Annotated in this window: 35 protein-coding genes, 1 other RNA gene and 3 pseudogenes; 30 read left to right on the forward strand and 9 right to left on the reverse strand. The window is 71.0% G+C overall.

Annotated elements, in window-relative coordinates; genetic code table 11:
- Positions 1-49 precede the first annotated feature (49 nt).
- From U9R90_RS32340 to U9R90_RS32350, 3 genes are all read right to left on the reverse strand, one after another.
- The gene (locus U9R90_RS32340; RefSeq protein ID WP_411060604.1) at positions 50-1,330 is read right to left on the reverse strand and encodes a carbohydrate ABC transporter permease; all 1,281 of its coding nucleotides are present in this window, start codon (positions 1,328-1,330) and stop codon (positions 50-52) included.
- Between the two features lie 76 nt (positions 1,331-1,406).
- Positions 1,407-2,765, reverse strand: coding sequence for an ABC transporter substrate-binding protein (locus U9R90_RS32345; protein ID WP_411060605.1), 1,359 nt, complete (start codon positions 2,763-2,765; stop codon positions 1,407-1,409).
- Positions 2,766-2,925: 160 nt separating this feature from the next.
- Positions 2,926-6,021, reverse strand: a complete 3,096-nt coding sequence (locus U9R90_RS32350; RefSeq protein WP_411060607.1) for an FtsK/SpoIIIE domain-containing protein — start codon at positions 6,019-6,021, stop codon at positions 2,926-2,928.
- Here U9R90_RS32350 and U9R90_RS32355 point away from each other — a divergent pair.
- Together U9R90_RS32355 and prfB are read left to right on the forward strand one after the other, a co-directional pair.
- Positions 5,936-6,286 (forward strand): annotated as a pseudogene (locus tag U9R90_RS32355) (serine/threonine protein kinase); the annotation flags it as partial. The gene U9R90_RS32350 and the pseudogene U9R90_RS32355 sit on opposite strands and share 86 nt — an antisense overlap.
- Positions 6,287-6,381: 95 nt before the next feature.
- On the forward strand, positions 6,382-7,497 hold the full coding sequence (gene prfB, locus U9R90_RS32360; RefSeq protein ID WP_411060609.1) for a peptide chain release factor 2: 1,116 nt from the start codon (positions 6,382-6,384) through the stop codon (positions 7,495-7,497).
- 40 nt (positions 7,498-7,537) lie between these two features.
- On the opposite strand, the gene U9R90_RS32365 is transcribed toward prfB, so the two are convergent.
- Positions 7,538-9,763: a DEAD/DEAH box helicase gene (locus tag U9R90_RS32365; RefSeq protein ID WP_411060611.1), complete on the reverse strand. Its 2,226-nt coding sequence runs from the start codon at positions 9,761-9,763 to the stop codon at positions 7,538-7,540.
- A 243-nt stretch (positions 9,764-10,006) separates the two neighbouring features.
- Here U9R90_RS32365 and U9R90_RS32370 point away from each other — a divergent pair, with 243 nt between their 5' ends.
- Positions 10,007-11,044, forward strand: coding sequence for a PP2C family protein-serine/threonine phosphatase (locus U9R90_RS32370; RefSeq protein ID WP_411060613.1), 1,038 nt, complete (start codon positions 10,007-10,009; stop codon positions 11,042-11,044).
- Here U9R90_RS32370 and U9R90_RS32375 read toward each other — a convergent pair.
- Together U9R90_RS32375 and U9R90_RS32380 are read right to left on the reverse strand one after the other, a co-directional pair.
- On the reverse strand, positions 11,016-11,210 hold the full coding sequence (locus tag U9R90_RS32375) for a DUF397 domain-containing protein (protein WP_411060615.1): 195 nt from the start codon (positions 11,208-11,210) through the stop codon (positions 11,016-11,018). The genes U9R90_RS32370 and U9R90_RS32375 overlap by 29 nt on opposite strands.
- Positions 11,211-11,221: 11 nt before the next feature.
- Positions 11,222-11,539, reverse strand: coding sequence for a Scr1 family TA system antitoxin-like transcriptional regulator (locus U9R90_RS32380; RefSeq protein ID WP_411061000.1), 318 nt, complete (start codon positions 11,537-11,539; stop codon positions 11,222-11,224).
- A gap of 118 nt (positions 11,540-11,657) precedes the next feature.
- Between U9R90_RS32380 and U9R90_RS32385 the strand changes: the two genes are divergently transcribed.
- Positions 11,658-12,896, forward strand: a complete 1,239-nt coding sequence (locus U9R90_RS32385; RefSeq protein ID WP_411060617.1) for a septum formation family protein — start codon at positions 11,658-11,660, stop codon at positions 12,894-12,896.
- A 322-nt stretch (positions 12,897-13,218) separates the two neighbouring features.
- A complete protein-coding gene (locus U9R90_RS32390; protein WP_411060619.1) occupies positions 13,219-14,172 on the forward strand; it encodes a hypothetical protein in 954 nt (317 codons plus the stop codon).
- A gap of 99 nt (positions 14,173-14,271) precedes the next feature.
- Here U9R90_RS32390 and U9R90_RS32395 read toward each other — a convergent pair whose 3' ends face one another.
- Entirely contained in the window at positions 14,272-14,460 is a 189-nt protein-coding gene (locus tag U9R90_RS32395) for a hypothetical protein (protein WP_411060621.1), read from the reverse strand.
- Positions 14,461-14,703: 243 nt separating this feature from the next.
- On the opposite strand from U9R90_RS32395, the gene ftsE reads away from it, so the two are divergent.
- The 6 genes from ftsE (at position 14,704) to U9R90_RS32425 (ending at position 19,232) form a co-directional block, all read left to right on the forward strand.
- Positions 14,704-15,393 carry a cell division ATP-binding protein FtsE gene (gene ftsE / locus U9R90_RS32400; RefSeq protein ID WP_411060622.1) on the forward strand — a complete coding sequence of 230 codons (690 nt, stop codon included), beginning with the start codon at positions 14,704-14,706 and terminating at the stop codon, positions 15,391-15,393.
- Between the two features lie 31 nt (positions 15,394-15,424).
- Positions 15,425-16,345, forward strand: a complete 921-nt coding sequence (gene ftsX, locus U9R90_RS32405; protein WP_411060623.1) for a permease-like cell division protein FtsX — start codon at positions 15,425-15,427, stop codon at positions 16,343-16,345.
- 67 nt (positions 16,346-16,412) lie between these two features.
- Positions 16,413-17,597 carry a S41 family peptidase gene (locus U9R90_RS32410; protein ID WP_411060624.1) on the forward strand — a complete coding sequence of 395 codons (1,185 nt, stop codon included), beginning with the start codon at positions 16,413-16,415 and terminating at the stop codon, positions 17,595-17,597.
- An 18-nt stretch (positions 17,598-17,615) separates the two neighbouring features.
- On the forward strand, positions 17,616-18,104 hold the full coding sequence (gene smpB, locus U9R90_RS32415; protein ID WP_411060625.1) for an SsrA-binding protein SmpB: 489 nt from the start codon (positions 17,616-17,618) through the stop codon (positions 18,102-18,104).
- Positions 18,105-18,175: 71 nt separating this feature from the next.
- Positions 18,176-18,545: a transfer-messenger RNA gene (ssrA, locus tag U9R90_RS32420) on the forward strand.
- Positions 18,546-18,719: 174 nt separating this feature from the next.
- The gene (locus tag U9R90_RS32425) at positions 18,720-19,232 is read left to right on the forward strand and encodes a DUF4352 domain-containing protein (RefSeq protein WP_411060626.1); all 513 of its coding nucleotides are present in this window, start codon (positions 18,720-18,722) and stop codon (positions 19,230-19,232) included.
- On the opposite strand, the gene U9R90_RS32430 is transcribed toward U9R90_RS32425, so the two are convergent.
- On the reverse strand, positions 19,219-20,529 hold the full coding sequence (locus U9R90_RS32430) for an MFS transporter (RefSeq protein WP_411060627.1): 1,311 nt from the start codon (positions 20,527-20,529) through the stop codon (positions 19,219-19,221). The two genes, U9R90_RS32425 and U9R90_RS32430, sit on opposite strands and share 14 nt — an antisense overlap.
- Before the next feature lie 83 nt (positions 20,530-20,612).
- On the opposite strand from U9R90_RS32430, the gene U9R90_RS32435 reads away from it, so the two are divergent.
- The 13 genes from U9R90_RS32435 (at position 20,613) to U9R90_RS32495 (ending at position 36,891) form a co-directional block, all read left to right on the forward strand.
- Positions 20,613-21,581 carry a LysR family transcriptional regulator gene (locus U9R90_RS32435; RefSeq protein ID WP_411060628.1) on the forward strand — a complete coding sequence of 323 codons (969 nt, stop codon included), beginning with the start codon at positions 20,613-20,615 and terminating at the stop codon, positions 21,579-21,581.
- Between the two features lie 215 nt (positions 21,582-21,796).
- Complete coding sequence (locus tag U9R90_RS32440; RefSeq protein ID WP_411060629.1) at positions 21,797-22,513, forward strand: hypothetical protein; 717 nt, start codon at positions 21,797-21,799, stop codon at positions 22,511-22,513.
- 2 nt (positions 22,514-22,515) lie between these two features.
- The gene (locus U9R90_RS32445; protein WP_411060630.1) at positions 22,516-24,687 is read left to right on the forward strand and encodes a glycosyltransferase; all 2,172 of its coding nucleotides are present in this window, start codon (positions 22,516-22,518) and stop codon (positions 24,685-24,687) included.
- Positions 24,688-25,253: 566 nt separating this feature from the next.
- Positions 25,254-26,720, forward strand: coding sequence for an acyltransferase family protein (locus U9R90_RS32450; RefSeq protein WP_411061002.1), 1,467 nt, complete (start codon positions 25,254-25,256; stop codon positions 26,718-26,720).
- 121 nt (positions 26,721-26,841) lie between these two features.
- Positions 26,842-27,438, forward strand: a complete 597-nt coding sequence (locus tag U9R90_RS32455) for a CGNR zinc finger domain-containing protein (protein WP_411060631.1) — start codon at positions 26,842-26,844, stop codon at positions 27,436-27,438.
- 105 nt (positions 27,439-27,543) lie between these two features.
- Complete coding sequence (locus tag U9R90_RS32460; protein WP_411060632.1) at positions 27,544-28,125, forward strand: sigma-70 family RNA polymerase sigma factor; 582 nt, start codon at positions 27,544-27,546, stop codon at positions 28,123-28,125.
- On the forward strand, positions 28,122-28,904 hold the full coding sequence (locus U9R90_RS32465) for a zf-HC2 domain-containing protein (RefSeq protein ID WP_411060633.1): 783 nt from the start codon (positions 28,122-28,124) through the stop codon (positions 28,902-28,904). The genes U9R90_RS32460 and U9R90_RS32465 overlap by 4 nt, the downstream gene beginning before the upstream one ends.
- 75 nt (positions 28,905-28,979) lie before the next feature.
- Complete coding sequence (locus U9R90_RS32470; RefSeq protein ID WP_411060634.1) at positions 28,980-31,355, forward strand: HelD family protein; 2,376 nt, start codon at positions 28,980-28,982, stop codon at positions 31,353-31,355.
- 430 nt (positions 31,356-31,785) lie between these two features.
- Positions 31,786-33,216, forward strand: a complete 1,431-nt coding sequence (locus U9R90_RS32475; protein ID WP_411060635.1) for an NAD-dependent malic enzyme — start codon at positions 31,786-31,788, stop codon at positions 33,214-33,216.
- 340 nt (positions 33,217-33,556) lie between these two features.
- On the forward strand, positions 33,557-33,838 hold the full coding sequence (locus tag U9R90_RS32480) for an HU family DNA-binding protein (RefSeq protein ID WP_156726700.1): 282 nt from the start codon (positions 33,557-33,559) through the stop codon (positions 33,836-33,838).
- Between the two features lie 361 nt (positions 33,839-34,199).
- Positions 34,200-35,000 carry an ABC transporter permease gene (locus U9R90_RS32485; RefSeq protein WP_411060636.1) on the forward strand — a complete coding sequence of 267 codons (801 nt, stop codon included), beginning with the start codon at positions 34,200-34,202 and terminating at the stop codon, positions 34,998-35,000.
- Positions 35,001-35,008: 8 nt separating this feature from the next.
- On the forward strand, positions 35,009-35,842 hold the full coding sequence (locus tag U9R90_RS32490; protein WP_411060638.1) for an ABC transporter permease: 834 nt from the start codon (positions 35,009-35,011) through the stop codon (positions 35,840-35,842).
- A complete protein-coding gene (locus U9R90_RS32495) occupies positions 35,839-36,891 on the forward strand; it encodes an ABC transporter ATP-binding protein (protein ID WP_411060639.1) in 1,053 nt (350 codons plus the stop codon). The genes U9R90_RS32490 and U9R90_RS32495 overlap by 4 nt, the downstream gene beginning before the upstream one ends.
- Before the next feature lie 81 nt (positions 36,892-36,972).
- Here U9R90_RS32495 and murA read toward each other — a convergent pair whose 3' ends face one another.
- Positions 36,973-38,319 (reverse strand): UDP-N-acetylglucosamine 1-carboxyvinyltransferase, encoded by a 1,347-nt coding sequence (gene murA, locus U9R90_RS32500; RefSeq protein ID WP_411060641.1) that lies wholly within the window; start codon positions 38,317-38,319, stop codon positions 36,973-36,975.
- Between the two features lie 263 nt (positions 38,320-38,582).
- Here murA and U9R90_RS32505 point away from each other — a divergent pair, with 263 nt between their 5' ends.
- From U9R90_RS32505 to U9R90_RS32530, 6 genes and pseudogenes are all read left to right on the forward strand, one after another.
- The gene (locus U9R90_RS32505; protein WP_411061004.1) at positions 38,583-39,143 is read left to right on the forward strand and encodes a YqgE/AlgH family protein; all 561 of its coding nucleotides are present in this window, start codon (positions 38,583-38,585) and stop codon (positions 39,141-39,143) included.
- A gap of 102 nt (positions 39,144-39,245) precedes the next feature.
- A pseudogene (locus tag U9R90_RS32510) lies at positions 39,246-40,372 on the forward strand (RNA-guided endonuclease InsQ/TnpB family protein).
- 28 nt (positions 40,373-40,400) lie between these two features.
- The gene (locus U9R90_RS32515) at positions 40,401-40,703 is read left to right on the forward strand and encodes a DUF3039 domain-containing protein (RefSeq protein WP_411060643.1); all 303 of its coding nucleotides are present in this window, start codon (positions 40,401-40,403) and stop codon (positions 40,701-40,703) included.
- Positions 40,704-40,876: 173 nt separating this feature from the next.
- Positions 40,877-42,526, forward strand: a complete 1,650-nt coding sequence (locus tag U9R90_RS32520; protein WP_411060645.1) for a beta-N-acetylhexosaminidase — start codon at positions 40,877-40,879, stop codon at positions 42,524-42,526.
- Between the two features lie 278 nt (positions 42,527-42,804).
- Positions 42,805-43,701, forward strand: a complete 897-nt coding sequence (locus tag U9R90_RS32525; RefSeq protein ID WP_411060647.1) for an FAD binding domain-containing protein — start codon at positions 42,805-42,807, stop codon at positions 43,699-43,701.
- Positions 43,698-45,664 (forward strand): annotated as a pseudogene (locus U9R90_RS32530) (hypothetical protein); the annotation flags it as partial. The gene U9R90_RS32525 and the pseudogene U9R90_RS32530, both read left to right, overlap by 4 nt.

The following is a 45,664-nucleotide window of genomic DNA, read 5'->3' on the forward strand; positions in this document are numbered from 1 at the left end:
GCGGGCGTGGTGGTGGGGGTGACAGGTGTACGGGCGGCGGGTGACTGGTTCATCGCTTGGCCTCCTGCCGCAGCCGACGCATGTTGAAGATCATGACCGGGATGACCAAGAGCAGCAGGATGATCGCGATCGCGCTCGCGACGTCGGGTCGGCCCTTGGAGAAGGCCTGGTCGTAGAGTTCCAGCGCGAGGACGTTCGCGTCGTCCCGCGACGAGCCGGGGGCGATGATGAAGACCAGGTCGAAGATCTTCATCACGTTGATCATCAGGGTGACGAGGACGACCGCGAGTACGGGTGTCAGCACGGGCACCGTGATGCGCCGGAAGACCTGCCACTCGTTGGCCCCGTCAACGCGGGCCGCCTCCAGGAGTTCGCGCGGCACACCCGCCAGGCCCGCGGCGATCAGGACCATCGCGAAGCCCGACCAGATCCACAGGTAGCTGCCGATGATCGCCGGGGTGACCAGCGTCGGACCGAGCCAGCTGACGCCGTTGTAGGGCTCGCGGAAGTTGCTCTCGGGCAGCCGGAGCCGGGCGCCGTCGGCCGCGTCGGAGAGCGTGAAGGTGCCGTCGGGTCCGGCGCGGGCGGAGTCCACCACCTTGCCGTCCTTGACCGCCTCGACCTTCATCCCCGGATAGCCGAGCTCCTCCCCGTCGATGCCGCCCAGCGTCCCGACGCCCTTGCCCCGGGTGAAGTCCTGCCAGGTGGTGCCGGTGACCTTGCCAGGGTCGGTCTCGGCGGCCGCGGCCGGTCGCGCGGAGCCGGGCATCTTGTCCGGGGCGACGCCGACCAGCGGCAGCAGTACGGGCTCACCCGCCCGTACGGGATCACGGGTGAGGAAGCCGCCGCCCTCCGCGGCCAGCGGTGACTCGCGCCCCGGATGGGCCTTGGGGAACGCGGACGACTCGGCGAAGGTGTCGTGGACGCCCACCATCACCGCGTTGGCGACACCGCGCTCCGGGTCCTGCTCGTACACCAGCCGGAAGATGATCCCCGACGCGAGCATCGAGATCGCCATCGGCATGAAGATGACCAGCTTGAACGCCGTTCCCCAGCGGACCCGTTCGGTGAGTACGGCGAAGATCAGGCCGAGCGTGGTGGCGACCACCGGGGCCACCACCACCCAGATCGCGGTGTTCGTGAGCGCGGTCCTGGTGGAGTCCTCGGTGAACACCTCCTGGTAGCTGTCGAGCCCGGTGAAGCTGTCGCCCGCTTGGTCGAAGAGGCTGCGGACCAGCGAGTATCCGATCGGATAGAGCACGAGTGCGCCAAGCAGCACCAGCGCGGGCAGCAGGAAGACCGCCGCCACCACTTTGCGGGTACCTGTCACGCTCTTGCGTTTGCGGGGGGCCGGGGGCATGGGCGGTACCACGCCCCCGGCCGGGGTGGCCGATGTCATCGCGGCGTCAGTTCTTGTACGCCTTGGCGGCGTCCGACTCCAGCTGGCGCTGGGTGCCGTCGACGTCCTTCGGGTTCTTCAGGAAGTCCTGCAGGGCCTTCCACATGCCCTTGCCCGGGGCGCCGCCGAAGGCCTGCGGCGTCTGGTCCGACATGTCGAAGCGGAAGTCGTCGCCCGAGGCGATCAGGGCCTTGCCGATGTCGCGCAGCACGTCGTTCGGGTACGCGGCCGGGTCCATCTCCTTGTTGGGCGAGATGAAGCCGCCCTGCTTGGCCCAGATCTCGGCCGCGTCGGTCGAGGCCAGGAAGGTCAGCAGCGCCTGGGCGCCCTTGGAGTCCTTCAGCGCCACCGCGGCGTCGCCACCGGTCACCACCGGCGCGTCGGCACCGACCGCGGGGAACGGGAAGACCTTGGCGTCCGCGCCGATCTCGGCGTCGGTCTGGCCGATGTTGACCGCCACGAAGTCGCCCTCGAACACCATCGAGGCCTTGGGCTGGTCGCCGCCGGTGAAGGTCTGGGTGACCGATGTCGGGAACTCGGTCTGCAGGGCGCCGCTCTGACCGCCCGCCAGGTAGTTCTTGTTGCCGAACAGTTCGGCGAGCGTGGTCAGCGCCTCCTTCACGGAGGGGTCCGTCCACTTGATCTCGTGCTGCGCCAGCTGGTCGTACTTCTCGGGGCCCGCCTGCGAGAGGTAGATGTTCTCGAACCAGTCGGTGAGGGTCCAGCCGTCGGCGCCCGCGACCGAGAACGGGGTGACCCCGGAGTCGTAGACCGTCTGCGCCTGGGTCATCAGCTCGTCCCAGGTCTTCGGTTCGGTGGCCCCGGCGTTCTCGAAGACCGCGTTGTTGTACCAGACCAGGGACTTGTTGGCGGCCTTGAAGTACACGCCGTACTGCTCGCCGTCGATCGCGCCGATGTCCTTCCAGCCCTGCGTGTAGTTCTTGTCGAGCTGGGCCCTGGCCTCGGCGCCGACCGGCTTGGCCCACTTCTTCTGTACGGCCTGGGCGATCGCGCCGGGCTGCGGGAGCATCGCCACATCCGGAGGATCGCCGCCCGTGATCTTCGAGCCGAGGAAGTTGACGATCGGGTCCTGCGCCGGAACGAAGGTGACCGTGGCGCCCGTGCGTTTCTCGAACTCCGTGAGCACCTTCTTGAAGTTCTCCTGCTCGGGCCCTGACCAGACCGCGGCGACCTCGACCTTCTGGCCCTTTAACTGGGGCAGTTGGACGGAGGCGCCGGCGTTCTTGTCCTTGTCGTCCTTCTTGCCGCCCTTGTCGTCGCCGTCGTCACCGCACGCGGTGAGCGCGAGTGCGCCAATGGTCACGAGTGACACAACGAGCTTGCTTGTACGAAGAGTTGTGCGCATCACTGCCCCGTTCTCTCCCCTGAGCCCTGTCCCGTGCGCACTGGTCTACGCCCGAGAGAGGGGGGCCGCAATAGTGCCTACGGGAACTCGGGGATCGTGACCGGAGGGTTACTTAGGGTGCCAGGCTCGGTGAGCGTCCCGGAGAGCTCGGGTGCGTGCCTCAGAACAGGGGCGGTACGACCCCCGCGTCGACCGAGCGGGCCGCCCGCTCCAGGGCGCTGGCCAGCAGGGCCAGGTCGGTGGGGCCGTTGCCCAGTTCGCGGACCGGGCGGCGGGCCGGCGGGTCGCCCATCCGCTCCCACTCCAGGGGTATGGCCGTCGGGCGCAGCGTGGAGGTGCGCGGGATGCGGCCGGTGACGCGTCCCGCCTGGAACGGGGTGGTACGGCCGTCCGCCGCCGTGTAGAGGCGGCCGCGGCCCGGGGCCGGGTCCTCGGGGGCCGCCGACGGGGCGTCGAGCGTGATGCGCAGGGCGGCGCCGCGGTCGAAGGCCGTGGCGGCGGTGCGGTCCGGGTGTGCGGTGGCCGCCACGAGGTGCACGCCGAGTTGCTCCGCGCCCTGGACGACGGCTTCCAGGGCGCGGACGACCGAGCCCGCGGAGGGGCGGCCGGTGGCGCCGAGTGCGGGGGCGACCAGGGCGTCGATGTCGTCGACGAGGACGACCAGGCGGGGGAGCGGTGGGGCGGCCTCGGGACGTGAACTCCGGGTGCCCGGGCGTAGCTTGAGGGTCGAGCTGCTCGGGGAGTCCAGGTCTCCGGCGCCGGTCGGGGCGGCGGCTGTGGTCCCCGTCGTGGCGCCGGTCGCGGTGGTGCGGGCTGGGCGGGGGGTGGTGAGTCGTCCCGTGCTGCCGCCGCCGGTGCGCTGCGCGACCATCCGGCCCGACACGGCCTGCTGGGTGTGCCACTCGGCGAACCCGAGTCGGCCGAGCAGCTCGGCGCGGCGCTTCAGCTCGGCGGTCAGCGCTTGGGCGAACTCCCGCATCCGTACCGGGTCGTCGGCCGTCAGGTGAGTGGTGACATGGGGCAGGTCGGTGCAGGCCCGCAGCCCGTCTCCGCGCCCCGAGCCCGCCCCGTCGACCAGGACGAGGGCCAGCCGGTCGGGCCGGTCGGCGGAGGCCAGCGCGGCGGCGGCCGAGCGCAGCAGCTCCGTACGGCCGCTGCCGGCCGGGCCGTCGATCAGCAGATGGGGGCCCATTGCCACCAGGTCGGCGCAGAGCGGGCCGCGCGGTCCGGCGCCCAGCACGGCCCAGGCGCGGCCGCCGAGTGCCTGCGGGTCGTCCACGGCCGCCGCCCAACGGGCCATCAGGGACGCCGGGGTGGCCCTGGCGAGGCCCAACTCGTCCAGCAGCCGGGCGGCTTGCGGCAGCGGGGCGGACACGTGGGCATGCGGGTCGCCGGGCTCCGCCGTACGCAGCGGTGCCAGGGCCCGGGCGAAGCGCTCGGCCCAGGCCGCGGAGACCGCGTCCACCGAGGCGACCGTGCCGTGTCCGACGAGGCGTCCCTGTGACGTACGCAGCAGCCGGAGGGCCGTGGCCACGTCACCGCTCAGCAGCGCTACGGCGCCGCAGGCGCGGAAGGCGGGGGACGCGGCGCAGGCTGCCTCGTAGGTCGCGGTGACCGGTGACGCGGGTGAGGCGGCCGGGGTCTCGGCGAGGCAGACGACGTGGATTCCGGCGCCCGCGCCGTCGGCCGCCAGCCGCGAGACGGCCTCCCGCAGGGCTGCGGAACCGGGGTCGCCGTCCACGACCAGCACGGCGTATGGGCCCGCGTATGCCGGGGTGCTGGTGCTGGTGCTGGTGCTGGTGCTCTCTGCGGACCTGTCTGTGGGGCTGTCCTGGAGGTGTTCGTCGAGGCGGCGGAGCAGTTCGTCGGTGCGCGCGGTGGCCTGTTCACGGTCGTAGGCGAGGAGCAGCCTGCAGTCCTGGCCGTGTCCGGGGCGCAGATGCGGCAGCCAGCCGAGCCAGGACCACTCCGCGGTGCGCTCGTCGAGTGTGCGGCCGCGGTCCGTGCTGATCAGCACGATCTCCAGGTCCGTGGGGGAGTGCAGCGCGGCGAGCTGGGCGACGGCCGAGCGGGCGAGGCCGGTCAGCCGGGTACGCGGCCCCGCGAGCCCCAGGGAGCCCGCCTCCCGCAGCCCGACCGTCACGGGGACGACGGGCAGCAGCCCGGCGCCGTCGGGGGTGGGCCGGTCCGTGGTGCCCAGGCGCACGGCGAGCGCTTCCGGGTGTGCCCGGTCGCGCTCCCAGAGCCGGGGGCCCGGGCCGAGCGCGGTCAGCAGCAGGGTCGAGGGATCGGGCCAGGCGTCCGGTACGGAGGCCTCGGCGGCGGCCGCCCGCGCCACGGGCTCGGCGGGGACCGGCTGCGCCTCGTCGCGTGCCCCGGTCAGTCGCCTGGCCCACGCGCTGAGCCCACCGCGCCGCCGGACCTGCCGGGGAACGGTGGTACCCCGCGCCGGCGTCCCGACCCGGCCGTCCCCGGTACCCGGACGGCCGTGACCGTCACGCGGCGCGTGCTCACGCGCGTCCGCGCCGCCGCCGTCTCGGATGCCCGCGTCTCCGGCTGCGGTGCCGTGCGCGTCGGGCGCGCCGTGCTCCCGGCCGTCAGAGTGCCTGGCGCTGGCGTCTTGGCCGCCTGCGGGGCTGTGCGGCCCGGGTTTGCTGTACGCCTGGCCGTCGGTGCGTGCGGTGCTGCGGTCTTGGTTGTCTGCGGGGCCGTACGCTCCGGGCCTGCCGTGCCCACGACCATCGGCGCGTCCGGTGCTGCCGCCCTGGTTGCCTGCGGGGCCGTGCCTCCGGCCGTCGGCGCTGGTGGTGCTGCTGCCTGGGTTGTCTGCGGGGCTGTGCGGCCCGGGTTTGCTGTACGCCTGGCCGTCGGTGCGTCCGGCGCTGCCGTCTTGGCTGTCTGCGGGGCCGTACGGCCCGGGCCTGCCGTGCCCCCGGCCATCGGCGCTCGTGGCGCTGCTGCCCTGGCCGCCCGCGCTCCCCGTGTGGGCAGCACGGCCTTGGGTCTCGGGCCAGCTCGGCGTGCGGCGGGCGGCGGCGCCGTCTCGGGTGCCCGGGTCTCCGGCTGTGGTGCCGTGCGGGTCGGGTGCGCCATGGGCCTGGCGGTCGGTGCGTCCGGCGCTGCTGCCTTGGTTGCCCNGCGGGCAGGGCGGGCCGGGCGGGCCGGGTGAGACGCCCGCCGAGTCGCGCCCCAGCGCGCCCCGGCGTGGTGCCGTGCCGCTCGTGCCCGGGTCCGCGCCGGACTCCAACCGGGACACCCATACGAGCATGCGGGTGCCGGGGCCCGACGAGCTGGCCGGAGGCGCGCGGGGTACGGCTCGCGCGCCGCGGGCCGCCGGGGAGCCGCGGCCCGGCTCCGCCCGGCATCGTGCCGCCACCGCGCGGCGGCGGCGCATCGCCCTCGGGGCGGCGGCCGTCGCCGTGGCGGCGGGGGTGGGCATCGGCGGGTGGCTCGCCACCAGTGGTGACGAACCCGACGCCAAGCCCTCGGGCACCGAGAGCTCGGCTCCGGCTACGCCCTGAGCCCGGGGACTGTCCGCGCGCTCAGGGCACGGCCGGAGCCCGCGTACACGCCCCGGGCGGGGATGATCCGTTTGGGTTGCCGTTAGGCTGGGGTCGTGGCAGTCGTCGATGTATCCGAAGAGCTCAAGTCCCTCACCACGACCATGGGGTCGATCGAGGCCGTCCTGGACCTCGAGAAGCTGAGGGCCGACATCGCCGTGCTCGAAGAGCAGGCCGCGGCCCCGTCCCTGTGGGACGACCCGGACGCGGCGCAGAAGATCACCAGCAAGCTGTCCCATCTCCAGGCCGACGTCCGCAAGGCCGATGCCCTGCGCGCGCGGATCGACGACCTCGGGGTGCTCTTCGAGCTCGCCGAGGCCGAGGACGACGCGGACACCCTCGCCGAGGCCGAGTCCGAGCTCGCGGACGTCAAGAAGGCCCTGGACGAGATGGAGGTCCGTACGCTCCTCTCCGGCGAGTACGACGAGCGCGAGGCGCTGATCACCGTACGGGCCGAGGCGGGCGGCATCGACGCCGCGGACTTCGCCGAGCAGCTGCAGCGGATGTACCTGCGCTGGGCCGAGCGGCACGACTACAAGACCGAGATCTACGAGACGTCGTACGCGGAAGAGGCCGGCATCAAGTCGACCACCTTCGTGATCCACGCCCCGTACGCCTACGGCACCCTCTCCGTCGAGCAGGGCACCCACCGTCTCGTCCGCATCTCGCCCTTCGACAACCAGGGCCGCCGCCAGACCTCCTTCGCGGGCGTCGAGGTCCTCCCGGTCGTCGAGACGACCGACGTCGTCGAGATCCCGGAGAACGACATCCGGGTCGACGTCTACCGGTCGTCAGGCCCCGGCGGTCAGTCCGTGAACACCACCGACTCCGCGGTGCGCATCACCCACCTCCCGACCGGCGTCGTGGTCTCCTGCCAGAACGAGAAGTCGCAGATCCAGAACAAGGCTTCCGCGCTGCGCGTCCTGCAGGCCAGGCTCCTGGAGCGGCAGCGCCAGGAGGAGCGGGCCAAGATGGACGCCCTCAAGGGCGACGGCGGCAGCTCCTGGGGCAACCAGATGCGCTCCTACGTCCTGCACCCGTACCAGATGGTCAAGGACCTGCGGACGGAGTACGAGGTCGGCAACCCGCAGGCGGTCCTGGACGGCGAGATCGACGGATTCCTGGAGAAGGGCATCCGCTGGCGCAAGCAGCAGGAGCAGCAGGAGGGCTGAGCCCCCCGAAAGCAGCCCCTGACGCCCCCGGCGGTCCGGCCTACTCGGTCGCCGGGGGCCCGGCCGTAAGCGAAAGGCGCAGCTGCTCGTCCTCCACGATGCGGCGGGCCAGCGACGCCTCCGAGATGTCGACCGCCTCCGCGACGGACTCGGCGACCTCGCTGCGCCGTGCGTAGACGTCGAAGTCGTCCTGCTTCCGCTTCAGGACCTCCAGCAGACGCTGGTCCAGGCTGTCCGTGGCCAGCAGCCGGTGCACCTGCACCCGTCGGACCTGGCCCATCCGATGCGCCCGGCCGACGGCCTGGGACTCCAGGGCCGGGGTGAGCTGGGGCTCGCAGAGCACCACCACCGACGCGGCCTGGAGGTTCAGACCGGTGCCGCCAGTACGTATCTGGGCCAGCAGGACCGCGTGTCCTGGGGTGCGGGTGAACTCGTCCACCAGCGACTGGCGCCGGTCGGCCGGGAGCTCGCCGCTCAGCAGCCCCACCACGGACCTGGGGCCGGGCCCCGCGCTGTCGAGCGCCTTGTGGGCCGTGGCCAGCACCTCCAGGAAGGTGGAGAACACCACCACCTTCAGATTGTTCTCGGCGGCCTCGGTGACCAGCTCCCGCAGCCGGTTCAGCTTGGCCGAGCCGGTCGGCTCGGTGTAGGCGGCGCGGCGCATCGCCATGAAGTTCCCCTCGGCCACGGCCCGGCGATAGGCGGCGCGGTCGCTGTCGGAGAACTCCTCCCATTCGTCGGCGTGGATGACACCGGGCAGCTCGGCGAGTACGTCCGGCTGGTTGCGGCGCAGGTAGCAGGGGGCCACGGCCGAGCGGAAGACGCGGGAGTCGGCGGTGGCGTACTCGTGGCGCATGGTGCGCGCCACCTCCGGGCTGAGGTAGCGGACGAGCGAGCGGAACTCGTCGACGTGGTTCTGCATGGGGGTTCCGGTCACAAACAGCACCCGGCAGGGGACCTTGCGCCGCATCAGGGTGAGGACCGACTTGGCCCGCAGGGTGTCGGGGTTCTTGATGTAGTGCGCCTCGTCGACCACGAGCAGGCCGAGCGGCAGCCGCGCTGGGATCTTCAGCGTACGCAGCAGGTCGAAGGTGGTGACCAGGGCGCCGCCGCGCTCCACCCAGGCGGCGAACGCGGCCCGGCGGTCCTGGCCGTGCGCGCGGTGGGCGGACAGCTCGCTGCGGGACTCGATCTCCCGTATCCAGTTGATCAGCACGCCGACCGGGCAGACCACGACGTGGTGGGTGGCGTCCTCGGCCGCGCTCAGATGGGCCAGCGCGGCGATCGCCTGGATGGTCTTGCCCAGGCCCATCTCGTCGCCGATCAGTACCCGGCGCCGGGCCAGCGCGAAGCGGGCGCCGAAGGCCTGGTAGCCACGGAGCGAGACATTGAGCAGGGACTCGTCCAGGGGCTGCGCCCGGACCTCCTCCGCGAGCGTGCGGGGAATGAACCCCTCGGTGGACGCGCGGTCCTGCGGCCGGTCCACGACCCTGGCCAGCAGCGTGTAGTACTCGGCGGCCCGGACCTCGAAGTCCAGCCAGGCCCGGTCCGGCCGCTCGGGGCCGCGCAGCAGGTCCGTCGCCGCCTGGTCGATCGTCAGGCGTACGTCGTCGGCCTCGGCCCCGGCGAGCGCGTCGAACAGCGCGCGCAGCTCGGACCTGGCCTTGGCCCGCCCCTCCTTGCCCGCGAGCAGCAGCTGCCAGCGGGACCTGGTGGCCCTGGCGCCCTCGATGTGCGGCTCCAGAGCCTGGGCGGTGCGCTCGGCGACGGCTACGGCGTCGGCGATCGCGGGCCCGGCGAGCAGCAGCCGGTTCAGGGCCAGGACGAGGTCCCTGTGCTGTGGGCTGTCCTTGGCGTCGACATCGATCCGTACGGCCACCGCCTCCGCCGTGGCACGGGCCAACTGCTCGGCAGCGGCCTGGGCCTGGCCCGCGCTCTGGGCCCCGATGCCGGGCACCGCGCGCAGGTCGTACGGCTCGGCCTCCCGTACCCGGCCCACCGACCCGTACCCGGCCCGCTCCAGCGCCTCCACGGCCCCCTCGCGCAGCTGACCGCGGGTCACCTCCCGCAGCCGGGCCAGTGGCATCGTGACCAACTCGGCCCGGACCAGCTCCTCTTCGAGCCCGGCCACGGCTCGCCGTACGGCGTCCAGGGCGCCCCGATGGTCCTCGCACACCGCCTGGGCGGCCTGCCGCAGCGCGTCGGCTTGCTGCAGCACGGCGCGGGCCCGCTTGCCTACGGGCACCGGCTCGTCTTGTGGTCCCACGTTGCTTGTCCCGTCCCCGTTCCCGTGCCCTGTCCGTTCCCGTACCCGGTTGTGCCCTGTCCGTGCCCTGTTCGCCGTGCTGGCTGACCTGTCGCCCCATCGTCGCATCGGGGTGTGCGGGATCAAGAGTGGTCAGAGCATGGTCATGAGTTGCCCCTTTCCGGCCATCTGGCGGATTCCAGAACTCGGCTTCGGCCCACCTGGAAAGGTAGGGGCCGCTCGTACGCGACGGGGAGCAATGAGATGAGTCCCATCCGGCACTGCCTGACGTCCGTGGCCGCGGCGACCGGAATCGCCGTGACAGACATCCTTCTGGGGCACGAGACCGTCCTCTCCGGACTCCTGGTCCTCGGCCCGCTCCTGGCCTGCGCCCGCCTGCCGACGAGACTCACGGCCGCCGTGGGCTGGTACGTGATCGTGCTCTTCGTCGTACTGAGCTACACGCACCACACGCTGGGGATGTTCAACAGCACCGTCCGGCTCCTGGCTCTGGCCATCAGTGTGGGCATGGCCGTCTACATCGCCCATGTGCGCACCGCGCGCGAGCGCACCCTGGCCACCCTCGCCAGAACAACGCAGCAGGCCCTCCTGCAGCCGATGCCCCCACGTGTGGGCGATCTCCTGGTCGCCACCCGCTACCGCTGCGCGACCCGTGACCTGGTGCTCGGTGGCGATGTGTTCGACGCGGTCCACAGTTCCCATGGCGTACGCGTCCTCATCGCCGACGTGCGCGGCAGCGGGCTCGGCGCCACCGTCACGGCCGCGGCGACCCTGCGGTACTTCCGGGACGCCGCGTACACCCAGCGCGACCTGAGCTCGGTCGCCGGTGCGCTGAACGCCGGTGTGTCACGCCAGCTGGGTCCGGAGGACTTCGTCACCGCCACGCTCGCGGAGTTCACCCCGGACGGCCGGGTGACCGTCGTGAACTGCGGACACCATCCTCCGGCCGTTCTGGGTGACCAGGGCGCGCACCTCCTCACGGTCGACCCCGCGTTGCCTCTAGGGATGCGCGGCGATCACCGGGAGCAGAGTGTGCTGCTCGCCCCCGGCGAGCGGATGCTGTTCTACACCGACGGCCTGGCCGAAGCCCGCAACCACCGCGGCGCGATGTTCGATCTCGAAGCAGAGCTTCGTGTCCTGCCGTACCTGCCGCTGCTCGATGACGTCCTCGATGACCTGCTCAAGCGGATGGACAGCCATACGGGCGGTGACACCAGTGACGACGTGGCCCTGGTCCTCTGCCAGCCCGGGTTCAGCCCTGCTTCCGGGGGGCCTGCTTGAGTGTGGTGAGGAGGGCGCTGAGGGGGGCGGTGGTTGTGGTGGCGATCTGGCCGGGGGCGTCGCTCTCGCGGAGGTGGATGAGGCCGGTGGGTCCGGTCGCCAGCTCGACGCACTCGCTCTCGCCGCTGGTGCTGTACGAAGACTTCTGCCAGGCGAGCTGGGACATCGGACTCCCTCTTACAGTGCGTACATGATGTGTTGGATCAGGCTCAGTGAGTCCCGGCTGTTGTGGGACTCGGGCGCGGATTCCGGGTCGACCGGAGTGAACGCCAGTTCAGAGAGCCGTTCGAACATCTTGCCGCACTCGTCTGTTTGCTCTCTATCCCCCACGAAGGCCGATCCCAGCGGCTGTTCGATGTAGACGGTGTCCAATTCGGGTGTTGTGCCGCCGAAGAGAATGAACGAGCGGCTGCTGGCTGCGTACGCCCCGCGTTCGAACGGGAAGACCTGCAACGTGACGTTGGGCAGCCGAGCGACCTCGATCAGCCGAAGCAGCTGCTTGCGCTCGGGGTGCGATGCGAAGGCGTTGTGGCTCTGTGACCCTGGGCGCTACAACGGTCAGGCCTCCTCGGATATCTCTTAGGCGATCGAGAGAGAAGAGAGTTGGCCATCCGTGACGTTTCCGCCGCCGTCGTACGGTGCACCTCCGCCGCCGTACGGCCCGCCCCCGCCGCACTACGGCACACCTCCGCCGTACTACGGCCCGCCGGCGCCGAAGGTCAACGGGTTTGCCGTCGCCTCGCTGGTGCTCTCGCTCGTGGCACCGATCGCGATCGCGCTGGTCGCGGTGTTCTGGGTGCTGGCGGCACTCGCCGCGATGTTCTCGCTCGCGGTGCTCGCGCCGCTCGCGCTCGTGTTCGGCATTGTCGCGCTGGTGCAGATATCCCGTAACGGCCAGCGGGGGAAGGGGCTCGCGGTCGCGGGCGTCTCCGTGTCCGGTGCCATGCTCGTACTGGGAGTGATGATGTTGGCCGGAGGGCTGACCTTCTCGACCTACTCGGTCCGGGAGGAGTACGACAGCTCGGCTTCACCCCGACCGGAGGCGAGCCAGAGTGAGTCGGGCGAGCGGGTGACCGTGTTCGACCTGGCGGAGGGGGACTGCTTCACCCCCAAGGTGCTGCCCACGCAGGAGAACAAGGGCTCGCTCAAGAACCCCTTCGCGCGGCGGCTGCCTTGCGACGAGGCACACCGTGGCGAGATCTACGCCAGCTTCGAGCTGCAAGACGGCGACGGGGCGTTCCCGGGCACCGAGGAAGTCACCGCGACCGCGCGGGAGAAGTGCGGGCCGTTGCTCTTCGACTACTCCCTCGACCCCGTTCGGTACGGCGGGCTGCAGACGTTCTTCTACTACCCGGACCGCACCGGATGGGCGCGCGGCGAGCGTACGGTGCTCTGCTGGGCGGCGAAGCCGCGCGGCGAACTGGCAGTGTCCGTACGGGTCGTCAAGAGCGACCTGGAGCCGGCCCAGTACGCGTATCTCGCGGCGGCGCGGCCGATGGGCGACGGGGCGGTCACCATCCCGCAGAAGGGCCCCAAGGAGGACCTGGCCGGGGCCAGGAAATGGGCCGGGCAGATGGGCGTGGCGTACACGGAGACGGTCCGGCAGCTCAGAGCGGCCGAGCTGCCGAGTGAGGTCAGCGGGTCAGTTACGCGGCTGGCGACCGTACTTGAGACCGGCGTGCCGCACTGGAAGAACGCCGCGGCGGCCCAGGACGCAGGGGTGTTCCTCGCCGAGATGAAGCTGGCGGAGGGGGACCTCCGGTTTCGGGCGAAGCTGGACGCGGAGATTCGCAAGGGACTCGGGCTGCCCACCCCCGCGGGAGCGGAGCCGGGTGGGAACCCGGAAGTCTGACGTCAAAGTCCGGCCGGGAGCGGAGCAGTTGCGGCAGCGGAGCCGGAGGGAATGCGTGGGGACCGTGGTGAATGCGTCACAGTCGTACCTCTCGCTGAGGGGCAAGTAATGATCAACCGGACATCACGCCCGGATCGTTCTTGACGTAACTCTTAACTCTGGACAGGCTGCTGGGCAGCATGCGTATGTCTGGGGCTGGCGTGACGGGGCGGGGAGCACAGCCTCACTGAGGCGATCCCGCGAGAACGATCCCCCCCCGCAGGGCCGTGGTCCCGCATATGGCTGCTCCACTGACGAGAACGGCTACTGGGGGTAGCAGCAGATGACGAAGAAGACGCGGGTCCGTGTGGCACGGATAGCCGCAGGTGCGGTGATCGCGGCCGGTGCGTCGCTCACCGCGGCCGGTGCCGCTTCGGCAGCCGGGCTCGAAGTCCCGGGCGTTGTGAAGATCGAGGTCGGCGAAGACGACGAGGACCCGGGTTGCATCCCGGGTGACCCGTCGTGTGATGACGGATCCGGGACCGGCGGTACCGGTGGCGATGACAGCACCGGCGGTACGGGCGGTGATGACAGCACCGGCGGTACGGGTGGCGATGACAGCACCGGCGGCACCGGTGGTGACGACAGCACCGGCGGTACCGGTGGCGATGACAGCACCGGCGGCACGGGTGGTGACGACAGCACCGGCGGTACGGGTGGTGACGACAGCACCGGCGGTACGGGTGGTGACGACAGCACCGGCGGCACCGGTGGCGATGACAGCACCGGTGGCACGGGTGGTGACGACAGCACCGGTGGCACGGGTGGTGACGACAGCACCGGCGGCACGGGCGGTACTGGCGGCACCGGCGGCACGGGCGGTACTGGCGGCACCGGCGGCAACGGCGGCGGCACCGGTGGCAACGGCGGAGGCACGGGCGGCAACGGCGGCGGCACCGGCGGTGGCGACACCGGCGGTACCGGAGGCGGCGACACCACCGGCGGCAACGGCGGCAGCACGGGCGGTAACGGCCCCGTCCCCGACGGCGACGCCAACCAGCCCGTCGAGCAGGGCCAGGGCAAGGACGGCCTGACCGACACCGGTGCCGACAAGGACACCGACAAGGGCGCTGGCGCCGGCACCGACAAGGGCAGCGACGCCGAGAAGGGCGAGCTCGCCGAGACCGGCGCCGGACAGACCCAGTTCCTGCTGATCGGCGCCGCGACGATGATCGCCGGTGGCGTCGGCTTCCGGATGATGCCGCGCCTGATGGGCGGCCGCCCCACCGCGGCCTGATCCACCGGCGTAGTACGTAGCAGTAAGCAGTAATAAGCAGTAGTACACAGAAGAAGGGCCCGGAGCAGCTGCTCCGGGCCCTTCTTCTGTGTACTACCGCTACGCGGTCTGCGTGGCCAGCAGCGCCATGGCCCCGATCAGCACCACCAGCAGCGCTATCAGCGCCACCGGGTTCAGCCCGGCGAAGGGTCCCTGCTGCATCCGCTCGCGGTTGGCCCGGCAGACAGCACACCGGCCCTGGGCCACGGGCGCCGCGCAGTTCGCGCACACCAGTCGGTCAAAGGTCATGCGCTGCCTCCCTCGCGCCTTCACACATGGTCTCGCTCGGCCTCATAACGCTTGGCCTATAGGGAACGGTTCCCCTTACCACTGTGCCAGCTTTCCAGGTTTTCGGCGCGCCCCGTCGTTTCCCGTCCGTTTGTGACCATTCTCTATCGTCACAAAACACGCAACCCAGGACGCTGACTGCGCCGCGCACGCCCCTTCGCGTAGGGTCACGCTCACCTACCCCCGGCGACCCGTGGTGCATCCGTGATCCGATTCGACAACGTCTCCAAGACCTACCCCAAGCAGACCCGCCCCGCACTCAGAGATGTCTCCCTGGAGATCGAGCGCGGCGAGTTCGTCTTCCTGGTGGGGTCTTCCGGCTCCGGAAAGTCCACCTTCCTGCGGCTGATCCTCCGCGAGGAGCGAGCCAGCCAAGGTCAGGTGCACGTCCTGGGCAAGGACCTCGCGCGGCTGTCCAACTGGAAGGTGCCGCACATGCGGCGCCAGCTGGGCACCGTCTTCCAGGACTTCCGGCTGCTGCCCAACAAGACCGTCGGCGAGAACGTCGCCTTCGCGCTGGAGGTCATCGGCAAGCCGCGCGGCACGATCCGTAAGACCGTCCCCGAGGTGCTCGACCTGGTGGGGCTCGGCGGCAAGCAGGACCGTATGCCGGGCGAGCTGTCCGGCGGTGAGCAGCAGCGGGTGGCGATCGCCCGTGCCTTCGTGAACCGTCCGATGCTGCTGATCGCCGACGAGCCCACCGGCAACCTGGACCCGCAGACGTCGGTCGGCATCATGAAGCTGCTCGACCGCATCAACCGCACCGGCACCACCGTGGTGATGGCCACCCACGACCAGCAGATCGTGGACCAGATGCGCAAGCGCGTCATCGAGATGGAGCAGGGCCGCCTGGTCCGCGACCAGTCCCGCGGCGTCTACGGCTACCAGCACTGAGCATCGAGCACTGAGCACCTGAAAGGACGCCATGCGCGCCCAGTTCGTCCTGTCGGAGATCGGCGTCGGTCTCCGCCGCAATCTCACGATGACCTTCGCGGTCATCGTCTCCGTCGCCCTCTCGCTGGCGCTGTTCGGCGGCTCGTTGCTCATGCGCGACCAGGTGAGCACGATGAAGGGCTACTGGTACGACAAGGTCAACGTAGCGATCTTCTTCTGCAACAAGGGGGACGCGGAGACCGACCCGAAGTGCACCAAGGGCGCGGTCACCAAGGAGCAGAAGGAGACGATCCTCGCCGATCTGAACAAGATGGACGAGGTCGTCGAGAAGGTCCAGCACGAGTCCAGCGACGAGGCGTACAAGCACTACAAGGAGCAGTTCGGCGACTCGCCGCTGGTCAACTCGCTCACCCCGGACCAGATGCAGGAGTCGTACCGGATCAAGCTGAAGGACCCCGAGAAGTACCAGGTGATCGCCAGCGCCTTCTCGGACCACCCCGGTGTGCAGTCCGTGCAGGACCAGCGCAAGACCGTGGACAAGCTCTTCGAGGTGCTCAACGGCATGACCTGGGTGGCCGGGGTCATGATGGCGCTGATGCTGGTCGTCGCGCTGATCCTGATCGTCAACACGGTACGGGTCTCGGCCTTCAGCCGCAGACGCGAGACCGGGATCATGCGTCTGGTGGGCGCCTCCAGCTTCTATATCCAGGTGCCGTTCATCCTGGAGGCGACCCTGGCCGGGCTGTTCGGCGGGCTGATCGCCTGCGGGATGCTGCTGGCCGGCCGGTACTTCCTCGTCGACCACGGCATCGCACTCGCCGACAAGATGGAACTGATCAACTTCATCGGCTGGGACGCGGTGTTGACCAAGCTCCCGCTGGTGCTCGCGGTCGGGCTGCTGATGCCCGCGATGGCAGCGTTCTTCGCTTTGCGCAAGTACCTGAAGGTGTGACACACGTCCAGGGCGCCGTACGGTCAACCTTCCGTACGGCGCTCTTTGTTGTCCTAGACTCACCGGCATGTCGGGTTCAGACCTGTTCTCCCGGCCCCGCCGCATCCGCCGCGGGGCGGCCCTGACATTGGTCTTCGCGACCGTGCTCGCGACGGGGGCGGCGACCGAATCCTGGAGTGAGCCGGACCGGAACCCGACCGGCAAGCAGGCCCGTTCCACGCCCGCCACCAGCGCTGACGCGGGGGACACCACCGAACCCGACGAGGTCGCCGACGCCGCGGCCAAGGCCCTGGCCGACGGCAAGTCCCCCAGCAAGGCCGCCGAAGAGGTCGTCAGCCGCAGCGGCGACCGCTGGGGTTCGGTCTACGACGCCGGGGAGTACGAGGAGTTCGAGCGGGAGCTCGAAGGCGAGTACACCGGTGTGGGGCTGTGGACCAGACGGGCGGCCGACGGCCGGGTCGAAGTGGTCCGGGTGCAGCGCGACAGCCCCGCGGCCCGCGCCGGGATCGCCATAGGCGACCGGCTGCGCAGCGTCGACGGCAAGGCGCTCAAGGGCCGCGGCCCCAAGGAGATCGTGTCCCTGCTGCGTGGCGCGGGCGCCGACGCCGGGACGCAGGTGAAGCTCGGACTGCGGCGTGGCACGCGCGCGTGGAGCCAGACGCTGCGCCGGGCCAGACTCGAGAAGGAGTCCGTCACCGTACGGCGGCTGGCCGACGGACCCGTACTGATCAAGGTCACCGTGCTCACCAAGGGCACCGGAGGCGATGTGCGCGACGCGGTACGCGATGCCCCGCAGGGTGCCGGCGTCCTGCTCGACCTGCGGGGCAACTCCGGAGGGCTGGTCACCGAGGCCCAGGAGGTGGCCTCCGTCTTCCTGGACGGCGGAGTGGTGGCGACGTACGACGTCCGGGGCAAGCAGCAGGCGCTGCACGCCGAGCCGGGCGGGAGCGGCACCAGACCCCTGGTCGTGCTCGTCGACGGCGGCACGATGAGCGCGGCGGAACTGCTCGCCGGTGCCCTCCAGGACCGTGGCCGTGCGGTGGTGGTGGGCTCCCGGACCTTCGGCAAGGGCTCCGTCCAGATGCCGAGCCGCCTCCCCGACGGCTCCGTCGCCGAGCTGACCGTCGGCCACTACCGCACTCCGTCCGGGCGCACCGTCGACGGTCAGGGCATCACCCCCGACCTGGAGGTCGACCAGGAAGCCGAGCAGCGGGCCCGCACGGTATTGAGTGGCCTCGGACCCCCCTCGTAGTGCGAAAATGGCCACACTATGGCTAAGGAAAAGGATCAAGGGCGCAAGCTGGTCGCGCAGAACAAGAAGGCGCGGCACGACTACCACATCCTCGACACCTACGAGTGCGGCCTCGTGCTGACCGGTACCGAGGTCAAGTCGCTGCGCCAGGGGCGGTCGTCGCTGGCGGACGGGTTCGTGCAGATCGACGGCCACGAGGCCTGGCTGCACAACGTGCATGTGCCCGAGTACACCCAGGGCACCTGGACCAACCACAGCGCACGGCGCAAGCGGAAGCTGCTGCTGCACCGCGCCGAGATCGACAAGCTGGAGTCCAAGTCGCAGGAGACGGGCCACACGATCGTGCCGCTCGCGCTGTACTTCAAGGACGGCCGGGCCAAGGTCGAGATCGCGCTGGCGAAGGGCAAGAAGGAGTACGACAAGCGGCAGACCCTGCGCGAGAAGCAGGACCGGCGCGAGACCGACCGCGCGATCTCGGCGGTACGTCGCCGGGAGCGCGGGAAATAGGCTGGCACCCTCGTACGTTGGTCACGTACGATGGGCACTGCCCCACCAGCTGGGGCTTGAAAAATCAACATGGGGATGATCGGTTTCGACAGCGGATGTCGAAGCAGGGGAAGCGTGTCGAGGAAGCGGCAATGATCTCGTAAACCATATGTCGCAACCAATAATCGCCAATACCAAGCGCGATTCCTTCGCCCTCGCTGCCTAAGTAGCGACTTGCGAAGTGTCAGCCCGGGGGTGTTCCCGACCCGGATCCTGGCATCAGCTAGGGAACTAAACCGCTAAGCCCGGTCACGGGGAGTAGCGGGAAATCAAACAGTGACTGAGCCCGTCGGAGACTTGTTCGCGTGATCTTCGGGGCTGAGAAAATCGTAGCGAACTGCACACGGAGAAGCCCTGGTTCCGCACCGTTGGACGCGGGTTCGATTCCCGCCATCTCCACCACCCCATGTAGCCCCTGGCCCGCCGAGTATCTCGGCGGGCCAGGGGCTTTTTCGCGCCCCATCGGTGCTTGAAGTACGTAAGATGATCACTCTGTCGTAGGACATCACTGGAGGGGGCTCTATGCGTGCTATATCAGGATCTGGGCTGAAGAGACGGGTGGCCATGGGGGGTGCGGTGGCCGTTCTCACGGTCGGTCTTGCCGCGTGCTCGTCCGGTTCCGAATCGGACTCCGCATCCGGTACCGGGGGCGGTAGCGACAAGAATTCCTCCGCCGAGTCGGCGCCGAAGGGGCCGAAGGAGGCCAAGCCCGGGACCGCCATCAAGGTGGGTGACTTCGAGGTCACCGTGGTGGAACTCGTTGACCCGTACACCATGAAGGAGGGAGGGAAGCCGACCGAGGACGACGCGCACTTCGTCGCCGCCGCCCTCTCGGTGAAGAACATCGGGAGCGCCGCCGGTCCCTACGACTACAGCAGTGCGGTGGTGCTGCGGGACTCGGTCGGCACGGAGATGGTGCGCATGTCCGGCGATGACACCGACACGTTCGACGGCAAGATCCCGTCGGGCACCACGGTGAAGGGGTCGGTCATGTTCCAGGTCCCGGACGGCGCGAAGGGCTTCACGCTGGAGGTCGGCGAGGATCTGCACAGCGGCGGATCCATCGCGGCCACCGTCAGCCTGGGCTGACCGGCGCCGGGCCGGCGCCCTGGCCCGACATGACGTCGTGGCGCCGGCCCAGCGTGTGCAGCAGGAGCGCGAGGGCGGCCGCGCTCACCGGCACCAGGTAGGCCGGGCTCGGCCCCAGGTGCTCCACAGCCCAGCCGCCCATCGCCGCGCCGCAGGCGATGCCGCCGAGCAGGCCGGTCACGGCGAGGGTCATGCCCTCGTTCAGGCGGCCGTCGGGGGTCAGGCGCTGGACCATCGTCATGCCGGTGACCATGGTCGGGGCGGTCGCCATACCGGCGAGCAGGAGTGCGCCTGCCAGCAGCAGGAGGGAGCCGGTGGACGCTGCGAGCAGGGGCAGTGACATCAGGGCGGTCATCGCGGCGAGGCAGAGCAGCAGGCGACGGGGGAGTGGGCCCGAGACGCGGAGGGTCCCGTAGAGGAGTCCGGCGAGGCAGGAGCCCGCCGCCTGGAGTCCCAGGATCAGGCCCGCCGCCGAGGGGTGCCCGCGGTGCTCCGCGTACGCCACCGTGACGACCTCCATCGCGCCGAACACCGCGCCGGTGGCGAGGAAGACGACGAGGAGGGGCCGCATTCCCGGGGTTCGGAGGGGGGAGCGGGTTCTGGTCGTACGCGGTCGGGGTGGTGGCTCGGTGGAGCGCTGGGCGGTGAAGAGCAGGACGCCCGTGAGGAGGAGGACCGCGCCGGTCAGGGTGCCCGCCTCCGGGAAGAGCGCGGTGCACAGGAACGCGGCGAGTACTGGGCCGAGCATGAAGCACAGCTCGTCGGCGGCCTGTTCGAAGGAATTGGCGGTGTGCAGCGCCGGTCCGTCGCCCCTGAGCAGGTGCTGCCAGCGGGCGCGGGACATGCCGCCGGTGTTGGGCGTGGTGGCGGTCGCGGCGTAGCAGGCGAAGAGCGTCCAGAGGGGGGCGTCCAGACGGACGCAGAGCACCAGGGCGAGCGAGCCCAGTACGGCGAGGATCGTCGCGGGTACGGCGACCCTGGCCTGTCCGTACCGGTCGACCAGGCGGGCCGTCCAGGGGGCCACCACCGCCGTGGTGGCGAGCCCGGTCGCGGTGACGGCGCCGGCCAGGGCGTAGGACCCGCGGGCTCCGGCGATCATGATGATCGCGCTCACGCCGAACATGCCCATGGGCAGCCGGGCGAGAAGGTTCCCGAGGGTGAAGGCGCGGGCGCCGGGGACCTGGAAGAGACGGCGGTAGGGCCCCGGAGTGCGGGTACGGTCGCGCGGCGGCGGGGTGGCGACCAGGACGTCGCCGGACACGGCGAGGAAGGGCGGCTGGGCGGGCTCGTGGGGCATGCGATAAGCCTCGCCGCGTAGTGCGTACGGGGTCCAACACCTTCTCCGCGCCGATTGACGCACCTGTGTTGTAAGTTCGCGTCATGCCCCAGGACATCCAGCCGCGACTGCTGCGCGCCTTCTGCGCCGTCGCCGACGAGCTGCACTTCACGAGGGCGGCCGCCCGCCTGTACGTCGCACAGCAGGCCCTGAGCCGGGACGTGCGCCGACTGGAGCGCGAGCTGGGGGTCGAGCTGTTCCTGCGGCACACCCGCCAGGTGGCGCTGACCGAGCACGGCGAGCGACTGCTGCCGTACGCGCGACGGGTCTTGGAGGCGCAGGACACGTTCCGGGAGGCGGCCGCAGGGCCGGGGCCGCGACCGCTGCTCGTCGATCTGAACAGCCCCGGGCTCACTCTCGACCGCATCCTGACGCGGGCCCGTGAGCTGGCCCCGGAGTGCGAGCTGATGGCCCGCTACGAGAGCGGGCTGACCGGTGCCGCGGCCGAGATCCTGGCCGGGCGCCTGGACGCGTCCTTCGGGCGGTACGCGGGGCTCGCCCCGGCCCTGCGGGCGCAGCTGGCCCAACAGCCCGTACGGTACGAGCCGATGGCCGTCGTACTGCCCGACGACCACCCGCTGGCGGGGCTCGACGCGGTCCCGCTCGACCGGCTGGCGGGCGAGACCGTCTACGCGGGGGCGGGCAATCCGCGCACCGTCGAGTGGACGGACCTGGCGCAGGAGCTCTTCGACGGGCGGGGGATCGCCGTCGCGCCGCCCGCGCCCCTGGCGGTGGGGGTCGAGGAGTTCCGGCGGTTGATGGCCAAGCACCGCAACCCGGTCCTGGCCGTGGTGGGGTTTCCGGCCATGCCGGGCTGTGTGTTGCGGCCACTTATCGATCCGGTACCGCTTTCGCCCGTGTCCCTGGTGTGGCGAAAAGGCCTTAAACATGCCGGAATTGATGCCTTGCGTACCGCTTCGTCCGATATTGGCGCGGAGGAAGGGTGGCTGAGGCGGCCACCGGGAGCCTGGGTTCCGCAGGCAGATGCACTCATCATGATGGGTCCTGATTGACCGCTGGGTCTGATTGTCGTTGCGGTGCGCTACATTCATGGCTCGGGTGCAGTGTGATAAGGGGGGCGCCCGGGCCAGGATGGGGGTCCGGTCCGGCGGCGAGTGCCCGATGTCGCCCTGCGCCCATAAAGATCCAGTAAGTGGGGGTTGGGCGTACAGCTGTGGAAAATTGGCGAGAAGGTGCCCGTTCCGGGCAGACACACGATCCGCACGAAGTGACGATCCAGATCGACGGCGCGGGCCGTCAGCTTCAGGACCTGTCACCGGATCACACCGCGCAGGACGGCTCCGACGGGCCGGTGTTCGTCGACGAGACGGGCAGCCGTGGCCGCAAGGTCCGCCGAATAGGCTGGATCGCCGGCATAGTCTGCGCCGTCTACGCCGTGGTGCTCGGCGTCACGCTGGTCTCCGGTAACTCCGACGCGCCCTGGATGCCGGGGCTCGGCGGCAAGGAGGACAAGGCCCCCGCGGGAAAGGTGGAGCCCTCCCCGGTTCCCGAGACCTCGGAATCCCCGGACAGCACACCGGGGCAGCGAGCGCCCGTACCCAGCTCCACGGACGGTGCCGTCCTGCCGCCGGGTGTCACCGCGTCGCCGAGCGCCCCCGCCAAGCCCGATGCCTCGGCCTCGTCCGGTAAGCCCTCCGCGGACCCGACCGAGGACGACCCCACCAAGGACCCGGACCCCACGAAGGCCCCTGACCCCACCAAGGAGCCCGACCCGGACCCGACCGAGGAACCGGACCCCGACCCGGAGCCCGACCCGGACCCCGAGCCCGACCCGGACCCGACCGACGAGCCGGTCCCCGACCCCGACCCCACGGACGGCGGCGAGGCCGGTGGGGCCGGTGGGGCCGAACAGATCAACGCCAGTAGTGCACAGCCTTCGGTGACCGAGAGCGCAGCACAGCACCAGGCCCCGGAGGGCGCGTAACCATGACACCCCGCTCCGCTCGCAGCCGACGCCGTCGGCTGCCGATGCGCTATCTGCTGCCCTCGCTCTTCCTGGTGGCACTGATGGCGATGTTGATGCTGCGCGGTTACGTGCATAGCGAGATCCTGGCCGACCACCGGGTGCGCCCCCCGGCGTCCCACGACCAGGTACCCGAAGAGGTCCTCAAGGGCGGCCCGGTGATCCAGGCGCGGGAAGGCGAGCAGCCCAAGGCGCTCAGCGTCCCGGACCACAAGCTGGTGCTGACCTTCGACGACGGGCCCGACCCCAAGTGGACCCCGAAGGTCCTGGACACGCTCAAGGAACACGACGCGCAGGGCGTGTTCTTCGTCACCGGCACCATGGCCTCGCGCTACCCGGATCTGGTCGACCGCATGGTGCGCGAGGGCCACGAGATCGGCCTGCACACCTTCAACCACCCCGACCTCTCCTACCAGTCGCAGCGCCGCATCGACTGGGAGCTGTCCCAGAACCAGCTCACCCTCGCGGGCGCCGCCGGCATCAACACCTCGCTCTTCCGGCCGCCGTACTCGTCGTACGCGCACGCCTTCGACAACGAGAACTGGCCGGTCACCCAGTACATCGGCTCCCGCGGCTACGTCACCGTCGTCAACAACACCGACAGCGAGGACTGGAAGCGCCCCGGCGTAGACGAGATCATCAAGCGGGCGACACCCAAGGACGGCAAGGGCGCGATCGTGCTCATGCACGACTCCGGTGGCGACCGCTCGCAGACCGTCGCGGCCCTGGACCGCTTCCTGCCGGATCTGAAGGCCGACGGCTACGAGTTCACCACCCTCACCGAGGCGATGGACGCGCCGAGCGCGCACACCCCGGTGACCGGGTTCGCGCTGTGGAAGGCCAAGGCGTTCGTCTGGGCGGTCAGCGTCTCGGAGAACGTGACCGGTGTCCTGGTGGCCGGACTCGCCGTGATCGGCGTCCTGGTCATCGGCCGCTTCGGGCTGATGCTGCTGCTCTCCGTGATCCACGCGCGACGTACCCGCAAGCAGGGCTTTAGGTGGGGCGCGCCGGTCACCGAACCGGTGACGGTGCTGGTCCCCGCGTACAACGAGGCCAAGTGCATCGAGAACACCGTGCACTCGCTGATGAGCAGCGACCATCCCATCGAAGTCCTCGTGATCGACGACGGGTCGAGCGACGGCACCGCGCGCATCGTCGAGGAGATGCGGCTGCCCAACGTCCGCGTCATCCGGCAGAACAACGCGGGCAAGCCCGCGGCGCTCAACCGCGGTATCGCGAACGCCCGCTACGACCTGATCGTGATGATGGACGGCGACACCGTCTTCGAGCCGTCCACCGTGCGCGAGCTGGTGCAGCCGTTCGGCGACCACCGGGTCGGCGCGGTCGCGGGCAACGCCAAGGTCGGCAACAAGGACTCGCTGATCGGCGCCTGGCAGCACATCGAGTACGTGATGGGCTTCAACCTCGACCGCCGGATGTACGACGTCCTGCGCTGTATGCCCACCATCCCGGGCGCGGTCGGCGCCTTCCGGCGCAGCGCTCTGGAGCGGGTCGGCGGCATGAGCGAGGACACCCTCGCCGAGGACACCGACATCACCATGGCCATGCACCGCGACGGCTGGCGGGTCGTCTACGCGGAGAACGCGCGCGCGTGGACCGAGGCGCCGGAGACCGTGCAGCAGCTGTGGTCCCAGCGCTACCGCTGGTCGTACGGCACCATGCAGGCCATCTGGAAGCACCGGCGCGCGCTCATCGAGCGCGGTCCGTCCGGGCGCTTCGGCCGGGTCGGACTGCCGCTGGTCTCGCTGTTCATGGTCCTGGCGCCGCTGCTCGCGCCGCTTATCGACGTCTTCCTGCTGTACGGGCTGATCTTCGGCCCGACCGGGAAGACCGTCATGGCCTGGCTCGCGGTGCTCGCCGTGCAGGCGGTCTGCGCGATCTACGCCTTCCGGCTGGACCGCGAGAAGATGACCCACCTCATCTCGCTGCCGCTCCAGCAGATCCTGTACCGGCAGCTGATGTACGTCGTTCTGCTGCAGTCCTGGATCACCGCGCTCACCGGCGGCCGCCTGCGCTGGCAGAAGCTCCGGCGCACCGGTGCGGTGGGGGCGGCGCCCGGCGCCATCCCGGCGCAGCCGGCGGCCGGGCACGACCACCGGAGGCCGGTCGCATGACGACACCGCCTTACGGAAACGATGGCGAGTGGCCGCGGCGGAACTCCCCGGACCCTTACGCGGGGTCCGGGTCCCACGCAGGGGGCGACGGGTACGCGGCGGAGGATCCGTTCGCGGACCCCAGCCGCCCGTACGCGGGTGCCGACCCGCAGGCGGGCGCCGACCCGTACCCGGACCCGTACGCGCAGGACTACGCGCAGGCGGCGCCGGGCGCGCAGGCGGGCTTCGACCCCTTCGCGCAGCGTGATCCGCGGGCAGGGCATGACCCGCTCGCGGGGCCGGACCCGTACGCCAGCTCCGGCCCCTTCGGGGCGGGTGAGTCGCATGCCGCGCGTGACCCGTTCGCCGAGCCGGGCCCGTCCGCGCACGGCGATCCGCACGCGGGGCCGGGCGCGCAGGCGGGCTTCGACCCCTTCGCACAGCGTGATCCGCAGGCGGGTCGTGACCCGCTCACGGGGTCGGACCCGTACGCCGCTTCGGGCCCCTTGGGCCAGGGCGACCCGCATGCCGCGCGTGATCCGTTCGCCGAGCCGGGCCGGTCCGCGCACGGCGACCCGCAGGCGGGGGTGGGCGGTTTCACCGCTGACGACCTCTTCGGGGATCGCGAACCGCAGGCCGCGCGTGGCGCGTTCGCCGAGCCGGGCCCGTACACCGAGTCCGGCACCTTCGCGCAGGGCAACCCGCACGCCGCCGGTGACCCCTTCGCGCAGGGCGACCCGTACGGTGCGCGGGACGCGCAGGGGCAGTCCGACGGGTACGGGCAGACCGCGGCATACCCGGAAGCCGAGACCGCGACGGCCACCGCGGAGCGGACCGACGAGGCCGAGAAGGCCGCCGCGCCCTCCTGGGCGGAGGGCAAGAAGGCGTCAGGGCGGGACCGCTATCTCGATCTTCTGCGGTCGCTCGCCCTGGTCCGGGTCGTGGTCTACCACGTCTTCGGCTGGGCCTGGCTGACGATCCTCTTCCCGTCCATGGGCGTGATGTTCGCGCTGGCCGGCTCCCTGATGGCGCGCTCGCTGAACCGGCCCGCGCTGGGCGTGATCCGCGGCCGTATCCGACGGCTGCTGCCCCCGGTCTGGGTGTTCGGCGCCATCGCCGTACCGCTGATGTTCCTCAGCGGCTGGGAGCCCGCCAAGCAGCTCGGCGGTACCTGGCTGCTCGAACTCTTCAACTACGTGGTGCCGTTCGGGGCCCCGCCCTACCCCTGGAGCACCGACCCGGTCCCCGGCGCCGACTGGCTCTCGGGCAGCTGGGCGGTCCAGGCGGCCGGACCGCTCTGGTACATCCGCGCCTACCTGTGGTTCGTGATCGCCTCGCCGCTGCTGCTGTGGGCGTTCCGCAGGGTGCCGTGGGCGACGCTGCTCGCGCCGCTCGCGCTCACCGCGGTCGTCGGTACGGGCCTCGTGGAGATCCCCGGCGAGACCGGCCGCGCGATCACGGACTTCGCGGTCTACGGCTCCTGCTGGGTGCTCGGCTTCGCCCACCAGGAGGGCCTGCTCAAGAAGGTGCCGCGCTATATGGCGGTCTCCTGCGCCGCGCTGGTCATGGCCTTCGGGCTGTGGTGGGCGTCGGGCCACCTGGGCCCGGACGGCTGGGACCTCAACGACATCCCGCTGGCCCAGGCCACCTGGTCGTTCGGGTTCGTGGTGATCCTGCTGCAGTACGCGCCGTCCTGGCAGGAACTACCCGGCAAGCTCGCCCAGTTCGACAAGCTGGTCACGCTCTCCAACAACCGCGCGGTCACCATCTACCTCTGGCACAACGCGCTGATCATGGCGACGATCCCGCTGCTCGACCCGCTGTGGCAGTTCCCCATCGTCTACAACCACCTCGGGACGGCCTTCGCCGAGACGTACAACATCTGGATGTTCGTACTGGTGTGGCCGCTGATCGGGCTGACCATCGTGGCCGTCGGCTGGATCGAGGACCTGGCCGCCCAGCGCAAGCCCCGGCTCTGGCCGGACGGCGCGCGACGGGGCAAGGCAGGCAAGGCAAGCAAGGCAGGCAAGGCGGGAGGCTCGCGGCGCCGCTAGCGACGCAGGGTCCCGGTACCGTCCGGAACCCCCGGACGGTACCGGGGGTTCCGGCCAGGCGTCCGGCCGGGCACTCTGGGGGTGTTGGCCTCGGGTAACCCCACAAGGCGGTGACAGACGCATGGCGGCGGGCATCGTTTCGTCCGACTACGACCTGCGGTTCGACTCCGGACGAGCCTGCCTGGACCTGCTCGCCACGGCCCACCCCGTCGAACGCCTCGACAGCCCCGCCTGCCTGCGCGCCTGGCTGGTGGGCGCGGGCCTGGTCCCCGAGGGGGCGCGACTCGGCCGGGTCGACCCGGCCTGCGTGGTCGCCTTCCGCGAACTGCGCGCCGACATCGACCGGTTGGTACGCGGCGAACCAGCGACCTCCGAAGCCGGGCCGCTCGACGCCGCGTTGGCCCGCCTCAACACCCTCGCCGTCGCCGCACCCCCCGCACCCCGCGCCGTACGCACCGCCGACGGCGGACTCGTCCGGGTGCTGCACACCGACCCCCCGGGCCCCGCCCTGCTCGCGGCCGTCGCCAGGGACGCGGTCGAGCTGCTCACCGACCCCGTGGCGCGATCCTGCATCCGCCAGTGCGAGGGCGACAACTGCCCGCTCATCTACCTGGACACCTCGCGCGGACGGCGCCGCCGCTGGTGCTCAAGCGAGGTGTGCGGCAACCGCGAGCGGGTGGCCAGGCACCGTCGCCGTACCGCCCTGGCGAGAGCCTGAACCGGTATTTCGAACGGCACTGAACACAACGCGCCCGCCGTACGTAACTAACCCGTGTGTGAGCCAGGACGTGGGGGAGCCCCCGTCGAAACGGGGACACCGGAGGTGGACGTGCGCAAAGATGCCGCCGTGGCCGATGATCGAACGCGGCGGGCCCGGCACCGGATGCAGGAACCGCCCGAGCCCGACGAGGAGCTGATGCGCGCGCTCTACCGTGAGCACGCGGGTCCGCTGCTCGCGTATGTGCTCAGGCTGGTTGCAGGAGACCGGCAGCGGGCCGAGGACGTCGTCCAGGAGACCCTCATCAGGGCCTGGAAGAACGCTGGTCAGTTGAACCGTGCGACCGGTTCGGTACGCCCCTGGCTGGTGACGGTGGCACGGCGTATCGTGATCGACGGCCACCGCAGCCGGAAAGCCCGGCCGCAGGAGGTCGACCCCTCGCCACTGGAGGTCATCCCCGCGGAGGACGAGATCGACAAGGCGCTCTGGCTGATGACACTCTCTGACGCGCTCGATGATTTGACGCCCGCACACCGGGAAGTCCTCGTTGAGACGTATTTCAAGGGCCGCACGGTCAACGAGGCCGCTCAGACGCTCGGCATACCCAGCGGCACGGTCCGCTCCAGGGTGTTCTACGCGCTGCGTGCCATGAAGCTGGCACTGGAGGAGCGGGGGGTGCGGGCATGACCACCTTCGGAGCGAACGACGCGTTCGGTGCGAACGACGTCCACGAGACGGTCGGCGCGTACGCACTCGGCATCCTGGACGACGCGGATGCCCGCACGTTCGAGGCCCATCTGGCCGGCTGCCAGCTCTGCGCCGCCCAACTGCACGAACTGTCCGGCATGGAGCCGATGCTCGCCGCCCTGGCGGATCTGCCGCCGCAGCAGCGGCCCGCACCGCAGGTGGGGCAGCAGCTCGCGGCGCGCCCGGGACCGCGGCTTTTGGACAACCTCGTGGGCGAGGTCTCCAGGAAGCGGGCGACCAGGCGGCGGAGCGTGCTCGCGCTGGCGGCCGCGGCGGCCGTGCTGATCGTCGGCGGCCCCCTGGTGGTGATGGCCGCATCCGGCGACGACGGTGACACCGGCTCGCAGGTGGCCAGCCCCGCCGAGGACGCCTTCTTCAGCAAGATGGACGAGAAGGTACGGGCCACCGACCCCAAGACCAAGGTCAGTGCGACCGTCGGCCTGGAGAAGAAGGGCTGGGGTACGCACGCGGTCCTTGAGCTCAAGAACGTCAAGGGCCCGCTCAAGTGCTCCCTGGTCGCCGTCGGCAAGAACGGCGAGGAGGAGACGGTGACGTCCTGGGGCGTGCCCAAATGGGGGTACGGGATCGCGGACGGCCCGGACGAGTTCTCGCGTAAGCCGCTGTATGTGCACGGCGGCGCGTCGATGGAGCGCAACGACATCGACCACTTCGAGGTGCGTACGTTCGACGGCGAGCGGCTGGTCGACGTGAAGGCCTGAGAGCCTGTGCGCGGAAACAGGCTCTCAGGGTTCTGATCTGCTGCCGCGTGCGCGGCGGGGTCCCCGTCGCGTACGGTGGACGGCTGCCCGACACGGGCGGCAGCACATCAGAAGGGACCCCCGGTGGCCGATGTACGCGACCGTGAGATCAGCGTCGAGCAGGAGCACCTGGACCAGGTGTACCGACGCCTTGAGGAGAAGATCCACGAGGCCGAGTTCCTGATGCACGACGCCGCCAAGCGCGGTCAGGTCGGCACTCCCGGCGCGCTGGCGGAGCGCGACGCGCAGGTGTTCCGCGCGGGCGTCCATCTCAACCGGCTGAACAGCGAGTTCGAGGACTTCCTCTTCGGCAGGATCGACCTGCTGCTCGGCAAGGACGGCAAGAAGGGCCCGGACGGCGCGTACACCTCCGTGGAACCCGCCGACGACGCGGTACGCCCGAACGGCAGCGCCGAGATCGCCGAGACCCTGCACATCGGCCGGATCGGCGTCCTGGACGCGGAGTTCGCGCCACTGGTCATCGACTGGCGGGCGCCCGCGGCCGCCCCCTTCTACCGGTCCACTCCGGTGGAGCCCGGCCGGGTGGTACGCCGCCGGGTCATCCGCTCCAAGGGCCGCAAGGTCCTCGGCGTCGAGGACGACCTGATGCGCCCGGAGCTGACCGCGACACTGAACGGCGCACCGCTGCCGGTGATCGGCGACGGCGCGCTGATGGCCGCGCTCGGCCAGGCGCGCGGCCACACGATGCGGGACATCGTCGCCTCCATCCAGGCCGAGCAGGACATGGTCATCCGGGCCCCCGCCGCGTCCGTGACGTACGTCGAGGGCGGCCCCGGCACCGGCAAGACCGCGGTGGCCCTGCACCGCGCGGCGTATCTGCTCTACCAGGACCGTCGCCGGTACGCGGGCGGCATCCTGATCGTCTCGCCGACCCCGCTCCTGGTCGCGTACACCGAGGGCGTGCTCCCCTCGCTCGGCGAGGAGGGCCAGGTCGCCATCCGCGCGGTCGGCTCGCTGGTCGACGGCGCGGAGGCGACGCTCTACGACGACCCCGTGGTGGCCCGCGCCAAGGGCTCGGCCCGGATGCTGAAGGTGCTGCGCAGGGCGGCGCGCGGGGTGCTGGAGCCGCGGGGCGGAGCACGGCGCGGCGGTGAACAGCTCGCCTTCGGCACGGAGGCCGACCAGGCCCCCGCGGACAGCGGCCCGCCCACCCGCCTGCGCGTCGTCGCCTTCGGGCGGCGTCTTGAGCTCGGGCCCGACGAGCTCGCCCGGGTGCGGCGCACCGCGCTCAGCGGGACCGCCCCGGTCAACCTGCTGCGCCCGCGCGCCCGCAGGCTGCTGCTCGACGCGCTGTGGGCGCAGTCCGGGGCGGCGTCCCGGCACGCCGACCCGGAGCTGGCCGCCGAGCTCCGGTCGGGCTTCGACGAGGACATCACCGGCGAGGACAGCTTCATCCGCTTCCTGGACGCCTGGTGGCCGGAGCTGACCCCGCACGGGGTGCTGGCCGCGATGGCCGACGAGAAGCGGCTCGGCGGCTGGGCACGGCGGGTGCTCAATCCCGGCGAGGTGCGCCGGGTCGCCCGCTCGCTGCGGCGCGAGGGCCTGTCCGTACACGATGTGGCGCTGCTCGACGAGCTGCAGGCGATCCTCGGCGCACCGCCCCGCCAGCGCAAGAAGAAGGAGCTGGACCCACTCGACCAGCTCACCGGGCTCGACGAGCTGATGCCGGTGCGCGAGGAGACCCAGCGCGAGCGCGCCGAACGGCTCGCCGAGGAGCGTACGGAGTACACGCACGTCATCGTGGACGAGGCGCAGGACCTCACGCCCATGCAGTGGCGGATGGTCGGCCGTCGTGGCCGACACGCCACCTGGACCGTGGTCGGCGACCCCGCCCAGTCGTCCTGGTCGGACCCGGACGAGGCGGCCGAGGCCCGTGACGAGGCGCTCGGCACCCGGCCGCGCCGCCGCTTCACGCTCACCGTGAACTACCGCAACCCCTCGGAGATCGCCGAGCTGGCCGCGAAGGTGCTCGCGCTCGCGATGCCCGGCAGCCAGTCCCCGAAGGCGGTCCGCTCGACCGGCGTAGAGCCCCGGTTCGCGGTCGCCGACGGCCGGGACCTGGCGGGTGCCGTACGGGCCGAGGCCCAGCGGCTGCTGGACAGCGTGGACGGCACCGTCGGCGTGGTCGTCGCGATGCGCCGCCGCGAGGAGGCCGCACGCTGGCTGAAGGGCCTCGGCGGGCGTGTGGTGGCGCTCGGCAGCCTGGAGGCCAAGGGCCTGGAGTACGACGCCACCCTCGTCGTGTCGCCCGCGGAGATCGCCGACGAGTCGCCGGCGGGTCTGCGGGTCCTGTACGTGGCGCTGACCCGGGCGACCCAGCAGCTGACCGTGGTCTCCGGGGAGCGCGACCAGGCGGACTCGCAGGGGGTCCCGGATCTGCTGCGGGACTGATCCGCGGGCCCCAGCGGGTTTCGCAGAGTCCTGCGAGACGGGAATTGCCTTACGAGGATCGTTTGTTACCGTGGACGTGGCACCGGCCCGATCCAAGCCCCCGGGCCCAACCTTCGTCGCTTAGAGCGACCACTTGCCGCGAGGCGAGCATGGCGGGTCGGTGTCACTGAACGTACGAGAGGTGCGCGGCCCCCCCGGGGCCCGCGCCCCCCCGGGCCGCGCACCTCTTTGTTGTGCGGAGACCCCTTTGTTGTGTGAGCAACTTCTCGTATGGTGGAATAAGTTTTCCAAAAGAAGCGCAGAGCATCCGACGAACCCGCGACTCAAGCAGAGAACAAAACGTTCTCAACCCGGGGCGGCTACCACGTACCAGGCGGTAGGTGCGACGATCGGATGACGCACGTGACACAAGGTGAAAGAGGAAGTCGGCATGGCAACGGCGCCCAGCGTCTCCTATTCGATGACGGTCCGGCTCGAGGTGCCCGCGAGCGGAACCGCGGTTTCGCAGCTCACCACGGCCGTGGAGTCCTCCGGGGGCTCGGTCACCGGCCTCGACGTCACCGCATCGGGCCATGAGCGGCTCCGTATCGACGTCACCATCGCCGCGAGCTCCACCGCGCACGCGGACGAGATCGTCGAGAAGCTGCACACCGTCGAAGGTGTCGTCCTCGGCAAGGTCTCCGACCGTACGTTCCTGATGCACCTCGGCGGCAAGATCGAGATGGCGTCCAAGCACCCCATCCGCAACCGCGACGACCTCTCCATGATCTACACCCCGGGTGTCGCCCGGGTGTGCATGGCGATCGCCGAGAACCCCGAGGACGCCCGCCGCCTCACCATCAAGCGCAATACCGTTGCGGTCGTGACGGACGGCTCCGCCGTGCTCGGTCTCGGCAACATCGGCCCGATGGCCGCCATGCCGGTCATGGAGGGCAAGGCGGCCCTCTTCAAGCGCTTCGCCGACATCGACGCCTGGCCGATCTGCCTGGACACCCAGGACACCGACGCGATCGTCGAGATCGTCAAGGCCATCGCCCCCGGCTTCGCCGGCATCAACCTCGAGGACATCTCGGCGCCGCGCTGCTTCGAGATCGAGGCGCGGCTGCGCGAGGCCCTGGACATCCCGGTCTTCCACGACGACCAGCACGGCACCGCGATCGTCGTGCTCGCTGCTCTGACCAACGCACTTCGCGTGGTCGGCAAGGCGATCGGGGACGTGCGGGTCGTCATGTCCGGTGCGGGCGCGGCCGGTACGGCCATCCTCAAGCTGCTCCTCGCGGCCGGCGTCGAGCACGCCGTGGTCGCCGACATCCACGGCGTGGTGCACTCCGCCCGCGCGGACCTGGTGGACGCCGCGGAGGGCACGCCGCTGCGCTGGATCGCGGACAACACCAACCCCGAGGGCGTCACCGGCACGCTCAAGGAGGCCGTCGTCGGAGCCGACGTCTTCATCGGCGTCTCGGCTCCGAACGTCCTCAACGGAGACGATGTCGCGGCCATGGCGGACGACGCCATCGTGTTCGCGCTCGCGAACCCGGACCCGGAGGTCGACCCGGGTGTCGCGCGCCAGACGGCGGCCGTGGTGGCCACCGGGCGCTCGGACTTCCCCAACCAGATCAACAACGTCCTGGTGTTCCCCGGTGTGTTCCGCGGTCTGCTCGACGCCCACTCGCGCACCGTCAACACCGAGATGATGCTGGCGGCGGCGAGTGCGCTGGCCGACGTCGTCAGCGAGGACGAGTTGAACGCCAACTACGTGATCCCCAGCGTGTTCAACGACACGGTCGCCGGGGCGGTCGCCGGAGCGGTGCGCAACGCCGCCAAGGCCGCGGCGGCGGCTGTGACCACCGCCACGGCCTGAAACGCGGCGCGTCGCGGAACCCCGGGGCCCGGGGCGCACTCTAGGGTTGCGGCACCACGCCCATGTAAGCCCTGCGGTCCGCTGCCGGGATCAGACGGAGCGTCACCATTTCGAGGCACCTCGCCTGGCGGATGGGCGCTTTTCGTGTGACTCCCCAGGGTGCCGGATTGGCTTTCCCGCCGCAGGTGGGGGCAGGATGCGTCTCTGGGCGCGAGGGTCTGACGACGGACCCGGGTCCGGGGACCTCCGAGGACCCTGGCAGCATCGGCTTCGCTGTGCCCGATATGCGGCTCCGCCGCGTGGCACGCCTCAACAGCAAGAAGAACACGGGAGTACAAACATGAACCGCAGTGAGCTGGTGGCCGCCCTGGCCGACCGCGCCGAGGTGACCCGTAAGGACGCCGACGCCGTGCTGGCCGCGTTCGCCGAGACCGTCGGCGAGATCGTCGCCAAGGGCGACGAGAAGGTCACCATCCCCGGCTTCCTCACCTTCGAGCGCACCCACCGTGCCGCTCGTACGGCGCGCAACCCGCAGACCGGTGAGCCGATCGACATCCCGGCCGGCTTCAGCGTGAAGGTTTCCGCGGGCTCGAAGCTCAAGGAAGCGGCCAAGGGCAAGTAAGCCTGGCAGTTTGGTGTGAGGGCGGTCCCGGGTTTCCGGGGCCGCCCTCATGCGTGCGGCGCCGCGGTGGCGTGCGTCAGGGATTAGTCCCCCACCCCGCCCCTTCCCGAAAGGCCTCGCCGGCCGGGCTCAAAGATGTCCTCAAGCGCCGGACGGGCTGAAATTGGAAGCCCGCCGGAACCTACGCCGCCTCCGCCAGGTCCGCCTCCGCCAAGGACGTGACGAAGACCGTCCNCTGGCGGACTCCGCGCCCGCGGCGGGCCCACCCGCCCCCGCGCCCGCCCCCGCTCAGGTACGGGACGGCGGCGCCCGGCGCCGTGGCGCGCGGCGGCACCGGTGGCCCGTCGTCGTTCCGTTCTTCGTGTTTCTCGCGGTCTGCTTCGGCCTGCCCGCCGGGACCATGGTGTACGGGGCGTTCACCGTCGTCGACTCGGCGAGTGGCGCCAGCCGGTTCTCGATGGAGAACGTCAACGGCTCGCTGTCCGGGGCGTACGCGACCGGGCTGGCCGGCAGCGTCGAACTCTCGGTCGTGACCGCGCTGCTGGCGACCGCGCTCGGCACGCTGATCGCCCAGGCCGTCGTCAGCTCCAAGCGGCCGGCGCTGCGCGGCATCGTCGTCTCGGCCAGCGGGGTGCTCGCCAACTTCTCCGGCGCGCCCCTCGCCTTCGCGTTCATCGCGACACTCGGCACCACCGGCACCGTCACCCAGCTGTTCCACCTGGAGAAGACCGGGTTCAGCCTCTACAGCTTCACCGGCCTGGTGCTGGCCTACCTCTACTTCATGATCCCGCTGATGGTGGTGACCGTCCTGCCCGCGCTCGACGGTCTGCGCACCCAGTGGCAGGAGGCCGCCGCGTCCTGCGGCGCGACCCGCAGCCAGTACTGGCGGCACGTCGGCATCCCGGTGCTTGTGCCGTCGCTGGCCGGCGGCCTGGTGCTGATGTTCGGCACCGCCTTCGCCTCGCATGCCACCGCCGCCGTGATGGTCGGCTCGTCCCAGCCGCTGATCACCATCCAGATCGCCAACGCCCTCAACGGCAACGTCCTGGTCGGCCAGGAGAACCTCGCCCTCGCCATGAGCCTCAACATGGTCGTGATCGCGCTGCTGGTGATGGCCGTACAGATACCGCTGCAGCGCAGGAGTGCCCGATGGCTCGGATGAAGTCGAGCATGAAGTTGACCTCGCGAGGCGTCGTCCTGCCGCTCGCCGCGCTGTACTTCCTGGTCCCCATCGGTGCCTCGATCTGGTTCAGCATCAACGAGGTGGAAGGCGTCAGCTTCGACGCGTACACCAAGGGCCTCGGGACCGAGGGGCTGACCACCAGCCTCATGCTGTCGGTGCGGCTCGGCCTGGCCACCATCGTCTGCGGACTGCTGCTGATGGTGCCGACGCTCGTCGCGGTCTCGCTCTATCTGCCCAAGCTGCGCCGGGTCGTCGAGATCCTGTGCATGATGCCGCTGGTCGTCCCGCCCATCGCGCTCGTCGCGGGCGTCACCACCGTGCTCTCCTGGGAGCAGGACCTGGCCGACACGCCCTTCTACATGACCTTCCAGGCCCTGCGGGACGAGAACTTCCCGCTGGTCCTCGTCCTGGTCTACACGGTCATGTCGCTGCCGTTCCTGTACCGCTCCCTGGACGCCGGACTGCGCGCCGTCGACCTGCGCACCCTCGTCGAGGCCGCGCGCAGCCTCGGCGCCTCGCGGCTGCAGACCCTGTGGCAGGTCGTCGTACCGAACCTGCGGGCCGCCGTGATGGGCGGCGCCGTACTCAGCCTGGCCATGGTGCTCGGCGAGTACACCGTCGCCTCCGTGCTCTCCTACCGCCCGTTCTCCGTATGGATGGTGGAGATCAAGGACTCCGAGGCCCAGCTCTCGGTCGCGGCCGCGATGCTCAGCCTGCTGATCACCTGGGGGCTGCTGCTCCTGCTCACCACCCTGGCCGGTGGCCGCAGCCGCCGCCGTACGAACTCCAGCCGCGAGAACCGAAAGAAGACCGTGTCATGACCGTCCCCGTGCAACTCAAGCAACTGCGCCGGGAGTTCGGCTCCACGGTCGCCCTCGACGGACTCGACCTGGACATCGCGCCCGGCGAGATGGTCGCCCTGCTCGGCCCCTCCGGCTGCGGCAAGACCACCGCGCTGCGCATCATCGCGGGCTTCGAGACCGCCGACGGCGGCGAGCTGCTGATGGACGGTCAGGACGTCACCTCCGTCCCGGCCAACCGCCGCGACATCGGCATGGTCTTCCAGTCGTACAGCCTCTTCCCCAACATGACGGCCGCCGAGAACGTCGCCTACGGGCTGCGGGTACGCGGCAGGGCATCCGCCGAACGCAAGGAGCGGGCCCAGGAACTCCTGGACCTGGTCGGCCTGCCCGGACGCGAGGGCCACTACCCGCACCAGCTCTCCGGCGGCCAGCAGCAGCGCGTCGCGCTCGCCCGCGCGCTGGCCATCCGCCCCAAGGTGCTGCTCCTGGACGAGCCGCTGTCGGCGCTGGACGCCAAGGTGCGGCTCACCCTGCGCGAGGAGATCCGGCGCATCCAGCTGGAGCTCGGCATCACCACCGTCTTCGTCACCCACGACCAGGAGGAGGCGCTGTCCATGGCGGACCGCGTCGCCGTGATGAAGGACGGACGGCTCGAACAGTGCGCCGCGCCGAGCGAGTTGTACGACCGCCCGGCCACACCGTTCGTCGCCGAGTTCGTCGGCACCATGAACCGGCTGCCGGGCACCGTACGCGACGGCGGCGTCGTCGAGCTCTTCGGACGGCGGCTGCCCATCCACGGCGAGACCCCCGCCTCCGGCACCGAGGTCGACGTCCTGCTGCGCCCCGAGGGCCTGGCGGTCGGCGCCATCGACGACAAGGGCGGCACGCCCGCGACCGTACGGGTGGCGACGTTCCTCGGTGCCACCACGCGGCTGCACCTGACCACCGAGTCCGGCGCCACGTTCAAGGCCGACCTGCCCAGCTGGGAGGCGACCGGGCTGGCTCCGGGGGCGCGCTGCACGGTCACCCCGCACGACAACCCCGTACTGGTCGCCGAGCGGCCCTGAGACCCTCCCGCCGTACGCCGCTGGGGCGGCCACCCTCTTCGGGTGGCCGCCCCAGTCGCGTACTTACGGAAGGAGGGGGAGCTAGACCAGCGCCCCGCCCGGCAGCTCGACCTTCGCGCCGAGCTCCACCAGTTTCTCCATGAAGTTCTCGTAGCCCCGGTTGATCAGGTCGATGCCGTGCACCCGGGATGTCCCCTGCGCCGCCAGCGCCGCGATCAGATACGAGAAGCCGCCGCGCAGGTCGGGAATGACCAGATCCGCGCCCTGCAGCTTCGTCGGTCCTGAAACCACCGCCGAGTGCAGGAAGTTGCGCTGCCCGAAGCGGCAGTCCGAACCGCCCAGGCACTCGCGGTAGAGCTGGATGTGCGCGCCCATCTGGTTCAGCGCCGAGGTGAAGCCGAGCCGCGACTCGTACACCGTCTCGTGCACGATCGACAGGCCCGCGGCCTGGGTCAGCGCCACCACCAGCGGCTGCTGCCAGTCGGTCTGGAAACCGGGGTGTACGTCGGTCTCCAGGGCTATGGCGTTCAGCGAGCCGCCCGGGTGCCAGAAGCGGATGCCCTCGTCGTCGATCTCGAAGGCGCCACCGACCTTGCGGTAGGTGTTCAGGAACGTCATCATCGAGCGCTGCTGGGCGCCGCGCACGTACACGTTGCCCTCGGTCGCCAGCGCGGCGGACGCCCAGGAGGCGGCCTCCAGACGGTCCGAGAGCGCCGCGTGGTTGTAGCCGCCCAGACTGTCCACACCGGTGATCCGGATGGTCCGGTCGGTGTCCATCGCGATGATCGCGCCCATCTTCTGCAGCACGCAGATGAGGTCCTCGATCTCCGGCTCCACCGCCGCGTTCGACAGCTCCGTGACACCCTCCGCGAGCACGGCCGTGAGCAGCACCTGCTCGGTCGCGCCGACGGACGGGTACGGGAGCCGGATCTTGGTGCCGCGCAGCCGCTGCGGGGCCTCCAGGTACTGGCCGTCCGCGCGCTTCTCGATCGTCGCGCCGAACTGCCGCAGCACCTCGAAGTGGAAGTCGATCGGCCGCCCGCCGATGTCACAGCCGCCCAGACCCGGGATGAAGGCATGCCCCAGGCGGTGCAGCAGCGGGCCGCAGAACAGGATCGGGATGCGCGAGGAGCCCGCGTGCGCGTCGATGTCCGCGACGTTCGCGCTCTCCACGTGCGAGGGATCCATCACCAGCTCACCGGGCTGCTCACCCGGGCGGACGGTCACCCCATGCAGCTGCAGGAGTCCGCGTACGACGCGTACGTCGCGGATGTCGGGGACATTGCGCAGGCGACTCGGGCCACTGCCGAGCAGGGCGGCGACCATGGCCTTGGGGACCAGGTTCTTCGCGCCGCGGACCCGGATCTCGCCCTCCAGCGGGGTTCCGCCGTGGACAAGCAGGACGTCGTCAGTGCCGTTGACGGTCATGTATCTCGCGTTCCGATGAGGTGGGCGGGGGCAGAAAAGCAAGGGTAATGGCCTTCCACCCCCACTAAGTAAGGCCAGGGGCGACCTTTGGCCGTCTCGGCCGCGACTTAATACGAACCGTGCTTTCACCAGCGCACACGGTTACTGGAATCCGCCCTTCAGGGGGCGCACACGGCTCCTTCGACCCTACGGCCTGAGCTGCGAGCACTTACGTACCGGCATTGCCTCCCCACCGAAGGCGAAGATGCGGGATCATGTCTGGCATGACCGAGGTGTCCTCGCTCACAGGGCGGTTGCTGGTCGCGACTCCGGCCCTGGCTGACCCCAACTTCGACCGCGCCGTGGTGCTGCTCCTCGACCATGACGAGGAGGGCTCGCTCGGAGTTGTCCTGAATCGTCCGACTCCGGTCGGTGTGGGTGACATCCTGGAGGACTGGGCCGCGCTCGCCGGCGAGCCCGGTGTGGTCTTCCAGGGCGGCCCGGTGTCGCTGGACTCGGCCCTGGGGGTCGGGATCATCCCCGGCGACAGCGGTCCCATCGGCTGGCGCCGGGTCCACGGCGCCATCGGCCTGGTCGACCTGGAAACCCCACCCGAACTGCTGGCCGCGGCCCTCGGCTCGCTGCGGATCTTCGCCGGGTACGCGGGGTGGGGCCCAGGTCAGCTGGAGGACGAGCTGGCCGACGGGGCCTGGTACGTGGTCGAGTCGGAACCGGGCGATGTGTCCTCGCCGCAGCCGGAGCGGCTGTGGCGGGGAGTGCTGCGGCGACAGCGCGGTGACCTGGCGATGGTGGCGACGTATCCGGACGACCCGTCGCTCAACTGACACTGGCGCGATTTTTGGGGGGCCAGCCGTTGGAGGTGTCGGTTCTGAGGAATCCCCGGTGTTCGAATGTCGGTGTCGGAGGCGGACGTTAGCCTCGCGGGTGTGAAGCTGGTGGTGCAGGTGAAGCTGCTGCCGACGCCCGTGCAGGCGGCGGCACTTGAGGCGACGCTGCGCGCCTGCAACGAGGCGGCTAACTGGGCCAGCGAGGTCGCCTTCGAAAAGGATGTGAAGAGGAACTTCGCCCTGCGCGAGCACGCCTACGCCGAGATCAAGGCCCGGTGGAGGCTGGGTGCGCAGGCCGCGCAGCATGTGATCAAGAAGACGTGCGACGCGTATGCCACGCTGCGGGCGAACCTGAAGGCGGGAAATCTGGGCAGGTCGGGCTCGAAACGGTACCGGCGGGCGACGGAGAAGCCGATCGCCTTCCGGCCGGAGGGGGCGCAGCCGTATGACGATCGGATGGTGTCCTGGCAGACCGACCAGCGGCGGGTGTCCATCTGGACGGTAGCGGGCCGGGTGAAGGGCGTGGCGTTCGCCGCCTCGCCGGAACAGCTGGCCACTCTGGCGCTGTACCGCAAGGGAGAATCCGACCTGCTGTGGCGGGACGGCATGTGGTTCCTGAGTGCCACCTGCGAGGTGCCCGAGGCCGCGCCGAACGCCGACCCGGTGGACTTTCTCGGCATCGACCTGGGCGTCGTGAACATCGCCACGACGTCCGACGGCGAAATCAGGCCCGGCGGGCCAAGGGCATCAACCACAAGATCGCGAAACATGTGGTGGCCGAGGCAGCACGCACCGGTCGCGGGATCGCCCTGGAGGACCTGACGGGCACCGGCGGGCGGGTACGGCTTCGTAAGCCCCAGCGGGCCACCCACTCCAGCTGGAGCTTTGCCCAGTTGGGGGCGTTTGTCGCGTACAAGGCCCGCCGTGCGGGGGTGCCGGTGGTGTACGTCGATCCGGCGTACACCTCGCGTACCCGCGCCGAGTGCGGGCACGTCGACAAGGCGAACCGGGTCTCGCAGGCCCTCTTCGCGTGCCGGTCGTGCGGATTCGTTGATCACGCGGACCGGAACAGCTCCCGCAACATCCGCGCGCGAGCGTGGGTGTCGTGGCGACGCGGGGCCCAGTCAATGGCCCCTGACCCGCCTCCGCATGACCGGCTGGGTGGGACTGGACGCAAACGCCGCATCACCGCCAGTGATGCCCGTCGTGCAAGCCCGGCGCGCTAGTGCCAGGCGATTGATTACCCTGGAATCCATGAGCACTCTTGAGCCTGAGCGCGGGGCAGGTACGGGGACCCTCGTAGAGCCGACACCGGAGCTGTCGCACGGCGACGGTGACCACGAGCGCTACGCCCACTATGTCCAGAAGGAAAAGATCATGGCGAGCGCGCTCGACGGCACCCCCGTCGTCGCGCTCTGCGGCAAGGTCTGGGTGCCGGGCCGTGACCCGAAGAAGTACCCGGTGTGCCCCATGTGCAAGGAGATCTACGAGTCCATGGGCGCCGGGGGCGGCGACAAGGACAAGGACAAGAGCGGCAAGGGTGGCGGCAAGAAGTAGCGCACCCGCGCCTTCCGCCCGATCGCTGAGCGCGCCAGATCGCTGAGTTCGGCTGTGTGAGGCGGCGGTTCCGGTGTGCCCGTGCACCCCGGAGCCGCCCCTTCCGCGCACCCCCGTGACGCCCGCGTGGCAGTCTCGACCGCATGACTCCTACGGGCTTGACTCCCACGGGCATGACTCCCGCGGTTCCGACTCCCGCGGATCTGATTCCGGCGCCGCGCACCCGGCGCAGCGGCCCCGGGTACTTCGTACTCGACGAGGCGACCGCCGTGGACGCCGGTCCCGGCACCGCGGACACCGCGCGCTGGCTGCGCGGCACGCTCGGCGCCGCCACCGGCCTGCCGCTGGACCCCGGCACGGGTGACGGCAGCCGTGCCGTCCGGCTGCGTATCGACACCGGTGTCACCGACGAACTCGGCCCCGAGGGCTACCGGCTTCAGGTGGACACCGACGCCGTCACCCTGCGCGGCGGGGGACCGGCCGGGGTGTTCTGGGGCGCCCAGACGCTCCGTCAACTGCTCGGCCCCGAAGCCTTCCGGCGCGCGCCGGTCACCGCGGACCGCCGGTGGACCGTGCCCGGCACCCTCATCGAGGACAGCCCGCGGTTCGGCTGGCGCGGACTGATGCTGGACGTGGCACGGCACTTCCTGCCCAAGGACGACGTGCTGCGCTATCTCGACCTGCTGGCCGCCCACAAGCTGAACGTCTTCCACTTCCATCTCACGGACGACCAGGGCTGGCGCATCGAGATCAAGCGCTATCCCCAGCTCACTGAGACCGGCTCCTGGCGCACCCGCACCAAATACGGGCACCGGGCCTCACCGCTGTGGGAGGAGAAACCGCACGGCGGCTACTACACACAGGACGACATCCGCGAAATCGTCGCCTACGCCGCGCGGTTGCACATCACGGTCGTCCCGGAGATCGATATCCCCGGCCACTCGCAGGCCGCGATCGCCGCATATCCGGAACTCGGCAACACCGACGTCATCGACACCTCCGCGCTTTCGGTCTGGGACGACTGGGGCATCACCGAAAACGTACTCGCCCCCACTGACACCGTCCTCCGCTTCTATGAGGGCGTCTTCGAAGAGGTACTTGACCTGTTCCCCGGCACCTTCGTGCACGTGGGCGGGGACGAGTGCCTCAAGGACCAGTGGCGGCGCTCGCCCATCGCCCAGGCCCGCATCAAGGAACTCGGCCTCGCCGACGAGGACGCGCTGCAGAGCTGGTTCATCCGGCACTTCGACAGCTGGCTCGCCGCGCGCGGCCGCCGCCTCATCGGCTGGGACGAGATCCTGGAAGGCGGCCTGGCGCCCGGCGCCGCCGTCTCTTCCTGGCGCGGCTACGCGGGCGGCGTCACCGCGGCCCAGGCGGGCCACGACGTCGTCATGTGCCCCGAGCAGCAGGTGTACTTGGACCACCGTCAGCACGCCGGCCCGGACGAACCGGTGCCCATCGGCTACGTACGCACCCTGGAGGACGTCTACCGCTTCGAGCCTGTCCCGCCGCAGTTGACGGCCGATCAAGCCCGCCATGTCCTGGGCGTCCAGGCCAACGTGTGGACCGAGGTCATGGAGAACCGGGCCCGCGTGGACTACCAGGCCTTCCCACGCCTCGCGGCCTTCGCCGAGGTCGCCTGGAGCGCGCTCCCGGCCGCCGGGGAGCGGGACTTCACGGACTTCGAGCGCCGAATGTCAGTGCACTACGGGACACTTGAGGCACTGGGGGTCGGATACCGGCCGCCCGGGGGCCCGTCGCCCTGGCAGCGGCGCCCCGGGGTGCTCGGACGCCCGATCGATGGGGCGCCCCCGAACGTGTGAGGTGTCAGAAAAGCCACGGCTCCCGGGGGTGCGGCCCTGGGACTGTGGGGCAGCAAGGAAGAACCGGTACAAGGGTCGCCTATGAGTGCCAATACGCACCGACCGGTGAGCGCCCGCCAAAACGGGCGATCCACCTGGTCGGTGGAGGAATGGCTCCTAGTGGACCCCCGCGTCGGCGGGCCGGGAAGATGTGCCAGAGTTGCCACGTCCGGCGCTTGAGCACGTACCGTACGGCGGAACAGCCCAGGCGGGCCGGTCATCGGGAAGGGGCAGCCGCTTTGACCACGCACGCACCGCAGTCAGCCCAGACGACGCCGTCCGTGACGCTGCCGGTCTCGCTGGACGAGGCCGTCGCGGCGCTGTCCGCCATGCCCGCCGCCGTGCCCGTCGCGGGCGGTACGGACCTGATGGCCGCGGTCAACTCCGGGCAGCTGCGCCCCGCCGCGCTGGTCGGCCTCGGCCGGATCAGCGAGATCCGCGGCTGGCAGTACCAGGACGGGCACGCCCTGCTCGGCACCACGCTGACCCACGCCCGGATGGGGCGACCGGACTTCGCGGCGCTGATCCCCGCGCTGGCCGCCGCCGCGCGGGCCGCCGGCCCGCCCACCATTCGTAACGCCGGGACGCTGGGCGGCAACATCGCCACCGCCGACCCGGCCGGGGACTCGCTGCCGGTGCTCGCCGCGCTGGAGGCGACGCTGATCATCGCGGGGCCTGGTGGCGCGCGGCGTGAGCTGCCGGTCTCCCATCTGCTGGCCGGCATGGAGATGTTGCGTGCGGGCGAGCTCATCGGGTACGTACGGGTGCCGCTGCTGCACGCGCCGCAGGTCTTCCTGAAGGCGACCGGCAGAACGGGGCCCGGCCATTCGACCGCGTCGGTGTGCGTGGTGCTCGACCCCGCGCGGCGTGGGGTGCGGTGTGCGGTGGGCGCCGTCGCGCCGATGCCGCTGCGGCCGCTCGACGCCGAGGGCTGGGTCGCCTCGCTGATCGACTGGGACGCGGAGCGGGCGCTGGCGCCGGAGGCGCTGACCGCCTTCGGTGAGTACGTCGCGGCCGCCTGCATTCCCGACCAGGCGCCGGACGGTACGCCGCACGAGCTGCCGCCCGCCGTACTGCATCTGCGGCGCACGGTCGCCGTGCTGGCCCGACGAGCCTTGGGGAGGGCGCTGTCGTGAGCGACACCAACGGAATCGGCGCCGACGGGACCGCCGGCGACGGTTCCCCTGGCGCGGAGGGCGGCTGGCAGCCCACCTCGCCGAGCGACTACGACTCGGACGCGACGGCGTTCGTCACGCTCCCGGAGGGGCTCGCGGACACGCCGCTGGCCGCGCCGGGGAGCTTTGTACCGCCGCAGATCTCGGTCGCGCCGGGTGCGGGGACGGATCCCGCGGCGACGGGTACGTTCGTGATCCCGGGCCTGAACGCGGCCCCCGCCGCCGCGTCGGAGCCGGTCATCGGCGAGCCGGCCGTGCGCTGGCCGGAGCCGAACGCGGCGCAGCCGCCGGCGCCTGAGGTGCCGGGTGCCACGGGCCAGTGGACCTTCACGGAAGCGCCGGCTGCTCCGGCTCCGGCTCCGTCGAGCGTGACCGGCCAGTGGTCGATCCCGCTCGCCCAGGGCGACCTCCCGGACGAATCAGGCGAGTTCACCAGGTCATCCCTGGTCGACCAGTGGTCCGGCAACGCGCCCAGCACGCTCCCCGGCGGCGCGGCGGCCCCCTGGGCCCAGGCCCCTGGCCAGTACCCGTACGCGGGTGCGGGCCCGGACGGGGCTCCGGTCCAGCACGAGGGTGCCGACCCGCACGGCGTGGGCTTGCTCCCGCACGGGGACTCGCACGTGGGTGCGGCCCCGGACCAGGTCTCAGCCGCGGGCGCAGTCGCGGACTGGGCCGCGGCCCCGCTCGCGGGCGCGAGTCCGCACGCGACCGGAAGTGTGGACGAGGGAGTGGGCTCGGGCGCGCTCCCAGAGCACGTCGCGCACCCACACGTGGGTACGGACACGAGCCAAGGCGCGGGTACGAGCGAGGCCGCGCCCTCACGCACGGGCGCGGGCCCGCACCAGGGCGAGGGTCCCGGCGAGGGCGTGGGCCCGCACCGAGACGCGGGTCCTGGCGAGGGCGTGGGCCCGCACCCGGGCGCAGCCCGGCACCAAGACGTGGGTCTGGGCCAGGGCGTGGGCCCTGCGCAAGGCGCTGCCCCGCACGCGGGCGCGGACCCGCACCAGGGCGCTGGCCCGCACGCGGGCGCTGGCCCGCACCAGGGCGCTGGCTCGCGCGAGGGCGTCGGCCCGGAGCAGGCTGTGGCCCAGCAAGGAGTGGCGCTGAGCCAGGGCTCGGGCATGGGCCAAGGCCAGGGCACGGGCAGGCACGAGAACGTGCCCCCGCACGCGGGCGCGGCCCTGCACCAAGACGCGGGTCTGGGCCAGGGCGCTGGTCCGCACGCGGGCGTGGCCCTGCACCAGGACGCGGGCCCCGCCCAAGGCGTTGCCCCGCACGCGGGCGAGGGCTCTGCCCAGGGCGTGGCCCCGCACGCGAGCGTTGCCCCGCTCCGAGACGGGGGTCCGGACCAGGGTGCGGGCCCCGCCCAAGCCGCTGGCCCGCACGCGGGCGTCGCCCTGCACCCAGACGCGGGCCCCGCCCAGGGCGCGGCCCTGCACACGGGCGAGGGCCCTGCCCAGGGCGCGGCCCCGCACGCGGGCGCTGCCCTGCACCAAGACGCAGATCCGGACCAGGGCGCTGGCCCGCATGCGGGCGCTGGCCCACACACGGCTGCGGTCCTGCACCAGGACGCGGGTCCGGACCAGGGCGCGGCCCCGCACGCGGGCGCTGCCCTGCACACGGGCGAGGGCCCCGACCAAGGCGCGGCCCCGCACGCGGGCCCGGCCCTGCACCAAGACGCAGATCAGGACCAGGGCGCCGTCCCGCACACGGCTGCGGCCCTGCACCAAGACGCGGGTCCGGGCCAGGGCGTTGCCTCGCACGCGGGCGCTGTCCCGCACCCAGACGCAGATCGGGACCAGGGCGCGAGCCCCGCCCAAGGCGCCGCCCCGCCCAAGGGCGCCACCCCGCACGCGGGCGCAGCTTCGCACCAAGACCCGACCCCCAACCAAGACGCGGCCCTTGGCCAAGACCCGACCCCCGA

The organism is Streptomyces sp. E11-3 (assembly GCF_046540415.1).
Classification (GTDB): Bacteria; Actinomycetota; Actinomycetes; order Streptomycetales; family Streptomycetaceae; genus Streptomyces.

Bases quoted from the DNA above. Each gene is read 5' to 3' on its own strand.
- U9R90_RS32465 (WP_411060633.1), top strand. From the start codon at position 28,122: ATGACCACCTTCGGAGCGAACGACGCGTTCGGTGCGAACGACGTCCAC.
- U9R90_RS32515 (WP_411060643.1), top strand. From the start codon at position 40,401: ATGAGCACTCTTGAGCCTGAGCGCGGGGCAGGTACGGGGACCCTCGTA.
- U9R90_RS32445 (WP_411060630.1), top strand. From the start codon at position 22,516: ATGACACCCCGCTCCGCTCGCAGCCGACGCCGTCGGCTGCCGATGCGC.
- ftsX (WP_411060623.1), top strand. From the start codon at position 15,425: ATGCGCGCCCAGTTCGTCCTGTCGGAGATCGGCGTCGGTCTCCGCCGC.
- U9R90_RS32495 (WP_411060639.1), top strand. From the start codon at position 35,839: ATGACCGTCCCCGTGCAACTCAAGCAACTGCGCCGGGAGTTCGGCTCC.
- U9R90_RS32430 (WP_411060627.1), bottom strand. From the start codon at position 20,529: ATGCCCCACGAGCCCGCCCAGCCGCCCTTCCTCGCCGTGTCCGGCGAC.
- U9R90_RS32375 (WP_411060615.1), bottom strand. From the start codon at position 11,210: ATGTCCCAGCTCGCCTGGCAGAAGTCTTCGTACAGCACCAGCGGCGAG.
- U9R90_RS32345 (WP_411060605.1), bottom strand. From the start codon at position 2,765: ATGCGCACAACTCTTCGTACAAGCAAGCTCGTTGTGTCACTCGTGACC.
- U9R90_RS32520 (WP_411060645.1), top strand. From the start codon at position 40,877: ATGACTCCCGCGGTTCCGACTCCCGCGGATCTGATTCCGGCGCCGCGC.
- U9R90_RS32410 (WP_411060624.1), top strand. From the start codon at position 16,413: ATGTCGGGTTCAGACCTGTTCTCCCGGCCCCGCCGCATCCGCCGCGGG.
- smpB (WP_411060625.1), top strand. From the start codon at position 17,616: ATGGCTAAGGAAAAGGATCAAGGGCGCAAGCTGGTCGCGCAGAACAAG.
- U9R90_RS32395 (WP_411060621.1), bottom strand. From the start codon at position 14,460: ATGACCTTTGACCGACTGGTGTGCGCGAACTGCGCGGCGCCCGTGGCC.
- U9R90_RS32390 (WP_411060619.1), top strand. From the start codon at position 13,219: ATGACGAAGAAGACGCGGGTCCGTGTGGCACGGATAGCCGCAGGTGCG.
- U9R90_RS32480 (WP_156726700.1), top strand. From the start codon at position 33,557: ATGAACCGCAGTGAGCTGGTGGCCGCCCTGGCCGACCGCGCCGAGGTG.
- U9R90_RS32455 (WP_411060631.1), top strand. From the start codon at position 26,842: ATGGCGGCGGGCATCGTTTCGTCCGACTACGACCTGCGGTTCGACTCC.
- murA (WP_411060641.1), bottom strand. From the start codon at position 38,319: ATGACCGTCAACGGCACTGACGACGTCCTGCTTGTCCACGGCGGAACC.
- U9R90_RS32370 (WP_411060613.1), top strand. From the start codon at position 10,007: ATGAGTCCCATCCGGCACTGCCTGACGTCCGTGGCCGCGGCGACCGGA.
- U9R90_RS32475 (WP_411060635.1), top strand. From the start codon at position 31,786: ATGGCAACGGCGCCCAGCGTCTCCTATTCGATGACGGTCCGGCTCGAG.
- U9R90_RS32490 (WP_411060638.1), top strand. From the start codon at position 35,009: ATGAAGTTGACCTCGCGAGGCGTCGTCCTGCCGCTCGCCGCGCTGTAC.
- U9R90_RS32435 (WP_411060628.1), top strand. From the start codon at position 20,613: ATGCCCCAGGACATCCAGCCGCGACTGCTGCGCGCCTTCTGCGCCGTC.
- U9R90_RS32505 (WP_411061004.1), top strand. From the start codon at position 38,583: ATGACCGAGGTGTCCTCGCTCACAGGGCGGTTGCTGGTCGCGACTCCG.